This window comes from Chryseobacterium sp. RU33C (assembly GCF_900156015.1).
Taxonomy (GTDB): Bacteria; Bacteroidota; Bacteroidia; order Flavobacteriales; family Weeksellaceae; genus Chryseobacterium; species Chryseobacterium candidae.
This window is the reverse complement of the sequence record NZ_FTMT01000004.1, coordinates 1-57,671: the sequence shown is the minus strand read 5'-3', so window position 1 is coordinate 57,671 and position 57,671 is coordinate 1. Positions and strand designations below refer to the sequence as shown.

52 protein-coding genes (1 of these 52 running past the window's edge) are annotated in these 57,671 nt (G+C 36.7%); 26 read left to right on the top strand and 26 right to left on the bottom strand.

Annotated features, from left to right (window positions below; translation table 11 throughout):
• The 4 genes from BW946_RS05050 to BW946_RS05035 form a co-directional block, all read right to left on the bottom strand.
• On the bottom strand, positions 1-100 hold the start of the coding sequence (locus BW946_RS05050; protein ID WP_076595126.1) for an NAD kinase. Its footprint begins 767 nt before the window's first position; 100 of the gene's 867 nt are visible here — the first part of the coding sequence; it begins with the start codon at positions 98-100; the stop codon falls past the left edge of the window.
• Between the two features lies 1 nt (position 101).
• A complete protein-coding gene (locus tag BW946_RS05045; RefSeq protein WP_047426603.1) occupies positions 102-755 on the bottom strand; it encodes a CBS domain-containing protein in 654 nt (217 codons plus the stop codon).
• Between the two features lie 187 nt (positions 756-942).
• On the bottom strand, positions 943-1,473 hold the full coding sequence (locus tag BW946_RS05040) for an RNA methyltransferase (protein ID WP_076595125.1): 531 nt from the start codon (positions 1,471-1,473) through the stop codon (positions 943-945).
• A 154-nt stretch (positions 1,474-1,627) separates the two neighbouring features.
• Positions 1,628-2,506: a bestrophin family protein gene (locus BW946_RS05035; protein ID WP_076595124.1), complete on the bottom strand. Its 879-nt coding sequence runs from the start codon at positions 2,504-2,506 to the stop codon at positions 1,628-1,630.
• A gap of 245 nt (positions 2,507-2,751) precedes the next feature.
• On the opposite strand from BW946_RS05035, the gene BW946_RS05030 reads away from it, so the two are divergent.
• Positions 2,752-3,630, top strand: a complete 879-nt coding sequence (locus tag BW946_RS05030; RefSeq protein WP_076595123.1) for a cupin-like domain-containing protein — start codon at positions 2,752-2,754, stop codon at positions 3,628-3,630.
• A gap of 132 nt (positions 3,631-3,762) precedes the next feature.
• Here the strand turns inward: BW946_RS05030 and BW946_RS05025 are convergent, their stop codons facing one another.
• On the bottom strand, positions 3,763-4,293 hold the full coding sequence (locus BW946_RS05025) for a GNAT family N-acetyltransferase (RefSeq protein WP_076595122.1): 531 nt from the start codon (positions 4,291-4,293) through the stop codon (positions 3,763-3,765).
• Positions 4,294-4,419: 126 nt separating this feature from the next.
• On the opposite strand from BW946_RS05025, the gene mutS reads away from it, so the two are divergent.
• A complete protein-coding gene (gene mutS, locus BW946_RS05020) occupies positions 4,420-7,011 on the top strand; it encodes a DNA mismatch repair protein MutS (RefSeq protein ID WP_076595121.1) in 2,592 nt (863 codons plus the stop codon).
• Between the two features lie 31 nt (positions 7,012-7,042).
• Here the strand turns inward: mutS and BW946_RS21780 are convergent, their stop codons facing one another.
• Complete coding sequence (locus tag BW946_RS21780; RefSeq protein ID WP_262484560.1) at positions 7,043-7,171, bottom strand: hypothetical protein; 129 nt, start codon at positions 7,169-7,171, stop codon at positions 7,043-7,045.
• Positions 7,172-7,663: 492 nt separating this feature from the next.
• Here BW946_RS21780 and BW946_RS05015 point away from each other — a divergent pair, with 492 nt between their 5' ends.
• The gene (locus BW946_RS05015) at positions 7,664-8,065 is read left to right on the top strand and encodes a ribosomal maturation YjgA family protein (RefSeq protein ID WP_076595120.1); all 402 of its coding nucleotides are present in this window, start codon (positions 7,664-7,666) and stop codon (positions 8,063-8,065) included.
• Between the two features lie 24 nt (positions 8,066-8,089).
• Here the strand turns inward: BW946_RS05015 and BW946_RS05010 are convergent, their stop codons facing one another.
• The 4 genes from BW946_RS05010 to BW946_RS04995 are packed head-to-tail and all read right to left on the bottom strand — an operon-like array spanning position 8,090 to position 12,224.
• Positions 8,090-9,010 carry a YARHG domain-containing protein gene (locus BW946_RS05010; RefSeq protein ID WP_076595119.1) on the bottom strand — a complete coding sequence of 307 codons (921 nt, stop codon included), beginning with the start codon at positions 9,008-9,010 and terminating at the stop codon, positions 8,090-8,092.
• Positions 9,007-9,654, bottom strand: a complete 648-nt coding sequence (locus tag BW946_RS05005) for a DUF2306 domain-containing protein (protein WP_076595118.1) — start codon at positions 9,652-9,654, stop codon at positions 9,007-9,009. Before BW946_RS05005 ends, BW946_RS05010 begins: the two co-directional genes overlap by 4 nt.
• A 36-nt stretch (positions 9,655-9,690) precedes the next feature.
• Entirely contained in the window at positions 9,691-10,989 is a 1,299-nt protein-coding gene (locus BW946_RS05000; RefSeq protein WP_076595117.1) for an alpha/beta fold hydrolase, read from the bottom strand.
• A gap of 32 nt (positions 10,990-11,021) precedes the next feature.
• Positions 11,022-12,224, bottom strand: coding sequence for a BaiN/RdsA family NAD(P)/FAD-dependent oxidoreductase (locus BW946_RS04995; RefSeq protein WP_076595116.1), 1,203 nt, complete (start codon positions 12,222-12,224; stop codon positions 11,022-11,024).
• A 114-nt stretch (positions 12,225-12,338) separates the two neighbouring features.
• Here BW946_RS04995 and BW946_RS04990 point away from each other — a divergent pair, with 114 nt between their 5' ends.
• The 4 genes from BW946_RS04990 (at position 12,339) to BW946_RS04975 (ending at position 16,261) form a co-directional block, all read left to right on the top strand.
• Positions 12,339-12,833: an acyl-CoA thioesterase gene (locus BW946_RS04990; RefSeq protein WP_047427802.1), complete on the top strand. Its 495-nt coding sequence runs from the start codon at positions 12,339-12,341 to the stop codon at positions 12,831-12,833.
• Positions 12,834-12,922: 89 nt separating this feature from the next.
• Positions 12,923-13,975, top strand: coding sequence for a thiamine-phosphate kinase (thiL, locus tag BW946_RS04985; RefSeq protein WP_076595306.1), 1,053 nt, complete (start codon positions 12,923-12,925; stop codon positions 13,973-13,975).
• Positions 13,976-14,072: 97 nt separating this feature from the next.
• Positions 14,073-14,894, top strand: coding sequence for a helix-turn-helix domain-containing protein (locus tag BW946_RS04980; protein ID WP_076595115.1), 822 nt, complete (start codon positions 14,073-14,075; stop codon positions 14,892-14,894).
• Positions 14,895-15,061: 167 nt separating this feature from the next.
• Positions 15,062-16,261 carry a multidrug effflux MFS transporter gene (locus BW946_RS04975; protein WP_076595114.1) on the top strand — a complete coding sequence of 400 codons (1,200 nt, stop codon included), beginning with the start codon at positions 15,062-15,064 and terminating at the stop codon, positions 16,259-16,261.
• Between the two features lie 256 nt (positions 16,262-16,517).
• On the opposite strand, the gene BW946_RS04970 is transcribed toward BW946_RS04975, so the two are convergent.
• The 3 genes from BW946_RS04970 to pepT form a co-directional block, all read right to left on the bottom strand.
• Positions 16,518-16,751 carry a hypothetical protein gene (locus tag BW946_RS04970; protein WP_170872054.1) on the bottom strand — a complete coding sequence of 78 codons (234 nt, stop codon included), beginning with the start codon at positions 16,749-16,751 and terminating at the stop codon, positions 16,518-16,520.
• Between the two features lie 452 nt (positions 16,752-17,203).
• A complete protein-coding gene (locus tag BW946_RS04960; protein WP_076595111.1) occupies positions 17,204-17,770 on the bottom strand; it encodes an energy transducer TonB in 567 nt (188 codons plus the stop codon).
• A gap of 6 nt (positions 17,771-17,776) precedes the next feature.
• The gene (gene pepT, locus BW946_RS04955; protein ID WP_076595110.1) at positions 17,777-19,024 is read right to left on the bottom strand and encodes a peptidase T; all 1,248 of its coding nucleotides are present in this window, start codon (positions 19,022-19,024) and stop codon (positions 17,777-17,779) included.
• A 187-nt stretch (positions 19,025-19,211) separates the two neighbouring features.
• Between pepT and BW946_RS04950 the strand changes: the two genes are divergently transcribed.
• A complete protein-coding gene (locus tag BW946_RS04950) occupies positions 19,212-20,060 on the top strand; it encodes a hydroxymethylglutaryl-CoA lyase (protein WP_076595109.1) in 849 nt (282 codons plus the stop codon).
• 175 nt (positions 20,061-20,235) lie between these two features.
• Positions 20,236-21,072 carry a sulfurtransferase gene (locus BW946_RS04945; RefSeq protein WP_076595108.1) on the top strand — a complete coding sequence of 279 codons (837 nt, stop codon included), beginning with the start codon at positions 20,236-20,238 and terminating at the stop codon, positions 21,070-21,072.
• 49 nt (positions 21,073-21,121) lie between these two features.
• Here BW946_RS04945 and BW946_RS04940 read toward each other — a convergent pair whose 3' ends face one another.
• Genes BW946_RS04940 through BW946_RS04925 form a run of 4 tightly spaced genes read right to left on the bottom strand, consistent with a single transcriptional unit; the run spans position 21,122 to position 23,022 of the window.
• Positions 21,122-21,448 carry an SUF system Fe-S cluster assembly protein gene (locus BW946_RS04940; RefSeq protein WP_076352964.1) on the bottom strand — a complete coding sequence of 109 codons (327 nt, stop codon included), beginning with the start codon at positions 21,446-21,448 and terminating at the stop codon, positions 21,122-21,124.
• 3 nt (positions 21,449-21,451) lie between these two features.
• The gene (locus tag BW946_RS04935) at positions 21,452-22,153 is read right to left on the bottom strand and encodes a 3'-5' exonuclease (RefSeq protein WP_076595107.1); all 702 of its coding nucleotides are present in this window, start codon (positions 22,151-22,153) and stop codon (positions 21,452-21,454) included.
• Positions 22,154-22,168: 15 nt separating this feature from the next.
• Complete coding sequence (locus BW946_RS04930) at positions 22,169-22,516, bottom strand: tRNA-binding protein (RefSeq protein WP_076595106.1); 348 nt, start codon at positions 22,514-22,516, stop codon at positions 22,169-22,171.
• A complete protein-coding gene (locus tag BW946_RS04925; RefSeq protein WP_076595105.1) occupies positions 22,513-23,022 on the bottom strand; it encodes a hypothetical protein in 510 nt (169 codons plus the stop codon). Before BW946_RS04925 ends, BW946_RS04930 begins: the two co-directional genes overlap by 4 nt.
• A 293-nt stretch (positions 23,023-23,315) precedes the next feature.
• On the opposite strand from BW946_RS04925, the gene BW946_RS04920 reads away from it, so the two are divergent.
• The 8 genes from BW946_RS04920 (at position 23,316) to BW946_RS04880 (ending at position 36,314) form a co-directional block, all read left to right on the top strand.
• Positions 23,316-26,006 (top strand): hypothetical protein, encoded by a 2,691-nt coding sequence (locus BW946_RS04920; protein ID WP_076595104.1) that lies wholly within the window; start codon positions 23,316-23,318, stop codon positions 26,004-26,006.
• 11 nt (positions 26,007-26,017) lie between these two features.
• Positions 26,018-26,575: a hypothetical protein gene (locus tag BW946_RS04915; RefSeq protein ID WP_076595103.1), complete on the top strand. Its 558-nt coding sequence runs from the start codon at positions 26,018-26,020 to the stop codon at positions 26,573-26,575.
• Positions 26,576-26,986: 411 nt separating this feature from the next.
• Positions 26,987-30,520 (top strand): hypothetical protein, encoded by a 3,534-nt coding sequence (locus BW946_RS21625; protein WP_228402462.1) that lies wholly within the window; start codon positions 26,987-26,989, stop codon positions 30,518-30,520.
• A 31-nt stretch (positions 30,521-30,551) separates the two neighbouring features.
• Positions 30,552-32,129, top strand: coding sequence for a hypothetical protein (locus BW946_RS04905; protein ID WP_139325968.1), 1,578 nt, complete (start codon positions 30,552-30,554; stop codon positions 32,127-32,129).
• 119 nt (positions 32,130-32,248) lie between these two features.
• Positions 32,249-32,755 (top strand): hypothetical protein, encoded by a 507-nt coding sequence (locus BW946_RS04900; RefSeq protein ID WP_076595101.1) that lies wholly within the window; start codon positions 32,249-32,251, stop codon positions 32,753-32,755.
• Positions 32,756-33,115: 360 nt separating this feature from the next.
• Entirely contained in the window at positions 33,116-35,335 is a 2,220-nt protein-coding gene (locus BW946_RS21035) for a YwqJ-related putative deaminase (protein ID WP_083688784.1), read from the top strand.
• Positions 35,336-35,346: 11 nt separating this feature from the next.
• Positions 35,347-35,802 carry an SUKH-3 domain-containing protein gene (locus BW946_RS04885; RefSeq protein WP_076595100.1) on the top strand — a complete coding sequence of 152 codons (456 nt, stop codon included), beginning with the start codon at positions 35,347-35,349 and terminating at the stop codon, positions 35,800-35,802.
• 41 nt (positions 35,803-35,843) lie between these two features.
• Entirely contained in the window at positions 35,844-36,314 is a 471-nt protein-coding gene (locus BW946_RS04880) for an SUKH-3 domain-containing protein (protein ID WP_076595099.1), read from the top strand.
• Between the two features lie 1,239 nt (positions 36,315-37,553).
• Here BW946_RS04880 and BW946_RS04870 read toward each other — a convergent pair.
• The 8 genes from BW946_RS04870 to BW946_RS04835 all read right to left on the bottom strand — a co-directional run bounded on the left by BW946_RS04870 (position 37,554) and on the right by BW946_RS04835 (position 45,347).
• Positions 37,554-38,744: a hypothetical protein gene (locus BW946_RS04870; protein ID WP_139325967.1), complete on the bottom strand. Its 1,191-nt coding sequence runs from the start codon at positions 38,742-38,744 to the stop codon at positions 37,554-37,556.
• A gap of 648 nt (positions 38,745-39,392) precedes the next feature.
• Entirely contained in the window at positions 39,393-40,403 is a 1,011-nt protein-coding gene (locus BW946_RS04865) for a trypsin-like serine peptidase (RefSeq protein WP_076595097.1), read from the bottom strand.
• A gap of 73 nt (positions 40,404-40,476) precedes the next feature.
• A complete protein-coding gene (locus BW946_RS04860; protein WP_076595096.1) occupies positions 40,477-41,322 on the bottom strand; it encodes a caspase family protein in 846 nt (281 codons plus the stop codon).
• Between the two features lie 263 nt (positions 41,323-41,585).
• Positions 41,586-42,230, bottom strand: coding sequence for a response regulator transcription factor (locus tag BW946_RS04855; protein ID WP_076595095.1), 645 nt, complete (start codon positions 42,228-42,230; stop codon positions 41,586-41,588).
• A complete protein-coding gene (locus tag BW946_RS04850) occupies positions 42,227-42,997 on the bottom strand; it encodes a sensor histidine kinase (RefSeq protein ID WP_076595094.1) in 771 nt (256 codons plus the stop codon). The genes BW946_RS04855 and BW946_RS04850 overlap by 4 nt, the downstream gene beginning before the upstream one ends.
• A gap of 11 nt (positions 42,998-43,008) precedes the next feature.
• A complete protein-coding gene (locus BW946_RS04845) occupies positions 43,009-43,653 on the bottom strand; it encodes a hypothetical protein (protein ID WP_076595093.1) in 645 nt (214 codons plus the stop codon).
• A gap of 12 nt (positions 43,654-43,665) precedes the next feature.
• A complete protein-coding gene (locus BW946_RS04840; protein ID WP_076595092.1) occupies positions 43,666-44,220 on the bottom strand; it encodes a hypothetical protein in 555 nt (184 codons plus the stop codon).
• Between the two features lie 302 nt (positions 44,221-44,522).
• Entirely contained in the window at positions 44,523-45,347 is an 825-nt protein-coding gene (locus BW946_RS04835; RefSeq protein ID WP_076595091.1) for a universal stress protein, read from the bottom strand.
• Positions 45,348-45,576: 229 nt separating this feature from the next.
• Here BW946_RS04835 and BW946_RS04830 point away from each other — a divergent pair, with 229 nt between their 5' ends.
• Positions 45,577-46,695, top strand: coding sequence for a sensor histidine kinase (locus tag BW946_RS04830; protein WP_076595090.1), 1,119 nt, complete (start codon positions 45,577-45,579; stop codon positions 46,693-46,695).
• Entirely contained in the window at positions 46,692-47,456 is a 765-nt protein-coding gene (locus BW946_RS04825) for a LytR/AlgR family response regulator transcription factor (RefSeq protein WP_076595089.1), read from the top strand. The genes BW946_RS04830 and BW946_RS04825 overlap by 4 nt, the downstream gene beginning before the upstream one ends.
• 224 nt (positions 47,457-47,680) lie before the next feature.
• Here BW946_RS04825 and BW946_RS21775 read toward each other — a convergent pair whose 3' ends face one another.
• Complete coding sequence (locus BW946_RS21775) at positions 47,681-47,812, bottom strand: hypothetical protein (RefSeq protein WP_262484559.1); 132 nt, start codon at positions 47,810-47,812, stop codon at positions 47,681-47,683.
• 44 nt (positions 47,813-47,856) lie between these two features.
• On the opposite strand from BW946_RS21775, the gene BW946_RS04820 reads away from it, so the two are divergent.
• The 7 genes from BW946_RS04820 to BW946_RS04790 all read left to right on the top strand — a co-directional run bounded on the left by BW946_RS04820 (position 47,857) and on the right by BW946_RS04790 (position 57,469).
• Positions 47,857-48,978 carry an efflux RND transporter periplasmic adaptor subunit gene (locus BW946_RS04820; RefSeq protein WP_076595088.1) on the top strand — a complete coding sequence of 374 codons (1,122 nt, stop codon included), beginning with the start codon at positions 47,857-47,859 and terminating at the stop codon, positions 48,976-48,978.
• Positions 48,979-49,008: 30 nt separating this feature from the next.
• A complete protein-coding gene (locus BW946_RS04815) occupies positions 49,009-52,167 on the top strand; it encodes an efflux RND transporter permease subunit (protein ID WP_076595087.1) in 3,159 nt (1,052 codons plus the stop codon).
• Positions 52,154-53,569 carry an efflux transporter outer membrane subunit gene (locus tag BW946_RS04810; protein WP_076595086.1) on the top strand — a complete coding sequence of 472 codons (1,416 nt, stop codon included), beginning with the start codon at positions 52,154-52,156 and terminating at the stop codon, positions 53,567-53,569. The genes BW946_RS04815 and BW946_RS04810 overlap by 14 nt, the downstream gene beginning before the upstream one ends.
• Positions 53,570-53,821: 252 nt before the next feature.
• Positions 53,822-54,400, top strand: a complete 579-nt coding sequence (locus BW946_RS04805; protein WP_076595085.1) for a DUF4840 domain-containing protein — start codon at positions 53,822-53,824, stop codon at positions 54,398-54,400.
• 106 nt (positions 54,401-54,506) lie between these two features.
• Complete coding sequence (locus BW946_RS04800) at positions 54,507-55,073, top strand: RNA polymerase sigma factor (protein WP_076595084.1); 567 nt, start codon at positions 54,507-54,509, stop codon at positions 55,071-55,073.
• The gene (locus BW946_RS04795; RefSeq protein WP_076595083.1) at positions 55,066-56,466 is read left to right on the top strand and encodes a porin family protein; all 1,401 of its coding nucleotides are present in this window, start codon (positions 55,066-55,068) and stop codon (positions 56,464-56,466) included. The genes BW946_RS04800 and BW946_RS04795 overlap by 8 nt, the downstream gene beginning before the upstream one ends.
• 40 nt (positions 56,467-56,506) lie before the next feature.
• The gene (locus BW946_RS04790; RefSeq protein ID WP_076595082.1) at positions 56,507-57,469 is read left to right on the top strand and encodes a T9SS type A sorting domain-containing protein; all 963 of its coding nucleotides are present in this window, start codon (positions 56,507-56,509) and stop codon (positions 57,467-57,469) included.
• Positions 57,470-57,671 lie beyond the last annotated feature (202 nt).

Below are 57,671 nucleotides of genomic sequence, written 5' to 3'. Positions count from 1 at the left end.
GAACAGATTTTACATCTCTTGCTTCAAGTTCAGAGATAAACTTACTTAAATATAAAAAAGTATCAAGATCTTTTTTCTGAGAATATATGGCTGCCTTCATGTTATATTTCTATGAATTTTTGTAAAAAACCATAACGGTCTTTAAACAGATCGGATTTCTCATCAGAATAATATTTTTCAACAATTCTGTAATCGTACCGGTCAAATGTAGCATCTATCGAGGCCAGATTTTCATTACTGATCTTTATTGTGACCTGAACTACCTCCTCAGACATAAAGCTGATAAACCCTCCGTAAAACTTTGAGTTGTTGCTTTCTACAATATTGGTAATTTCCGTCATTGAATATTTTCTGGCCGGAGTTTCTACGGTAAGAATAGCTCCTGTTTCTGAAAACAAAGGATAACGGGAAAGGTCCTGAAAAACATCTTCACAGGTAATATACCCCAGATATTTTTCATTTTTATTAATCACAGGAATCACATTGGAGCTGAAAGTATAAAACAGACGGATGCTGTCCATAACATTGTTGTCCTCCAGAATCGCAAACCGTTCAATCTGGTGCTCCAGATCCTTCAGTGTTCCGCCATCTTCCTCATACAGAAAGTCCATTGCAATAGCTCCGTAGAAGTGATGAGATTTTTTGATGAAAACATGGGAATATCCGAAATCTTCCAATATGTTTCTGGCCGACTCTATGGAGTCAGAAAGGCTAAAACATGGAAAGTCTTTTGAGATATAGTCCTTGATAAACATTGTGCTAATTTATAAAAAATTAAACGAAACTTTTTCTGAAAACCCGACTTTTTTTAAGATGAAACAAAAAAAATGCCGTCAAAATTTGTTTGTAAAAAAAAATAAAGTACCTTTGTCGCCTTTCATTTTTACTTTTTATTAGATTTATTTCAAACTGCACTGTCTACTAAGGACATATGCAGTTTTTTTATTTTAATGCTTTTGCAAATTCCCACATCACAATTCCGGCGCACACACTTACATTAAGAGAATGTTTTGTTCCAAGCTGTGGAATTTCTAAAAATACATCAATATTTGGAAGCACCTCATCACTGATTCCCTCTACTTCGTTTCCTAAAATCAAAGCATATTTTTTTGACCGCTCAATGGCAAAATCCGTAATAAGCTGGCTGCCGGTAGTCTGCTCAATCCCGATGATTTCGTACCCGTTGCTTTTCAGATCAGCAATGGCTGTATTGGTTTCAGTTTCATGAGACCAGTCTACGCTTTCCGTTGCTCCCAATGCCGCTTTATGAATTTCACGGTGGGGTGGCTGTGGTGTAATTCCGCAAAGGATTATTTTTTCAACTAAAAAAGCGTCTGCCGTTCTGAAGGCTGCCCCCACATTGTGCATGCTTCTGATATTATCTAAAATGATGACCAACGGAATTTTTTCAGCCTTCTTAAATGTTTCTACATCTATTCTGTTCAGTTCTTCCAGTTTTAGTTTCTGTACCAATTGTATATTATTTGTGAGATTATTTTTTTTTCTTTTTGCTGATGTTTGTCTTTGCTATTTTTATAAGTATTAAGACATTTTCCGTTATCTTAATTCAAAAGTAGTAAATAGTTTTTTGGGTTCAAAATATAGACAAAAACATTTAGACAAGGTTTTAGTTTCTGCTCGTAATCTGATGAACATTCTTCTCAATATTCTGAGCTAAGGCCTCCATTGGAATATCATTTTCATCATTGTTGAAAGGGTCTTCAATTTCTTCTGCAATAAGCTCAAGACTCATCAAAACATAATAGACAAAAACAGTAAGCGGAATCATAAAAAGCCCAATCGTAATAACGTAAGCAATGGGCAGCGCAAAAACATACAGAATAATGAATTTCTTGATGAAAGAAGAATAAGAATAAGGAATCGGAGTGTTTTTGATTCTTTCACAGCCTCCACAAACATCCAGAAAGCCTGAAAGCTGGGTATCTAAGTACAGCATTTCCACTTCAGAAATTTTCCCTTCTTTTTTTAATTGATTCAGTTTATGGCTTAACAGGATAATTATTTCGCTTGGACCATGGTTTTTTAAAGAACGTTCAATTTCAGAAAAATCTTCATCCAAAGCGAGCCTTGTAGACTCTTTGGAAAGATGTTTGGCCAAAAAGTGGGGGAAGAATTTTAAATATCTGGAAATCTGCTCCATATCCTGACGGTTGTCACCAAGAATTGTATTGATTTTTATGGCAAAGTTTCTGGTATCGTTGACCAGTTTTCCCCAAAGTTTTCGTCCTTCCCACCATCTGTCATAAGCGGTATTGGTCCTGAAAACCAATAAAAGCGAAAGAACAAAGCCCAGCAGAGAATGAATCATCCCTACATTACTTACCCCTGATTTTGTTGTAAGGTGCAGATATTCGACTTCCAGATACTGAATTCCCCAGGAGTACAATCCCACAAGAATCATACTCGGGAAAAGAATTTTTAAGGTATCACTTTTGTGTAAACTGAAAAGGATTTTAATGAAATGTTTGGTATTGTAGACTCTCATAAATTCACTTATTACCACAAATATAAATTTTTCATCTGAGCTTTGCTAATAAAGTATGGAAGTCTGAAGCTATTGAAGCAGATGATGTCTAAGTTTTCTGTAAAAAGATTTTATGGATTGATCTACAGGCGTTTGCAGGCAAATCTTAACTCCCGGCATCGTTCCCCCAGCTTCCGGCTCTTTTAATCTTATTTTCTCAGGTTTTAAAAAAACACTATTTTTATTTCGCATTAAATACAAAATACATGATCCTCGAAAACGTAGATATTGTAAATGATATCAGTAAAGAAGATTTTCAGAAAAATTATTTTAAAAAGCAGAAACCTCTTTTGATTAAGAATTTTGCCAGCCGATGGGACGCTTTTGATAAATGGAATCTTGCCTATATCAAAGAAAAGGCAGGAGATCAGGAAGTTCCGTTGTATGACAACAAACCGGCTGATGCTTCCAAAAGTTCCGATGCTCCGGTTACTCGTATGAAAATGAAGGACTATATTGATACCATCAAAAGCAAACCTTCAGATCTGCGAATTTTCTTTTATATCATTACGGACAGGCTTCCTGAGCTGCTTAAAAACTTCACTTATCCTGATCTTGGAATAAAGTTCTTTAAAAGGCTTCCTACATTATTTTTCGGGGGAAGTGAGGCACATGTTTTAATGCATTATGATGTGGATCTTGGTGATTTTATGCATATTCATTTCGAAGGAAAGAAACGAATTTTATTATTTGACCAGAAACAGTCTTCGTTTTTATATAAAGTGCCTTTGTCTGTACACACCGTTTACGAGATCGATTATGAAAATCCGGATTACGAAAAGTTTCCGGCACTGAAATATGCCAGGGGATACGAAATTTTCATGGAGCATGGCGACGCCCTCTTTATTCCAGGTGCATTCTGGCATTTCAACAGATATCTGGAGCCTGGCTTTTCTCTTTCACTAAGAGCGCTTCCCAATAAACCCAATGTTTTTGCCAGTATGCTGTACCATGTCTTTATTATGAGGTATACGGATAAGCTGATGCGAAAACTTTTCAAAGCCAAATGGGTAAATTACAAACAGAAATGGGCCTATAGGAAAAGTTCAGAGGCTTTGGAAAAACATATGAAAGCAGGAAAATAAAGGAAGGAAGAAGGAGGCTGGAAGCTGGAAGATTGTTTACGGCCTATTATCAACAGATTACCTTTTATTTAAAGGTGATCAGTAGTTAAACGACCAATATAAACTTCCATCACCCATCTTCAAACTTCACGCCTATTTATTAATAAGCCCGAAGATCGTTGCATCCACGAATTTTCCTTTTTCAAAAAAATAATCTTTCAACGTTCCTTCTTTGCTGAAATTTAAAGAAGACAGCAGCCTTTCGGAAGAAATATTGGAAGGGTCTATGAAAGCATCTACACGGTGAAGCCGCAGGGCTTCAAATCCATAGGTTAAAATGGGAAGAATGGCTTCTTTCATATAGGATTGCTGCCAGAATTTGGGATTAAGTTCATAACCAATTTCAGCGCGGAAATGCTCTTTGTGCCAGTTGTGATAGCCGCAGGTTCCGATAACTTTTCCATTGGATTTCAGCTCCAGAGCCCATCTTAAACCCTTTCCTTGCTCGAATTCACTGTTAAAATGCCTGATAATATGTATTGAGTCTTCTTCTGTTTTGAAGGTTTCCAGATCATAATATTCCATAACTTCATCCAGAGAAAAATATTCAAACAGGTCCTGGGTATCATTAAAAGTTAGCTGGCGTAAAATAAGCCTTTCAGTCTCTAAGACAGGAAATTCCATAAATAATGTGATTTGATGGGTGAAAAATACAATTAATTACTGATAAAGAAAAGCCGGGAAGATTAACCTGCAAACAATTCCCTCACCCTGAATTTATTTTTTTAAATTTGGGGTTCATTTTTTACTATGGCAAAAACGAAGAAGGAAACTCCGCTAATGACTCAGTATAATACCATCAAGGGTAAATATCCGGATGCGCTTTTACTTTTCAGAGTGGGAGACTTTTATGAAACTTTTGGGCAGGATGCCGTGAAAACATCCCAGATTCTGGGTATTGTTCTTACCAAAAGAAATAATGGAGAAGGCAGTGTAGAACTTGCAGGATTTCCACATCATTCCATAGATTCTTATCTTCCCAAGCTGGTAAGAGCAGGAATGAGGGTAGCCATCTGCGATCAGCTGGAGGATCCTAAGATGGTGAAAGGAATTGTGAAACGTGGTGTCACTGAGCTGGTTACTCCGGGAGTTACTTTCAATGATCAGGTTTTGAATTCTAAAAAGAACAACTTCCTTCTATCATTACACAAAGAAAAAGAGAAGTATGGGATTGCTTTAGTGGATATTTCTACAGGAGAGTTTCTGGTAAGTGAAGGAAACCTGGAAAAGCTTCTGCATATTATCAATACCTTTGATCCGAGTGAGATTATTTTCCAGAGAAGCACACAGATTCCGGAACAGATCAAAAATAAAAATGCCTTTAAGCTTGAAGACTGGGCTTTCCAGTATAATTTTGCCTACGAAAAACTGACCAATCACTTTAAAACCAATTCTTTAAAAGGTTTTGGTGTGGAAAATCTTCCCTTGGCGATTACAGCTGCAGGAGCTATTTTTGCGTATCTGGTAGAAGATACCCATCATAATCTGCTTGCCCATATTACCAAATTGCAGATCATTCCGCAGGAAGATTATCTGATGATGGATAATTTCACCCTGAGAAATCTTGAAATCGTTTATCCAAGCAATCCACAAGGGAAATCTCTGCTGGATATCATTGATAAGACTTCTACTCCAATGGGAGGAAGATTATTGAGAAGGAGAATCATTCTTCCTTTAAAATCTGTGGACGAGATTATGAGAAGACTTTCCCTGATTGACTTTTTAAACGAAAATGATGCTCTTAAATATGAAATCTGCCAGCTTTTAAAATCCATTTCTGATCTTGACAGATTGATGGGAAAACTGGCTGCAGAGAAAATTTCACCTAAAGAACTGGGATATTTACGCCAAAGTTTAATTAATATTCATAAAATCAAGGCGTTATTGCACCCTTATGCAGATGTGCTGGCTTGGTTAGATCCTTTATTTGATCTTGAAGAACTGATTAAATTTTTGCAGAATCACCTTAATGAAGAGCTTCCGGTAAGTATTGCGAAAGGAAATATCATTAAAGAAGGGGTTTCTGAAGAGCTTGACAGATTGAGAAACCTTCAGAGCAAAGGACGGGGTTTCCTGGATGAAATGTGCCAGAGAGAGATTGAAAGAACAGGGATCACCAGTCTTAAAATTGATTTTAACAACGTTTTCGGATACTATATTGAAGTCAGGAATACCCATAAAGATAAAGTACCTGATGACTGGGTGAGAAAGCAAACCTTAGTAAATGCTGAAAGATACATTACCGAAGAACTGAAGGAATACGAAAATCAGATCTTAGGAGCCGAAGAAAAAATAGGCGTTCTGGAAACTTCCCTATATAGAAATGTATGTGCGGAAACCATGGTTTATATTGATCAGATTCAAGGGAATTCCAATATCATTGCCCAACTTGATGTGGCTGCAGGATTGTCTGAACTGGCTGTTTCTGAGAGTTATACAAGGCCTGTTCTGAATGACGGCTATGCTATAGATTTAAAAGAAGCCAGACACCCGATTATAGAAAATGCCCTTCCGTTAGGAGAAAAATACATCCCGAATGACATATTCCTGAATAAAGATTCCCAGCAGATTATCATGGTAACAGGACCTAACATGGCGGGTAAATCGGCAATCCTGCGTCAGACGGCTATTGTATGCCTTTTGGCTCAGATCGGAAGTTTTGTGCCTGCAAAACATGCGGAGATCGGATTGCTGGATAAAATCTTTACAAGGGTAGGAGCTACCGATAATATCTCTGCCGGAGAATCTACTTTTATGGTGGAAATGAACGAGGCAGCCAATATTTTGAATAATATTTCAGAACGAAGCCTGATCTTATTGGATGAAATCGGCCGTGGAACTTCCACGTATGACGGGGTTTCTATTGCATGGGCCATTGCAGAATATCTTCACCAGCATCCAACGCAGGCTAAAACTCTATTTGCAACGCATTATCATGAACTGAATGAAATGACAGTGAATTTCGAAAGGGTGAAAAATTTCCACGTTTCTATTCAGGAAAACAAAGGGAATATTATTTTCCTGAGAAAATTAGTTCCGGGTGGAAGCGAGCACAGCTTTGGTATTCATGTGGCAAAACTGGCCGGAATGCCTGCCAAAGTGGTCAACAGAGCGAATGAGATTCTTAAAACTCTTGAAGCAAGCAGAACGCAGGGAAGCGGTAGTACTTCTGAGAGTATCAAAAGAGTGACTGAGGAAAATATGCAGCTTTCATTCTTTCAGCTGGATGATCCTGTTCTGGAGAATATCCGTGAAGAACTGACGAAAATAGATATCAATACTTTAACACCCATTGAAGCTTTAATGAAGCTGAATGCGATAAAAAAAATGATTGGAGGATAATCCAATCATTTTTTTTTACGGTTATTCTGTATTAGCAGCAAAATCCATCCTGCATCCCCGGAACTCCATACCGTTCTTCTCCGGTATTAGGATCTGTACAGCTTATTACTCTTGGGCAGACAGGCCTGTTAGCGCCGCCGCTGATTTTTTTCAGCTCCATTTTGTTTAATTTTCTTTTCTGAATGTTTGATTTTTTGATGGTAATTTAGTTTTTGATTCCACCCAAATATACAAAATCATTCGTATAATTCTATTCATCGTGATAAAATTAACACAATATATTAATGGAAATAAAAAGAGTGCTTTAAGCGTTTACCTGTATTACAATGATTATTTCGTAAGTATACATTTCAATATTTGTAATACCCGTTCCTGCCTTTATTACAGCACGTTTTGAAATTGTTTGTGTTTATTCATAAAAATATATAAAGGTTCCCCATTCAGTACTTCCGGCTCCGGTAGTAGCTATCTATCCGAATGATGGATCAGAATATTATGTACAGGATGTCTTAAATGCTCTGTCTGATGTAAAACGGCGGAAACTGCTGGCATAAGGTGCACAATCAAAGTAAAGAAATAATATATTTGCTCTTATAAAAATAAAATTGGCGTTCCTTAAACACCAATTTTTTATCCCTAATCCCAATTTGAAATGAAACTCCAATTCAGTCTGAAATATCTTCTTTTGTCTCTATTTATTTTTTTTTTGGAAGTATTGATCGCCACCAAACTAAGTAATGTTTTCTTCGTGAGAGCTTATCTGGGAGACGTTATTGTGGTAATACTTCTTTATACTTTTGTAAAGAGTTTTGCAAAAGTAAATAATCAGAAACTGATTCTGGGAATCCTGATTTTTTCCTTTGCGGTAGAATTTGGGCAATATTTTCATATCGCAGAAAAACTAGGCTTCCGTCCTGGAAGCCTGATGTATATTGTTATTGGAAATTCTTTCTCGTGGATAGATAATCTGTGCTACGCTGTAGGATGTCTGATTCTCTATCTTATCGTAAGAATGACAAACCGTGATGGCTTAACCTCAACCCCTAATCCCTGATCCCTGCTACCTAAAACCTATTCTCTATCTCCCAAAACTATCATATTTATCCTCAGCATATTGGGTAAAGCGGTTCAGTAAAGCTACATTTTCTTTTTCCAGAGGAGAAAGATCATTGTCTACATTATTAGAAACAGGAATATACCAGTCTGTTTGCTCAAAGAAATTCCTGTAGGTTTCTTTTTTAAAGGAATATCCATGTCTTGCAAATACTGAGTTTTTGATGATCTCAAGATCCAGCTTTCTTAAGTTTTTAAGGTCTTTTTCCGTAAGCTTTTGCTTCGATGCATTCAGTTTGAAGATGGCTTCCGATGCGAAACGGTTTTTAGTCGTTTTATAGCTTTCCGTTTTTCCGGTTTCTTCATCTGTATATTTTTCGGTAAATTCTTTGGAATTTGACCAGTCTACCAGATCAGAATCCTTATCCAGCATAAAGTTAGGGTTATAAACAAATTCTTTTTTGGTAAGTTTAAGCGTTTTTGAAGGGGCTTTTACGGAAGTTTTATCAAAAGCGTTCCATTTTCCGGTTAAGCTGTCTCCTTTCAGTTTTACTTCAAACCTTCCGTCTGTTTTATCATTGCCGGGTTCATCCAGAACAAAAGAAGCGGTTGATTCATTGAAAACTCCTCTGAACGGACGCTGGTTACCATTAACGATACTTTGTCCGTAAACACTGTCTTTGGTGATTCTGTTGATCTTTAAAGAAATTCTTTTGTAGTTACTGACATCATATTCTGAGCCATCGGTTGGGTCAATAACCTTTTCCATTCCGGCAAATTCACCGGTATAAATTCCGTAATATTCTTTGTGAACCTCGGGGATTACCACAGAGTCCTTCTTTGTGGTCAGAGAATCTTTTCCCGATTCAGTAGTTTTTCCCTCTTTTTTGCAGCTTATCAGGGAAACTGTCAGCAAGGAAATCAGGGTATAATTTAGAATTTTCATAGATGTTTTTTTGTGATTAAATATTCAATAATAAGGATGTTGGGAATCCAGCCCAGCCAGGCAATGATCTGATAAACGTCCATCGGGTTGGGATGAAATAAATATACAATAATTACTTTCCACATTCTCAGGGTAATAGCAGATAATGTAAAAGCAAAGCTCCGCCACATCCATTGTTTGTGTTCTTTGAACATTTTCTGTCTGGCCAGCTGATAAGCTTTCAACGTTGAAAACCACCATAAAAAGCCTAAAATAACGAAGGAAATCTTTGACAGAAGGCCTCCGTTGGCAAAAATACCCATATAAATACCTGAAGGCGCGGCAAAAATCAGAAGGAGAAAAATATATATTTTTCCTATATTCCTGTGAAAATTTTTGAGTCCAAAATTCTTTCTGAGCAAAGCAAGAAAACCCGAAAGAAGCACAAAAATACTTGTATAAACATGAGTATAGAAAAACGTGAGATACTCCGGTCTTTCTGTTACTTCCGTCTGTTTGATCATCAGAAAGCTGACTTCAGGATTAAAGGGAATATATTCTAAGGTAATTTTCAGCATCAGCCAAAAGAAATACCCGAACCCTAAAACTAAAAGTATTGTAAGGATTTTAAAAAAAGAAGAGATATTTCTTTTGGCAGAGAGCATTGTCTGTTTTAATTTAAATACTGACGCTTTAGAGTATTATTTATTTTCAAAGAAATCAATCACTAATTCATTAAACAATTCCGGTTTTTCTTCAGGAACATAATGGCTTGAATTAGGTATAATAGCCAATTGCCCATTGGGTATCGATTCTGCTATTTTTACAGTATGCTCTGTTTTTATAAGGTCTTTATCACCCGCAATAATCAATGATGGGCACTGAATTTTTTTAAGATCTTCATATTGCCAGTTTGGATATTTCAAATCAAGATTCAAAAGGTCTATAAAAACATCATTTTTATGGTCTTTATTCTCTTTAATAAGGCTTACGAGCATTTCTTTTATGGATTTTAACTCATCATCTTTAACTCCTTCCGGATAAATATTGGCTCCTGAACAGGCAATTTTGTCTACCATTTCGGGATATTTCATTGCCATAGACAGTGCAAGAATTCCTCCGTCACTCCAGCCCAGAATTTTTGTTTTTTTGATGTTCAGCTTCTCTAAAAACTGCTTAAGATCCTCTGTCTGAATATCAAAAGTAAGTTCTTTCGTTTTGTCATAAGTAGACCTTCCCCGTTCACGGCAATCGACAATAATCACTTTATATTTTTTAGCAAAGGTGTCTTTCTGGTTCATAAAAGCACTGATAGATTGGCCATTGCCATGAAGCATAAGCACGGGTTCACCTTCTCCATAAACTTCATAATACAATTTGATGCCGTTAACATCCATAAATTTTCCATGCGGCATTGTACCGATAATGTCATGCCCTTTGATCAGTAATGACTTATTGCCGCTGAATGGCTTATAATCTGAAGCTCCAATTGTAAAGTGTTTTACGTGCGTTACTTTCTGAGAATGGATTCCTTCAAACCAGCCACCGGATGTAATATCTTTCTCAAAACCTGAATTTTCCAGAGGGATTTCAATCCATTTTTTTGATTTTCCATCATTGATTTCCAGCTTAAAATCGTCAAAATAAAAATCACCGTTGTTTTGGGCAAATGCACCAATATTCATGGTCTTCGCAGAGGGGCTGATGGTTCCTTTTATTTCGTAGGGTTTCCATTCATGGGTAACTTTGATTCCGTAATATTGATTTTCAAAGAAACCGGTAGACTTATCTTTATTGTCTATTCTGCACCATAGCCCGCAATTGGAACCATTATCCTCATTATCTTTTCTGATTTTTGCAGTTATACGGAAGTTCCAATTCTGTTTATGCTCTATATTGACAGCTTGTGTGAATGATGTCCAGTCAGAGACAATTGTTTTTTCCTGGCTGTATCCTAAAAAGAACCAGAGTAAAAGAAAGAAACCGAAATTTTTTTTCATGTATTTAGTTTTTATTAAAAGTAATAATTTTTTTACAAGCCGTTGAGATCCTGTGCAATCAACCATCCTTCACTCCAGCAAGCCTGGAAATTGAATCCTCCCGTCACGGCATCGATATTCAAAACTTCTCCGGCAATATAGAAATTAGGAAGTAATTTGGAAGACATGTTTTTAAAGTTAATTTCCTTTAAATCAACGCCTCCGGCGGTTACAAACTCGTCTTTAAATGTCGATTTTCCGGTTACCTGAAACTTCTTTTGGCAAAGATTTTCCAGAACTTTCTGCATTTCTTTTCCAGAAATATTAGCCACCTGTTTGTTGAGATCGACCTTTGAGATCTCTAAAATTTTCTGCCAGAATCGGTTGGTAATATCAAAGATCTTAGATTGCCCGATCGTTTTTTTAGGATTGCTTTGCTTGAAATTCTGGAACATTTCTTCCGCTTCATCTATATCTATGGAAATAAAATTAACTTCAATTTCAAAGTTGTATTTCAGCTTTGCCAGGCTTATCGCTTCCCACGCAGAGATTTTCAGAACAGCCGGTCCGGAAAGACCCCAATGCGTAATAAGCAAGGGTCCGCTTTCTTCTGTTTTAAGCTTTGGAATTGAAATACCAGCGTTTTCAAAACTGGTTCCAGGAAGATCTTTCAGCAATTCATCTTTAATATTGAATGTAAAAAGGGAAGGAACAAGGTCTACAATCTTATGACCCAGATTTTCGATAATTTTCAACGATTTTGGAGAACTTCCGGTTGTGTAAACAATATAATCTGCTTCAAAATCTCCGGAATTGGTTTTCACAATATACTTTGTATCCTGTTTTTCAATCTCTTTTACCGTACATTTTGTCTTTACTGATATATTTTTCTTTTGAGTTTCGTTCAGAAAAGTATTGATGATGGTCTGGGAAGAATTACTTTCAGGAAAAGTTCTGTTATCATTTTCAATTTTCAAAGGAACGTTACGCTGATCGAACCATTCCATTGTATCACCGGGCTGAAATTTAGTAAAGACACTTAGCAGTTCCTTGTTTCCACGGGGATAAAACTGAACAAGTTCCCTTGGATCAAAGCATGCGTGAGTCACATTGCATCGTCCGCCTCCGGAAATTTTAACTTTCTGAAGGACATCTGAGTTCTGCTCTAAAATAGTAATTGTATATTTCTTTTCGTCAAGATTAGATGCGCAGAAAAAGCCCGCAGCACCGCCTCCGATAATAATGATCTGTTTCATGTATATGTAATCCTATGCGGAAGATTATTTTTTCAAAAGTACAATTTTTATAAACCATCTTATTTGAGTATTTTTGAAGATTATTATTTTATAATACCCAAAAACGATTTTCAAATGATTTTCTACCATAAATTTGAAGTAAGATGGAGTGATCTTGATGCCAACAAGCACCTGGCTAATTCATCCTATGTACAATATTGTGCACAAGCCAGAATGGCTTTTATGACTAAAGAGAAAATGGGAGTTACCCAGCTGAGCAGATGGGGAATAGGCCCGGTAATCCTGCATGAAAGATATTCTTTCTTCAAAGAAATCTATGCAGATCAGATTGTTATTGTAAGTGTTGAAATAGACGGATGTGCAGAGGATTCTTCCATCTACCGTTTCGTACACAAATTCTATACTCCGGACGGAATGCACTGCGCTACAGCGGAAGCTACAGGGGTATGGATTGATATGATGCTTAGAAAAATGACCACTCCACCGGATGATGTAGTGGAAGCAATGAATAAATATAAAACCCCGGACACTGTTGTATTATCGAAAGAAGACTTCAAGAAGTTTCCTTTCCACCCACACAATATTGACCCGGCAGAAATTAATATATAAAATGATGAATGATGGTTGATGCAGAATAAAAATCTGTATTCATGAATATCGATTATCATTTATCAATCATCACTTATAAAAAGAAATTTATGTTTGAAGATAAATCACAGGAGCTGACGCCCATTTCAAAATTAGGAGAGTTTGGTCTTATTAAACATTTGACAGAGTATTTTCCTTTATCCAATGAATCTTCAGAACTTGGAGTAGGAGATGATGCGGCAGTCATTAATCCCGGCAACAAAAAAGTAGTTCTTACAACAGATGTACTGGCGGAAGGAGTACATTTTAATCTGGGGTATGTTCCTCTAAAGCATTTAGGTTATAAAGCGGTGGTTGTGAACCTAAGCGATATTGCTGCGATGAATGCAACACCTACACAGATATTGGTTTCCCTTGCGGTATCCAACCGTTTTCCGGTAGAAGCTTTAGAGGAAATTTATTCCGGAATTCAGGCAGCATGTGGAAGATATAAAGTAGATCTTATAGGAGGAGATACCACAAGTTCCAATTCTGGGCTGGTCATGAGCATTACGGCTGTAGGAATTGAAAATGAAGAAAATATCGTAAAAAGAAGCGGAGCAAAACCAAACGATCTTCTTGTAGTAACAGGAGATTTAGGCGGAGCCTATATGGGTTTACAGATTCTGGAAAGAGAGCACGCTGTTTATCTTGCTGATCCGAATATGCAGCCTGAAATGGAAGGCTATGATTATATCCTTGAAAGGCAGCTGAAGCCTGAAGCCAGAACAGATGTTAAAACAATTCTGGAAGAGTTGGATATTAAACCAACGTCTATGATTGATATTTCAGATGGTCTGGCTTCCGAAATCCTTCACCTTTCAGATCAGTCAAAGGTAGGTTTCAGATTGTATGAAGAGAAAGTTCCATTGGATAACCTTACCATCTCTACGGCAGATGAAATGAATTTAAATCCGGTAATGACTGCTTTAAGCGGTGGTGAAGATTATGAACTTCTGTTCACAATTTCACCGAATGATTTTGATAAAATTAAAAACCATCCGGATTTTACCATTATAGGACATGCCGTAGAAAAAGAAGATGGAAACTTTATGGTGGCAAGAGGATCAAACCAGCTGGTAGCGCTCACCGCTCAGGGATGGGATGCTTTTTTAAACCAATAAATCCGAAAAATTATATTTAATTTTAAATATTGTAAGAGAACCGCAGCATTTTTTTGCTGTGGTTTTTGTTTCCAGTTAATTATTTTACACTTTAGTGATGACTACGCCTGAAAAAGAAATTCCTGTTCACCATCTGACCTCTGAAGAATTTCAGATGAGTACGCTAAGTGCGGCAGGTCCTGAAAATTTTCATGATGTTCACCGGCATAATTTTTTTGAAATTATCTGGTTCAGACAAGTGTATGAAAACAGCTGCTTAGAACTGGATTTTGAAAGCTATCAACTTGAAAACAATCAGATCTGCATCATTGCACCCGGACAGGCATTCAATATGAAACTGGAAGGAGAGGAAGGCTATGCAATAGCAATAAGCAGAGAAATTTTCAACGAAGTATGTGAAATCGAATCAGTACTTAACGGAGGTGAGCTTCCCTTTTTTTTAAATCCGGAAAATGAAAAAACCTGCAGTACCATCATATCACTGATGGAGCAGGAATATAAAGCCGCTTCCAGGACAGACCTTTTAAAGGCCTATCTGAAGGCATTTTGCATCATCATCGGAGAGCAGATTATCCCTCAGGAACCTTTACTGAATGACCGCCAGCGTATTCAGGAACTGGTGGGACTTATTGACAGACACTATATAGTGCATAAAGAGACGGGTTTCTATGCTGATCAGTTAAAGATAAGTACCCATCATCTTAATGATATTGTGCGCCATCTGAGAGGAACAACTGTAAAAAAGTTGATTTCTCAGCGTATTATCCTTGAGGCTAAAAGAGAGCTTAGCTTTGGAGCGCTCACGGTGAAGGAAATTGCTTTTAAACTCGGGTTTAACGATGCTTCATATTTTTCAAGGTTTTTCAAGAAACATACGGGTCAGAATCCTGATAATTTTAAGAATAATGAAAAAAGATAATCCTCAATATTTACCATAATGATAGGGTTAAATTAATATTTTCATCTTTTATTGCATTTTTAATCTTCAGTTTGTCCTATACTTTCTTCAGTTCTTTTATTGAAATACGATTGTTTTTACAGCAATTTTGCAGCTGAAAAAACGCCTGCAAAGGCTTATTGTGATTTATGAAGAAGAATTTAAGTATTGTAGTGTTTATTCTTGCACTGCTCAACACGCTGGAGTCGTTAAGTATAGATCTTTATCTTCCCGCTTTCCCAAGTATGGCCGAAATCTTTAAGACGGATATCGGGCATATTCAGATATCTATTTCGGTATTCTTTGCCGGATTTGCTTTCGGACAGCTTTTATGGGGACCTTTATCGGACAAAAAAGGAAGGAAACCCATGTTGTACTGTGGGCTTTTACTTTTCATTATAGGAGCTACAGCCATCTATTTTACATCGGATATTTATGTATTATGGGCGATGCGTTTTCTGCAGGCGTTCGGAGGAAGCGCCGGGATTGTGATAGGAAGAGCAATCATTATAGACCTGTATGATAAGCATAAAGCAGTCACTATCTTTTCGCAACAGTCGCAGATCAGTGGAATTGCACCCATTGTAGCCCCGTTACTGGGAAGTGTATTTCTTAAATTCTGGGGCTGGAACAGTTCTTTTGCTTTTTTATGCATCATGGGACTGATCACATTTTTCATGGTCTACAAATATGTACCGGAAACCAATACCAGAATTGACCTTTCTGATGATGAAATACTGGATGAAAAAGGATTAAAAGACCAGTTGAAAATGATCATCTCCAACAGAGATTTTATTAACAGTACGATGGTAGGAAGTATTGCGTTTGCTTCTTTGATTATTTACATTTCCAATGCTCCGTTTTTATTCATGGAGATCCATGGGTTTTCGAGCAGTACATTCAGTTTCATTTTTGCCTTCAACTCATTGGCCTTGATAACGGCTGCTTATATTACGCCCAAACTGATCAAAAGAATAAGCAATGCCACCCTTTTATTCGCTGCTACCATTGTTTTACTGATCGTATGTACACTTCATATTCTGATTGCTGCTGAAAACCTTTCTGTAGGATTGGAAATTGCTATGCTGTATCTGTCATTACTGGCTATTGGTATTTTGTTTCCCATCACGTCAGCCCATGCCTTATCACCCTTCAAGGAAGGAAGGGGAACAGCTGCGGCATTACTTGGTTTTATGCAGCTGATGGTTACATTTTTAATGTCAGCACTGCTAGGTTTTTTGGAAGCAGATTCTATTATTCCGATGGTGATAACCCGTTCTGCAATGGCATTGATTGCAGTGTGGTTTGGGTATCATATTGTTAAGAAAACAAATAAGAGTAAAAAATAAATTGAAAATATAAAGAAATAAAAAAAATGTATTAGTAATAAATGATGTTTGATGACTTTCATTCAAACGAACTTTATTCTCATATGAGGTTACAGGAATTGATGAAAGAGATGTTTTCATGAAAAAATGTAGCATAAAGAATTATATAAATTTTGTATCAAAAATAGTTGCAAGTTCACCAGGAGAGAGGTATCTTCTTGGATACAAACAGGAATAACAAAAACCCGGAAGTATTAATACTCCCGGGTTTTATTATTTAATAAGGCTGTTCTTCACAAATAGAAGGAGGAATACAGCCACCGCCGCCAGGGTTTCCTCCACCGCCTACAGCGATACATTGTCCAGGATTTCCGTCTTCATACATTTCACATGCATATCCCCAGGCGCATTGACAGTCGTCCTGACAATTATAAGAGTTGCCTCCCATATGACAGCCATCTCCACCGCTGCCCATAATGGCAGATAAGTCTTTTCTCAAAAGTTTTTTCATTGTTTTCATGATAATTGGGTATTAAATGTTATTGTTTAAAATTGTACATCCTTGTAAATATAATAAAATTGTCTTAATGTGTTGTAAATGAATTTTATGTGTAGCTTTTATATAAAGAAAAGCCACTGCAAAGGAGGTTTTCTTATGATAAAAAATGTATTAGAAACTGAAATTCTTCTGATACAGCAGATACTCTTTTTGAAAAGAGAGATAGTTCCTTCGTATGATAAAGGAGCGATTCCAAAACCATATATAATAGTTGCGAAACCCTGAAGCTTGATGTCATCCAGGATGAGATTAACATATAAGTTGGACAAATGACCCTATGAGAGGGTGATATTGAATGCTTCCAAAAGAATAATATTAAGTTAGTATCAATAATATAATGAATTATGGGAATATTTTTAAATAGAGAAAAAGAAACCCGCTACCATCGTAGCGGGTTCTATATATTATTTTCTGAAGGACATTGTTAAAGGAACAGAAACATTGGAAGAGACTGGTTTCCCTTTGTCTTCAGCGGGTTTCCATTTGCCTTTATCTTTAATGCGGTAAAAAGCGGCTTCAATGAAAGCGTTTACATCTTCATTATTTCCTTTTACATTGGGATTAAGAGCGTTCCCTTTAGAATCTACCACAAAACTTATTGTTGCTTTGTAGGTTTCCGAAGAAAAGTTCAGAAAGTCAAGATCTACAGCTTCATATAAAAGTTTTTGAAAAGCGGCTTTACCTTTATCATATTCTGCTTCTTTACTCACTTTTGTTTTCGTAGGAGGATCTGCAGTGATCATTTTCTGATCTTCAAGAGAAGCTTTATCCAAAGCGGTCTTGTAGGCAGTTATTTTATCCTCTGTCAAAAGCCATTCTTTCTTGGTTCTTAAATCATTAGGCTTAGGATATTTATTATACAGAGCCGTTTTCTTTCTTTCATAGCGTGAATCTGCCCTTTGAAATTCAGAAATCTGGGCACTGCTGAAAATAAAAGAGAAAATGAATGCTGATGCTAAGACCTTTTTCATGATTTATTACGCTTTAACAATATTAATAATAACTTCGGTTGCTTTTTCCATACTTTCCAAAGCTACATACTCGTATGGTCCGTGGAAGTTGATTCCTCCTGCAAAAATATTCGGGCAGGGAAGTCCCATATAAGAAAGCTGAGCGCCATCTGTACCTCCTCTGATTGCTTTGATCTTAGGCTCTATACCTGCTTCAGTCATTGCTTTTGCAGCAAGATCTACAATGTGCATTTTACCTTCAAACTGCTGCTTCATATTTCTGTATTGCTCTTTGATCTCTACTTCAGCAGTTCCTTCACCGTGTTTTTGATTAAACTCGGCTACTTTTTCCTCCATGAATTTCTTTCTGGCTTCAAATTTATCTGCATCATGATCTCTGATGATATATTGAAGTTTAGCCTCAGAAATATCAGCTGTAATATCCATTAAGTGGTAGAATCCGTCGAAGCCTTTTGTTGTTGAAGGAGTTTCGTTAGCAGGAAGCATTTGAGCAAATTCAGCAGCTAAAAGAGCAGCATTGATCATTTTTCCGTAAGCATAACCAGGGTGAACACTTAATCCGTGGATTTTTACAACCGCTCCTGCAGCGTTAAAGTTCTCATATTCAAGTTCCCCCACTTCTCCGCCATCCATAGTATAAGCCCATTCTGCACCAAATTTAGCCACATCAAATTTATGGGCACCTCTTCCGATTTCTTCATCTGGTGTAAATCCTATAGCAATTCTTCCATGTTTGATCTCAGGATGAGCGATAAGATATTCTGCGGCTGTTACAATTTCAGCACATCCCGCTTTGTCATCAGCTCCGAGAAGAGTTGTTCCGTCAGTGGTGATTAATGTCTGGCCAATATATTTTTTTAAGCTTTCAAATCTTGAAGGAGATAAGGTGAATCCTGTTGCCTGGTTCAAAAGAAGATCATTTCCGTCATAATTTTCCCAAACCTGAGGTTTTACATTTTCTCCGCTGAAATCCGGTGAAGTATCATAATGTGAAATAAATCCGATAGTAGGCCTGTCATCATTTTCAAGATTAGAAGGAACATAGCCCATGATATAGCCGTTGCTGTCTATAGAAACATCTTCCAGGCCGATGGTCTTCAGTTCTTCAGTAATATAGTTGGCAATATCCCACTGACGTTCAGTAGAAGGTGTTGTTTCACTTTCTGCATCACTGGTTGAATATATTTTTACATAGCTAAGAAAACGGTTCAGTAATTTTTCTTTCCACAAAGGGTTGAATTCTATTGTACTCATCAGATATCATAAATTTTAACAAAGTTAGCAAATTTGAGGCTGAGAATACGTTATTTGCGATTTAATATCAGATATTGAAATTATAAATCAGATATAAATCTTTGAAAATCAAAATAGTGTTAGCTTTGTATGTACAGTATACTAAGTAGTTTAGTTTTATTATATTTGAGAAAATCAAAAAGTAAAAATGTTTCTTACCGAATGTCCTAGAGATGCAATGCAGGGATGGGGAGAATTTATCCCTACCAATAAAAAAATAGATTATATCAACTCCTTGATGGATGTTGGCTTTGATGTATTGGATTGTCTGAGTTTTGTTTCCCCGAAAGCGATTCCGCAGATGGCTGACTCTGATGAGGTGGCAAAAAATATCGACAAATCACGCTCCAAGACCAAAGTTTCTGCAATTATTGGTAATTACAGAGGTGCGGAAAAAGCATTGAAACATGAGTCTGTAGATATTCTGGGCTTCCCGTTTTCTATTTCTGAAACTTTTCAGCACAGAAATACCAATAAAAGTCAGGAAGAAGCTTTTGATGAAATCATTAAAATGCTTGAACTGGTAAAAAGTGAAGGAAAACAGCTTAATATCTATTTTTCTATGGCTTTTGGAAATCCATATGGTGAGGTGTGGAAGTGGGAAGATGTTGACCAATGGGCACAAAAATTCTCAGATATCGGTGTAAAAGATATCTTATTATCAGATACAACCGGTGTGGCCACTCCTGAAACCATTGCCCTTTTGTTTGAAAAAATACCTTCAAAATATCCGGATATCAACTTCGGAGGACACTTTCATAATCGTTATGAAGATTCCTATTCAAAATTAAAAGCCGCTTACGATCAAGGCTGCCGAAGATTTGACAGTGCTATCAAAGGAATCGGAGGATGCCCTATGGCTAAAGATGATCTTGTAGGAAACATGCCTACAGAACAGGTTATCAACTTTATGAGCGTTGAAAAAGCAGAACATAAACTGAACCTGCTCAACTTTGAAAGTTCTTATAACAAGGCGAAGGATATTTTTCATTTTTAAGAAGAATAAATCTCTCGCAGATTTTGCAGATCCCGCAGATAGAAAAGAAGATTTGCTTAATCAGCAGAATCTGCGAGAAAACTATCGATAGGAGCGGGCTTTAGCCCGCTTTATTATATTGAAAAATATATGGCTTTAGCCAAAACATAATTAAATTAACCCCAAAATCAACAAAATGTCTCCAATCATCTCACCAACCGAACTCAAAAAGATTCCAACCGAAAATCTTGTTATTCTTGATGCAAGAACAGGAAAAGACGTAAAACAAATTTACCTTGATAAGCACATTAAAGGAGCAAGATTCATTGATCTGGATAAAGATCTGGCTGAAATAGGAGAGAATGCAGCGTTTGGAGGGAGACATCCGCTTCCTTCCGTGAGAAAGTTTGCTGAAACACTTTCAGATCTTGGAATTTCAGAGGGTAATCATATTGTTGTATATGATGATAAAAATGCTTCGAATGCAGCAGCACGTGCCTGGTGGATGTTAAGATCTTTCGGATTGGAAAAAGTTCAGGTTCTTGATGGCGGAATGCAGGCTGCAGAAAAAGGAGGGTTAGAATTTTCTTCAGGAGAAGAGATCTTTGAGAAAACTTCTTTGATTGAAAAAGATCATTGGAGTCTGCCGGTTTCGAGCCTGGAAGTTGTTGAAAGTGAATTGAAAAACAATTCTTCTACGGTGATTGATGTAAGAGACGCTTACCGCTATAAAGGTGAATCTGAACCGATTGATCTGGTAGCGGGGCATATTCCGGGAGCGGTTAATATTCCTTTTTCTGAAAACCTGGATGAAAGCGGAAACTTTCTGAGTCCTGAAATCTTAAAAGAAAAATACAGCAAATTATTACAAAATAAGCCTGATCATCTGATCATTCATTGCGGATCGGGAGTTACTGCCTGTCATACTATTTTAGCTCTGGATTACGCAGGGTTTCCCATTCCGGATTTGTATGTAGGCTCATGGAGTGAATGGAGCAGGAGAGACGGAAAGGAAATAGCAAAAGATATTTAAAATAAAAACCCCGAAAAATTTTCGGGGTTTTATATTATTAAGGGTAATTTTAAAGCATTCCCAGCTCAAACTTCGCCTCTTCGCTCATCATATCCTTATTCCAGCTTGGTTCGAAAGTAAGCTCTAAATCTACACTTTTTACGTTTTCTACTTCAGCCACTTTATCTTTTACTTCCTGAGGAAGTGTTTCTGCAACAGGGCAGTTGGGAGTAGTAAGGGTCATTATAATTTTTACGTCAGCATCATCGGAGATCTGGACATCGTAAATCAGCCCTAATTCGTAAATATCTACCGGAATTTCAGGGTCATATACGGTTTTTAGTACACTAATGATTTCCTCACCAATGTCAGCAATTTGATCGTCTGTAAATTTCATTTTTTAATCTAGATTGATATTCCTTTTCAACAAATCTTCCTGACGCATACGCCGGAAAATATTTGCCAAAGTTAAGACATCTTTTTCACAATAGTCAACAATTCTCTGCAAGTCTTTCTCTATGTAGTAAATTGATGAAACCATTGAGCCGTCAATATCATCCTTCGGAGTAGGAATACCAAAGACATGAGCCAGTAATTCCAGGGATACAAAACTTTTATAATCACCGAACTTCCAGAGTTCCATTGTATCGATATGCGGAATTTCCCAGGGCTTTTTCCCAAACATCTGAAACGGTGCAGGAGGCTGCATTCCATTGATAAGATAACGTCTGGCAATCCATGGAAAATCGAATTCTTTTCCGTTATGAGCACAGAGAATCACGTTATAAAGCCTTGGGCTGTTGAAGATTTCTCCAAACTCCTGCAGCATTTTCTTTTCGTCATGCCCATAAAAACTCTTTATTTTTAACGTTTCATTCTTTTCAACCATTCCGATGGTGATGCAGATGATTTTTCCAAACTCGGCCATGATGCCGGCTCTGTCATAAAACTCTTCTGCAGTCACTTCTTCTTTTCTTTGGAATTTTGTCTTTTTATCCCACAGGTATTGTTCTGTTTCGGATAACTCGTCCCATGATCCAGCCTGCGGAACGGTCTCAATATCAAGGAATAAAACTCTTTCTAAAGGGATGTTTTGTATCATATTGTGTTTTGTTGTCTATCCTACCTGCATTCCATTTTTTGTAGGCAATGAGGGGGTCAAAAGTGTAACATCTTTTTTGTCTTCTCCATACAGTCCTAGCACAAGACATTCGCTGAAGAAATTGGCAATCTGCTTTTTAGGGAAATTCACTACTGCTAAAATCTGTTTACCAATAAGTTCTTCTTTTTCATATAGAGAAGTAATTTGGGCGGATGATTTTCTGATTCCCAAATCACCAAAATCTATTTCCAGCTGGTAAGATGGGTTTCTTGCTTTTTCAAAATCATTCACAGAAATTATCGTTCCGCATCTGATGTCTATTTTTTCAAAATCTGCCCAGGTGATATCTGGTTTTACTGTCATGGTAATTCGTTTATTAAATGTTCTACTTCTGTTTTCTGTTCTGCATATTTTTGTTGTAATACTGAACCTTCGCCCATTCTTTTATAGTATTCCAACGCTTTCCCGCCGAAGAATTTTTTATGAAAATCTGAAACCTCCGGAATCTGCGGAAATACTCTGTGAAAAAGCATCTCATAATACGCCTGAAATTCCCTTTCATTTTTGTCTTCGATTACCTGTCCGGGAGCTTTCTGTCTTACATGAAGCATTTCGTGAGCCACCATATTCAGGACAAGGTTCAGGTCAAAATCAAATAAATTTCTTGGGATCATTACGGTTTGCGGCCCGCCCAGACCTCCTTCTGCTGTAAGAAGCATTGAAGTGGGAGAAAGTTCTTCCCTGAATCCGAATCCTGCAAAGTTTTCATGTTCCAGGTCAAAAGAATGGATCAGATATTTTGCTGCATCCAGAATCTGGTTGTGTTCTTTGTATGCCTCAAGGTGTAAGTTGATCTGCTCGAAATTCATCTGAAATATGTTTTAAACAAATGTATTAAAATATTGAGAATACTAAAACGGTTTGTACCAAAGGTTTGAGAACAAAAAGTAAAAATAGTTTTTTATACGTCAAGTTCTGTCGCTTCCCTGATGGATATTTGCTTCAAGAAAAAACACAGAAAATGAAACTAGACTTCAAAATTTCAGGTGGACATCTTTTGCCGGAAACCACCTAAAAAAATAAGGCTAAAACCTGAAGACATTCTACTAAAAAGAGCTTCAGATCTTAACCTATTTTAAGACAAACACAAATTTTCAAAAACATGAGTGATATAAAAAAATTAGTAAATGATTTAGTATATAAAGGAGTTAAGGAACTTTGGTTCGATCCTAAGAATTATGAAACAAAAGAAGCGAGCAACAATTATTTTTATTCTCCTTTCTCTTCAGGCTATGTTGGTGATATTGATATTCCGTTCAAAGTAAGACTGCCTTTAAGCTTGAAAGAAAGAGAATTAAAAATCACTGTTATATACGGTTCTGATACAGGATATATTACGATACAGCCAGGAAAAGAAATCAACTATGATATAAGAATAGATACTCAAAGTGAAGAAATTGAATATATATTAACATATCATTATGTACAAAATCTTACTAAAAAAACGGATGTTGCTTTAGTTCTCAAAACGGATAATGCTTTTGACTTTATTACTCTTTTAAAATATTTGAATATAAAGCCTGCAAGCGAAACATTTATCAATGACGAATTCCGGAAAGCATTTTCAAGAGTGGAATCAAGCGACAGCAAACTTAGCTGGCTTTATGAAAATGCGTATCCATCTTCAATAAAGGACAGAAAAGATGAGCAGCTTTGGAATGATCTCCTGAGGCTTTGCCAATATGATGGCGAAAAATGGTTTGTAGATACAGGTTCCGCTGTTATGAATATCGTTCAAAACTTCAGTGATATAAAATGGATTATTGATAAACTGAAAGCTAATCAGGAAATTCTGATGGAGATTTATGAAACAATAAGTGATTATGAAACCAAATCTGCTTTTGCAACTATTGTCAATGCTTTTATCATATTGGAAGGGAATAATCTTCATAAACCCGTTTTTTTGAAAGGCAGTTTATATCGTCTTAACAAGTTTACACCTGCGGCAGAGAATAAACTTTTTAGAATTACAAACCAAAAATTAGTTTCCACAAGGGTCATAGCTTCTAATATGGGAGCTGTTACCTCGCAAAACTTTGTAACTGTAGAAGATGCAAACCTCAACCCCTGTGATTTGGTGATCATTGAAGATACTGATATGAAAACGTCTTTAATAAAGCCTGTAAAAGCAGCACCCAATGCCGCTATTATGCTTTATTATATGGCAGATCATGCAAATCATGAGGAATTAGTAAAAATGGTCCGTATTACATTAGATGTAGCGGCTGTTTTGGCCGCAGCCTATTCAGGAGGAGCCTCTTCCGTATTAATAAGATTTGCGGAAGCAGGATTAGCTCTTACGGATATTGTGATGATGGATGAAGGGATACGTAAATTCCTATCGGAAAACGGAGGAGAATGGTTTGTGGAAAATTGGGATACTATTTACCTGATGGCGGGTTTAGGCTTTTTAAGTAAAGTAATAATTAACGGCATTCTTACTAAAGGTCCAGCCTTATTAGAGTCTTTAAGAAATGCAAAGAATATTCCCAGAAATTGGGTTCTCTTTAAAAGAGATTTAGAAAAGCTTATTAAAGAACTGGAAGACTATGAAGCAAGACAGGCTGCTATTGTTACTAATGAAATAGATGAAGTAGTAATAAAAGGAGACAGATATGCATTATGGAGAAAGATTCTTAATCTTTCCTCCTCTCAGGAAAAGTATCTTGAACAGGTAGTAAGAGAACTTCAGTTTAAAGGAATTTCACTGAAAAAAATTGCTGAGGAATCATATGAAGTATTTTATAATGGGGAAAAACTAAAAGTAGGTTCCAGCCAATCTTTGGGAAAATTATTACAGAAACTGTATTTTGTTTCTTCAAAAAACTTTGAAAGAGTTTTATATAGCTATTTTATTTCTGTAGAAGAAAGCATGGTTTTTATTGATGATGTTGCAAAAGAACTCTCAAAAAATGGATTGGGAGGTTATACCCGGGACATACAAAACCTGCAAAGAGATGAATTACTTATTGTAAAAACAGGAAATACTACAGAAACAGGTTATACAGTACTTTATAAAGGCGAAGAAATAGCGGCTGAAGTTTCAAAATCTCCAAAGGATGCTTTTAAAAGGCTCATCGATAAAACCAAAAATATCTGGAATAATAAGGGAGATATCCTTGCAGACCAAATGAAAAAGCTGCTTTTGCTCGTGAAGAAAAGCAAAACAATGGTCAACACATCTGCCAGAATAGGTGAGCAGGCCACAACTGAAACAATACAATGGGGAACCGTAAAAATGAAGCTGCATCCAAAGTTTGATGAGATGATGCAATTTTTAAAAGAAAGAAATATAAAAATTGTAGAAATTACAGATATTACTCAGGATGTGGGATATACGGAAAAATTTGTATTTACCCGGCAGCTGGAATTGGTGAGAATAGATAAAATTATAGAATGGCATCCCGAAATGCGTTTCCTTGATCTTGAACATGAGATTGACCATATTATACAGCTAGAGAGAAACTTGCAAGGAAAATATGCTACTACTACCGAGATTATTAAACGACCAGGTGTAGAAGTTCCGCAAGCTATGCCAAAATTAGGTTATTTAACAATTGTTGAAAAGAACTTTTTGGAATATGAAGTCCGTGTAAAAGAAGTGCTCAGGTTAAAAGCAAACGGAGCTCCAAAAGAGTTGATAAAAGAACACCTCGAAGGTTTAAAAGAGGCATATAATACTTTTATTAATTCTAAACCCAAATATATTGGAGATCGCTTAAAATTTGAAGAATGGCAAAAAAAACATTTTCCTGATTTTAACGAATTTGATTTTAATAACTTTACCTATTAAATTTTTAAAACATGAGTGAACACGGATTTTATAATTATAAGTTAATAGCAATGTTTGGGAACAATTTAGGGAAACCTTATTCTAAAAATATGGTATTGATTCAATTTTACGAAAGAGATTCTATTTTGTTAATCCCTCATTATAATACGACTAAATATCCTTTTCCACCCTTAAATGAAGAAATGGACTATATTGGTCCAAAAATAGATGATCGTGGAACGAAGAGAAGGATAAAAGCTTTTACAGAAGCACCTGTTATATTTTTTGAAGATAATGAAAGAACCGGAAAAAATTTTAACCTTGATTTTGAATATGATCTTGATGATTTAGGCGGTAAAATTTCTCATGTCAAAAAGCGTCATGTAGTTTATTGTGTAGATTCTCAAACATACAAATGGCTGTATAAGACTTTAAGAAAAGATTTTTACAGTCATCCGCCTGGATATCGTCATAATAGAGAGAATTCAATTCATAATAAGGCTTTACAGTTTATAGAAGAAAAATTGATATTACTAAAAGATGAGTTACCGGATAGATTTAGGGATAAAATTTTTAGAAAAGAAGAATAAATTATAGAGGGCATTTATATGCTCTCTTTTTATGTCAAAAAAGATAAAATGTAAGTTGAAATTTTTTTCTGTTAAAAAGAGAGGATAGAATATATGAGTAATCTCAAATTTTTTAATGGTGTTATGTTCGGCAAGTAATAATATGCAACATATATTTTAAGCCACCTATTGGGTGGCTTTTTTGTTGTTGGAAAAAAAATACTAAAATATTTTTATACGTCAAGTTCTGTCGCTTCCGCGTTGGATATTTGCTTCAAGAAAAAACACAGCGTATGAAACTAGACTTCAAAATTCCAGGTGGACATCTTTTGCCGGAAACCACCTAAAAAAATAAGGCTAAAACCTGAAGACAATCTACTAAAAAGACCTTCAAAATCTTAACCTTTATAAAAACCAAAACAAAATTAAAAAATGGAAGCAATTAATCAAAATAATAGCTCACAAACTTTATTCAGATTTGCAACGATGCGCAGCGCAGAATTGTCTGATCCAAAGAATAGGGAGAAAAGATTTATTTTCAGAAACTACTTAAGACAAAAGGGAGTAATTGACCCACGAGTAGAAGCTGGAGAATCTTTGAAAAACGTCTGTGAAAAGATCACAGGTTTAACTATAGAAACAGAAGCATCATTAAAAGCTAAAAGTGTACAATTTTATGAATTGTCAGTTTGGGTTGCAAAGAATAAAGCAAAAGCAACCAAAGAGGAGTTCGATGCTAAAATCAAAACTTATAAAGAGACTCCAAAACCTATCGTTGAAATTGATTCTAACATTTGGGATAATCTTATTTATCAGGTGGTCACTCAAAAAAATTTTTATGCAAAAGAAACATTAATTCAGTTTCTGCATCTTGACCATATCCTGTCAAATTATGACGGAAATACTCAGGAGCAGTATGAAGACATTATAAAAGCCAAAGTAGTTCTCCCTAAAGAACTTTTTAAAGCGAAAACAAATTCAATGTCTAATGCAGCTGTTTCAAGAGAAGAAAGCAGCCCGCAGAATATTCCTCTTAATAATAGCGCTCTTAAGTTTGCAGAAGCAACAATAAACCTTAAGGGAAATGTAGATCTTAAAAAAGCGCTAGAGAAAATTGAAAAAAATTATAGAAAAGAATATGGAATAGCCTATAATAAGGCGTATGAAGAATATAGTGAAAGTGTAAGACCTGAACAGGCGAGATATGATGCTCTTGTTAAAGAACAGGAATATCAAAAGGAAATTTTCCTCGCGGCAGAAAATCATGAAGCGTTATCAGGTCTGAAATACGTTTCGATTCCGGAAGTTCCTAATTTCAAATTTAATTTTCGTCCAGAAATTGAAACAGAAGAGTTATTAAGAAATGTAAACCAGGAAAATATTGAAGCTCTACATCGTATATTCAATACTTCTGATCTTACTAATGCCCTCAATGATATTTCTACATTTACAGAGCTTTTCCAAACCATTGAACAAAATAATCAGCTATTACAGCAAACTATTTTAAGTAATGTAAACCTTAATCCGCAGATTTCCACAACAGTAGGAGGGGTTGTTGTTCCTGTAGCCCAATCCTTAAATACGCAGGAAATTTCTTTTACAGCAGGAACAATACGTTGGGGTATGGGGCTTGGAAGCCATACTATGTATCTGACAACTGATATTAATGATCCGAAACATATCGTAAGTGGGATTTATAATATAAAATCATACGATCAGCAGCTTTTAGCAAATGGGACTTTAGCTTATACTTATGATGCCCCTAATGTGACTACTTTATTTAGTAACGGAGAGGATATTCCAAATAATATTTTGGAAAAACAGGAAGTTTTGTTATTAGAAGGAGAAGTTGTTCTTAATGATGGACTTACATATTTTATGAATGGGAAATTATTGTGGACAGCAGATAGAATTAATAGATTTCAAGGTACTGGAACATTTACATTAAAAGAAAAAGTAATAACAGGCGGAGAAGGAGGAGGAAACGGAACTCCCACAAATACGGATGATATTTTTATTCCTTCGGGATTTGGAATGAAAAATATAGGGATTGCAGATTACCGAAAGGTAGAACAAAGTACCTACTGTTATGTAGAAGGAGATGTTTCACACATCGAAAATATTATGGCAAGGGAGTATAGAGAAAAATCTTCACGACGATTAAAAAGAAGTGAATCCCAAACCACCAAATCTACGGAATCTGAAAAAGAGAAATTGACGGATACTACTTCTACGGAAAGAAATGAGATGCAAAGCGAAATTTCTAAAGTACTTCAGGAATCTAAGGATTTTGCAGCGCAGGCAGGATTTAATGCATCATGGGGAGCGGGAGCAAAGTATATGCTAAATACTGCTGCCAACTATGCTACTCATAGTTCTAGGGAGGAAAGTAACAGACAGGCTGTTACCGAGGCTAAAGATGTTACCGCCAGAGCCTTGGAAAGGATTGTTACCAAGGTGAAAGAAGAACGTATTGATAAAATACTTGAGGAATATGAGGAAAACAACAAACATGGTTTTGATAACACCAAAGGCAGCAACCATGTTGTAGGGGTATATCGCTGGGTGGATAAAGTAGTCAAAAACCAGATCTTTAACTATGGAAAGAGAATGATGTTTGAGTTTATGATTCCGGAACCTGCCAAATTACATTCATTAGGAATGAAGGTAAGTAGTACTACTGAAAACCAATTGGTAAAGCCTATTGATCCAAGAGAATCTGCTGGTATGCAGATCAAAGACTGGAGTGCTCTTACAGATTCCACTAAGTTAAAATACTGGCTGGGTTATTATAATGTGGAAGTTGATGAAAGGCTGGAACCTGTGGTATATGTTGGAAAATCCATTGATTACTCATCCACTGAATCAAAACAGGCCTCTTCAAAATCTGATCTTATTCCTATTCCGGAACATTATATCACCGAATCGTATGTTGTGAAAAGCAGTAATTCTTTCCCAGGTTACAATGGGTGGGGAAATGGTGCAAGCTTACTAGTCGGTGGAGATAATGGCAGCAGTGGTTTCTTAAAATTCGTGAGAGAAGTTCCTATCACCATTGCAACAACAAATGCCCATTATTTCCATGCAACGGTTAATATCAAATGTGTGCTGCAGGAAGAATATAAAAATGGATGGCTTCAGAAAGCATTCAATAAAATTATTGAAGCCTATAAAGTGGAGTTGAGCAAGTATGAAGCTGCCTTGGCAGATGCAAAAGCTGTAGGAGCTCAGATCAAAGGATCTAATCCGGGATTCTACAGAAAGATCGAAAATACCATTTTAAGAAGAAACTGTATTTCCTATATGCTGAATCAGAATCCTGATGCATTACTCACTTTCGGTAAAAAAAGATATTATACCAATGATAATGCTTCTACAGAAACTTTTCAGAATACAGACATTAAGGTGGATGAAAAACTGGATCAATATGCTGCATTTATCAAATTTATGGAGCAGGCGTTTGAATGGGAAATCATGAGTTATTATTTCTACCCCTATTATTGGGGTGAAAGAAAATCATGGGCAGATTTATATCAGTTTGATGATAATGATCCTACGTTCAGAGCCTTTATGCAGTCAGGTATGGCAAGAGTTATTGTTACGGTAAGACCAGGATTTGAAGAAGCAGTGAGACATTTCCTTGCTACAGGACAAATCTGGAACGGAGGTGAAGTTCCTGTCATTGATGATCCTTTATTCTTATCCATTGTGGATGAATTACGCTCACCAAAAGTGACAAAAGAAGGAGAGCCATGGAGAGAGAAAATTCCTACTTCCCTTACCATTCTTCAGGCGGGATCTATTGGGCTAATAGTTAAAAAAGCCCTGCCTTGCAACTGTGAACCAGGAGTGAAGTTTGATGATGAACTGGGAGAAATCTGCGGAACCAGTTTTGAACCTAATGACAATCTTCTTGGAGTAGAATCGCTTGAAGGACAGAAAGTCATTTCAGGAGACTGGAAATAAAATAAATATTAACCTAAAAAAAATAAAAAAAATGCCAATTATAGGAAAAATTATAAGAGTAAGCGAATTGCCTCCCATTGGAGAAAGGGAAACGAATGCTATTTATCAGGTAGCAGCTCCGGGTTCTCCATCTTACACAGATTATGCTGTTGATGAAAACGGTGATTTAAAGACCCATGCCGTTGTTGATGGAACTATTCCTCTGGAATTATCTGATAATCATGTCAGTATTTCAAATGCTGATCTTGTAGCAGAAGGAATGGCAAGCCAGGCTCAATACAATGTTAAAACAAAGGAGAAATTAGCTAAAAAATTAGAGATTCCTTTAACAGACGGAAATGCTCAGGATTATCCTAAAATCATAGGATTGAATGATAATGGAAATGTTGCCAAACTTCCTGCAGGTGATCTGGGGAAGAATATGATGAATGCAAATCTGTCCAACAGTGCAGTAAGAAGCCATACTCTTAACGCCTCATTTTCGATAAATACCTTAGGAAACCCTTATGTGTTATCCGGGCTGCCCAATAAGAATTCTGACACCGCTAATTTCCAAAAAGTTGTAGTTCAGAATACCGATGGCTTAAACGCTATTGTAGACAGTAAAAATCTACTGTTGGAAATGCCCAATCAAATGACAGAAGCTGAGAGAGCAGCATGGAAAACTAAAATGAACGGAGGATGGAGCACAGGAACAATGAGTGTTGCTGTCATATCTCCTCCAATTGTGGATAAAACAGACCGTCCGTTTTGGATTAATCTGAAAGGTGCCAACTTAAATCTTCCTGCCACAGGTTTTAAAGTGGAGCTATGTACTCAGGATAGTATTTCTGCGGATACTGCTACTGTTGTTGCCGTCATCCCTGGTTCACAGGTTCAGTTGTATACTAATGGAATTGATCTGACCTTCTATTACAATTTCAAAAATATTCCGGCAGGAGAATATAAAATAAGATTGTGGAATGGGGTAGCATGGTACTTAACAAGTTTTACCATCCGTGTGGCAAGCCAGATCCAGCGTGTTCCTCTCAATAATATTGTTTGGGAACAGAAAATATACAATAATGCTGTATCATCCGCCATTACGCAGGCAGGAGCCGCTGTAAGTTACAGTTCTGACAGTAATGTAAAGACTCCTGCCGATGATTCAAGTTTCATCGCAGCCAGAAAGACAAATCAATTGATTGGTGCAGATGAAGATTTTTACATGAATGTTGAAATTACAGGTAAAACAGCAACGATAAGTGGACCAAACGGCTTTGGTACGATGACCCATTTTGTAGGATTGGTAAATGCCGCCAATGGAGTAGATCTCTTAAATCAAACGGTTGCGAATATCAGGTTGGTTCAGTCCTACTGGTATCCTATGTGTAAAATATTCCCTGACAATTCAGCAGAGACAGTAACTACTGCGGAGCCTACCTATGCTCTTAGTGCAACATTTATAAGACGTGGAGGAAGCTGGACCGTCATTGTCAACTTCAATAACAAAACGGTTACCTATAACAAAACAGGGTATACAGGCCCGGTTGCCTTCGGAATGTATAACATGAATACAGGCGGAAATACAGGCGTAAGTGCCAATATCGTTGAACTGTACAAATTGTAACAAGTATCAAACTTTAAGATAAAATCAATAAAAGGCAGAGCCTGAAAATTCTGCCTTTTCATCAAGCAGTGTCTACGAATTGATAGACACTGATATTTAACCAACAAAATTTTAAAACAATGAAAGAAAAATTATTACTACCTGAACAGGTACAGCAGCTTTTAAACGAAATCAATACAACACATCTCAACCTGGGTGAAATCCAGATCTCTAAACATCCTATGCTTCCATCATTTAACCGATTTATCCGAATCAATAAAATGGTAGTAGATACAGAGCTTCCAAGAACCTATCTTTTTTATCAGCAGGTTTTAAGGAACAAAGAAACCAATGAAATTGAACCTTCCAACCTTCCGACTCCGGAATGGATGATCGGGGAAGAAGAATGGTCAAGTCTGAGAGACGAAAGCTTTAACAGAATACTTGTTCCTGTAGTAGATGAAGAAACGCAGAACCCTGTTCCGGATGAGGAAGGAAATCCTAAAACATCTATTGTTAAAGTGAATACTCACCATTACATGCTTTGGCTTGTTAAGAATAATAAAATAGGTTTTCTGGATCTTCTGAAAAGCTATTTACAGGAATTTGTGGAGTTGAAAAGTAATGAACTCAATAAGCTGTCTTAGCTACCAACAGGTTATTTAAATGACTTCAATAACTATTTTACTGGCAGGGCCTTAAAGCCCTGCCTTTATAAAAAATGAAAATTATGAAAACACTTGAACTTAAAGAAACGATCAATAAAGAATGACGTAAAGAGAATATCATCCGATTAAAAACATACCTCAATAAGAATACTGAGATTGTTGATCAGGTACAGGCACAGTACAGACTTAAAAATGCAAGGCTTCTGTCAGATGAAGAATATCAACCGGATCTTTTGGTGTTGAACGAAAGCCAAACCAGAAAATTCACCGAGAATATGACCTCCAAACAATTTTTTCCTTTGAATGAATTGAAATGTTTAACAACTAAAAACAAAGAAAATGGAAAATTTTGATGACGAATTCGGAGATTTATCCGGATATAAAATACTCTCCTTTGATGAAGTAACCCAAGGGTTTGAAGGAAATAAAAACCCGTTGCAGGGATTAGCAGGCAATTCTTTTGAGGAATTGAGTGCTTTCAAGAATAGTCCGTTTGGACAGTACTGGGAGAAAAATATTCATGAATGGGCAAAAAATATTTTTGGAGCTTCAAAAATAATAGAAAAAAGAAATCTTACGATTGCTGATATTTCAAAAAGGGTATCATATAGCCAAGCAGATGCTTATGGTGCTTTTTCAGATACATCAAAGTATAACTTTGTAGTATATGCTCATCCTGATGGAGAAGAAGTCATAAAAATGTATGAAGACCCTAACAAGATACCTGACCCTCAAAGGCCTTTTGAAGTCTTAGTTTTCATAGAAACGGATGATGGTAAGTTTGATTTTGGTAAAATAGTACGAGTAAAATTTGGATCAGCCGTAATTGATGATTTAAAGGATAAGTATTTTAGAGAGCTGCCATGGAATGATAATGATCCTAAAGATATTGCAGAAGAATTTATTAAAAGAGCATGGAAAGCTAGTGTATCAGCACAAACAGTACAAGCGGTGGAACAAGAGCAGAGTACACCAGATTTTAAAGATCTAATGATTAAAGCTATTCAATATGAATATGATAATCACAAATTTGATGACTTCTCTTGGTTTATGCTGATTATAAAAGGCGGAGAGTATTTGGATTTTAATCTTCCTAATTGGGCTTTTGGAATTGGACATTGGCTAAGAACCAAAAAATACAAAGAAGATAAATACTGGAATGGTGATTTGCCTGAAAAAGAATATACTCCTGCTTTTTTACCGAACTCTTTTTTTTATGACAAGCAGGAAGACCGGGTGAAGTCATTAAAAGAGTCTTTTCATAAACCTTATGATGCTTTGAAATCAGAGATTAATAAGAAAATTACTCACGACGATCCCGTTTCCAAAGTGGTAAAAAAATGGATCAATCAAAATATAGATGAATGCCAAAAGATAACAGACGGATATCTTGAAGGTCTTGCCAAAATCTATATTCCTGATGGAAGTTTACAAACCATCATAAAACATTATCATGCATTTTATGTGGGTCTTTATAACGGAATACTGGAGTTTTTAGCTCTTTTATGTGATCTCGTTGCGATCATTATTCTGATATTGAGAGATGAAATAGGCTTTAGAATGACAGATAAGCTCACTGAAAAATTTGAAAATTTTGTTATTGCCCTTTTTTATAATACTTTTGAATTACTGGATAAAATTTGCAAAAAGTTTTACAGAATAGTGTTGGATTTTGGTAAATGGTATCTTACTTATGAGGGGAAAAGCTACTTTTTGCTGAAAGAATTAGGAGAACTGGTTCCGGACATTATAATGTTTCTTATTCCTGTTTTAAAAGGCTCTAAAGCAGCAAAAATAGGTGCAGTAGTAGAAAAAGAAGCGGTAGAGGAAGCTGTGGAAGAAACCATAGAAAAGACGGTAAAAGAAACAGCGGAAGAACTTACAGAACAGGAAGCCAAACACATCTCCCAATCTGCCAAAGAAGCTCTGGAAACAGGAAAAACTAAGGAAGCTACGGAACAAGCGGTAAAAGAAGCCGAACAGAAAGTAGAAGAGAAAGCACCTGTTTATGAGGAGATTGAGGAAATAAAGGTAAAAGGTAAAAGAACACCAAAAGAGCAGAAAGTTTTCTTGAAGAAAATAGATATGAATTTTCTGCTTAGGCAATATGCGGATGAAGCTCTTACAAAATGGAAAGATCCTTTTACTAGACCCGGAGCAGTTGGGGTTTTAGAAGGAGAAATAAATGGGAAAGTATATCAAACGGTGAGCTATTCTTCTAAAGGAATTGCAAGGAGCAAAATAATAGGAAGGCGACACAAGTTGGTGCAAGAATGGTTAACAGAAATAGCCGATCCAGCAATTAAAAGCAGGCGAAACCACGGCATGTGTGCAGAGCCAGTCTGTATTTCTGAGTTTTTATTTGAAGCAGAAAAACAGCTTGGGATGAAAGCCAACAGCATGAAGATAGAACAGGCAAGAGAAATTTTAAGCAAAACTAAAAGTAGAGCTTTAAGGATTGATAATTTAAAAGAACCTCTAGTCCAAGGATTGCCCAAAAAAGCATGTGCTTCGTGTAATCCTATGTTGCATTATTTTAAAATTAAAGAAATTCATTAAAATCAAAAGTTATGGAATTTAAAAAAGAAGTACAAAAGCAATTTAAAAAAGCAGGCTGGTTTGAGGGAAGAAACATAGAAAATAAGTTGAACCAAAAAATTAAAAATTTTTATAACTTACCTTCCCATTTAAAGGATTTCTTTAAATCTTATGGGGACTTAGTTATTGAAGACAATAAGCCATATAAATCTGATGTTATTAATACATTAAATACTAAATCAGAGTTTGTAAAAGACAACGAAACAAATGAGTTGCCATTTAATGGTACCTTTTATAAAGTAGGATATTTTTATCCTGACCATTATTTAGTATATACTGATGTTAATGGTGCTATTTATTTAATTGGAGATGGTTATTATAAAATGAATGATGGTTTTATCGCTGGTATTGAAAATATCATAGAAGATAATTGGGGTAATTCACTAGAATGGAATCCAGAAACTAAACAATGGGTAGAAGAGTATTAATTTAAGGGCTAGAAATAGCCCTTTTTATAATTAAATATACCATGAAATTTAAAAAAGAAGTACAGAAATATTTTGAGAATTCTGGCTGGTTTGAAGGTCGAAATGTAAAATCAAAATTTGATAAGATAAAAGGATTTGAAAATTTTCCACAATTCTTAAAAGATTTTTTATATGAATACGGAGATTTAGAGGTCGAAACGCATAAATACAATAAAAATGATGTCACTGGAATTATGAATTTTAAGGCATTAACAAAAGGTATTTATAAGATTGATGGCTTTCTAAAAAATCCTAGATATTATGGTAATACTTTTACTTTCCCAATTGCTTACTATCTATTGGATAATGCTGGATTAGAATGTGATGCTGATGGCAAAGTCTATATGTCTGGAGATTTTCCATGTTTAGTTTCCGACGATTTTAAAACAGGGATAGAAAAAGTAATCATGGAAGATTACTCCGATACTTTTGGCTGGAATCCTGAAATCCAGATGTGGGAGAAAGATTATTAATTTAAGAGCTAGAAATAGCCCTTTTGTTTTTATAGAAGAAACCAAACAGATCTCCAAGTCTGCCAAAGAAGCGACGGAACAAGCTATAAAATAAGCGGAGCAGAAAGTAGAAGAAAAAGCCCCCGCTGCCGCACGATTGTATCGTGTGGCTTTTGTTACCAACCTTCTCAAAAGTTTTTATCTTTATAAAAACATAAAAGATGAGCAGAAACTACAAATTTCATAACCCTGAAGGACTATACTTTATAAGCATCGCTGTAGTAGGCTGGTTAGATGTTTTTATTAGAAATGAATATAAAGAAATTCTTTTAGAAAGCTTAATGTTTTGCCAAAAGAATAAAGGATTAGAAATATACGCATGGTGTATTATGTCAAGCCATGTACATTTAGTTTTTTGAAGCACACAAGGGCAAAAACCAGAACTTCTCATTGGTGATTTAAAAAAATTTACAAGCAAGGCCGTTGTAAAAGTTATCAAAGAAAATCCTCAGGAAAGCAGAAAAGAATTTCTGCTGAATTTTTTTCTTCAGGAAGGAGCAAAAACATCCAATGTAAATCAATATCAGTTTTGGAGACATGACAATAAACCAATTGAGCTTTGGAATAATCATATAATCAGGCAAAAAATAAATGATGTACATCAACACCCCGTTGAAGCAGGTTGGGTTTTCCGTGCAGAAGATTACAGATATAGTAGTGCTGTAGATTATTCTGAAGAAAAAGGACTTTTGGATAATATTGTTGTTTTTAGAATGTTTGGCTTGTGAGAAGACCACACGAAAGGATTTGTGCGTCAGCGAGGGGTTTTACATAAATTGGTTTTTCTAACATAATAACGATTCTTTTTTTTATCGTTATTTCAGGACGTGATAAGCTTTACAAAAAGGCAAAAATAAATTAATACAGCTTGAAGAAGACCAGGATGGCTTCTTTGACCCCAGTAAATTTATATTTTTATGAGGATGTCCAAATTTTTTGGAAAGCTTCTTTATTGTTATGACGATATTTATCCTTTTGAGTTCCGTTAATTGCAATAATTAGATACTGATTAACAGTAATTTATATTTTTTACAGTTTAATTTTATCGGTTCTTATAGAAAGTTGTTGAATTTTCAATTCAAATAAAAATTTAAGCAATTATGAATCAATAAATTAAAGAAGGCTCAGATTATAATCCAAGCCTTAACTTTTTAACTTACACACTTTTCGGAATAGTGTCAAATTTAAACAGATTGAAAATTAATTTTTTGTTAATCTTAAAAAAAGCTTGTTTTTCCCGCCGCTGATGCCGATTTCGGAACTTACAACAATGTCAGCTTCTGTAGTGAAAGATCTTAGATTGCCTGTCGTTTTATCTACAAGTACAGTTGTAATTACAGCTCCTTCAGTATTATTAGTGCCACCAAAATCATACATTACGCTCCATGTATCTTGTAATAGGTTTGTATTTTTGATAGAGTATGTTCCACTGTTGCCGCTTCCTGAACCTACTCCCCAATATGAATAAGATATCATGACTTGATTGGCACCATATTTTTGTTTAACTTCAAGTTTTTGACTTGCCGTGGTTCCGTTGTATCTTACGCAGAAATTTCCCCCATCAAAACAGGTTACAGAAGCAGTAGGAGTTGTTCCGTCAATATTATATCCTGCAGAGGTTGTGCTTCCAGAAGGTGTAACTGTTCCAGCGCCAATATTAGACGTAGTACATGGTAGTCCTGTGTAAAATGGGATTAAAGTGGAATTAATTTCGATGTTACTTTCTGAGGGTGAACTTACCGTCGGAGTTCCTGTCACCGAAAAATAAAGATAACCATTACCTATGGCCAATGTTCCTGGATTTAGTTTAAAAAGCAAACCGTTCATCGTAGTGGTTGTTCCTCCTGCGTAATTTCCACCGTTTCCATCAGAATATGGAATGGCCAGAGTTCCTGTATATGGCACACCTGAAGTATAAGTTGGAGGATTAAGAGATGCTGATCCACAGTTAATTTGTGATAATAAAGGGGAAACAAGGGTAGAGTTTTGGAAAGATCTCCACTCAGAGCCATTCCAAAATACATATCCAATGTAAGAAAGTCCGGCTGCGCCCGTATTGTATACCAAAAGCCCATTAGCGGGTGATGCTATTGTTGTTGTATCTGTAGCACTTGTTAAAGCAACTCTTGGCAATAGTACTCCTTTATCTGGTGCAGTAATGTCCAAAACTGATGAGGCCGAAGGCTGAACAGTTCCTATTCCAACGACTCCTTCAGAGGTCACTATAAAATCATTTGACTGTTGTGTAGGTATAGGGAGTCCTGAAGAAGGATTGTCTTTTGCTCCATCTACGTGAAAAGTTCCTTGAGGATTTGTTGTATTAATTCCCACTTGTCCTAGCAAGCTGCTATAGACTGAAAATATTGTTGCTATCGATAATATTTTTTTCATAGTATTTTAATTATTCTTTTTCATAAAGCTTTGATTTATGACATAAAAAACAGGAAAGAATTTTTATTCAAATTATATACACTCATTCACTTGGAAATAAGTTATTCCATTATCATATATTATTAATAGTTTGGCTGGATTGGGTATCCTTATTAATTTGAGTACTTGTTATTGGATTTAACAGAAATAGGTTTTATTGTTCTTGCATATGAGCAGGAAACACTATAAGGATACTGGAAGAATCAAGTGACGCTAAAACAATACCCACCTGATTATACGTATAAAGAGTACAAAAAGCTCTCCTAAGTAAAATCATTATTTTTATCATTTGTGTATTATAATTGTTCTTTATTTTAAAGATTATTATGGAAACGAAATTAGAATTTCGGGTAAACAAAACAAATAGTAGATTTACATCATTTTTATTTGTTACTTAAAGCCATATAGATAATGAAAAATAAATGTAACTTTTTTCAGGAGCAATCAATCCATTGAACGTTTGCAATATTCCTTTGTCCATTATTGTCAATATTTATCTCATGAAAAATTATACTGATGAGCATTATGTACAGAAAATTTCTTCAGTGATAAATAATAACCCCGGCCGCCTTCAAAGGCGGCCGGGGTTATTGAGGCTAAAAAACTGGATTAAGGATGTTCATTTCTCGCTCTGATGACCAGATTGACCAAATCTGAGCCGCCACTTGCAAAATTATCACTTGGATTATGCGCGCTTTGAGTTGCTACAGCATACGGAGAACCGTCCCAATATCCCCAGAAAGGGCCTCCGCTTTGTCCGGGCCATATATCTGCCTTATGGCTCATGCTTTCGTTGTCATCGGCACTCCAGAAATCTCCATCCAGGGCAATACCAGTCTGGTAAGTTGGTCTTTGTGTTCCTGTAAGATCTCCCGGATATCCTGCGTGAGTCCAGTAAGCGCCTCCATCCCATGAATCGGAGTAAGATTTTGAGCCTAACCATCCTGTGCTGTTTCCGATAGGTCTGTCCAATACAATTACCACATAATCGTATTGTATTTCTGTTGAATCAATAGAAGGTCCTGCAACTTTATACTTGTAATACGTTAAGGTACCCCAGGCAGTTCCGTAAGGAGCGCTTCCGTTGTAATACATGGGAGTGAATTTCAGCCATCCTGTTGTATTATTAGGCTGCCAGTCTACAATATGAGAACACGTAAGAAGGTGTCTTGGGCCAATCATCACGCCGCTTCCTGAACCGAGAGAGCTTTCTACTCTGCCAACACATCTCCATGGATAAGCAGTAGAATTATATACTTTTCTTTGATCTGCTCCGAAAATAGTTCTTGCATTCTCTGGAGTAAGGAAAGAATCCCTTTCAATGAATTTGGGTTTACGGTCTCTTTTCGGTTCAAGCTTTGGATTGTACTCAAAATCAGCATGGTTAGGGTAGAAGTGATCCGTTTCCAGTGCTCGGTTTTCTGCTGTTTTTTCGTCCATAGGCATTCCTATTGTTTTCATCCCTTTAGGAAAAGTTCTTCCGTTAATGGTTTCCATAGCGGGAGCCAGCTTAAATAGTTTTTCAACTGTTTCAGGTTTTTCTGCCGATTTTGCTTTAACATTTCGGAGTCTTGACACTTCTTCAGCGGTCATTGGGTTGTTGTTTTCAATTTTTGACATGATTATTATTTTTAATCTGGTATATTCCTACTCTTTTGATGGCTTTTCGGATTCCGCCGGTAATGGTTATTGGTTAAGTGAATATTTTTTGTGAAAATTCTGCAGTGATGCTTTCTGTCTGGTTGATCTGGGCTGCTCCCATAGCAGCCAGTGCCATAGCAACTTGTTTATCAAGCGTTTTTCGGACGATGTTTCCATTGGTAGCACGCAATATTTTACAGAAATGATAGGTGAAATACCCTCGTATTTGTCCGCTCATATTGCCTTCCATTGATACCTGGTTGTCTTTCGCTGCAGCCCATAATGTATGATTCATTCCGGCAACAGGAACGAGAGCCTTAGTAAGCACAGTTGATTTTTTTGAACTTTTAGAAACTTCCATTTCACTGGCGTAAGTCATATAAAATTCATCCTCAAGCATAGGAGGAATGTAACGGGCGGTTTCGTTGAGAAAATCTGCTTCCAGCCCCAGATCCATTTTTCGGGTTCCTGTTCCGGAGTAACAGCAATCAAAGATAACCTCCATATTCACCCCTGCTTTTAGCTTGCTGAGAACTGCTTTAAAATCATCATCACGAATAACTCCACTATTGGCATAATCGTGCGGACAGACCGCTTCGTCCAGACCATCCAGTTCAAGATCAGATCCGATATTGGCCACTCTGGTTCCGTGTCCTGAATAATAAAAAACCAGAGAATCTCCTTTTACACTTGTGCTGATCATGGATTTCAGATAGTTCAATATATTCGCTCTTGTTGCATTTTGATTGGTCAGGATTTTAATCTTCGCGGGACTAAAACCACAGATCACCAACGTATTTGCCATATCTCGCGCATCATTTACACAGCCATTAAGGTCCGGACCTCCGTATCCTATGGGTGCATAATCATTAATTCCTACAATAAGTGCTTTTTTCATTGTATTAGTTTTAAAAATATTCCCTACTCTGTTCCGGCTTTTCGGGTGCTGCCTTTCTGTGTTTTTTTCTATGACAAAATTCCGTCATTCTGAAGGACAAAAACAGAGGGAAAAACTGTATTTTGAAAAAGGAAAAACACCTTTTTTGTTTGCATATGAGTGAGTTATGTAATGGAAATCCGGCAGCTTGAAAAGCTGCCGGATAGGTAAATAGAATGTAAAGATGTTTATTTTTCTAGTAATAAATAAGATTAAAAATTAAGTTAGCACAGATCATGTTTCAAAGCAAAAAGTACCAGACCTGCTCTGTTTTTTATATCCAGCTTTACAAAAACCGAGTCTCTGTAGCCGTCAATTGTTTTTGGGCTGAGGCACATTTTATCAGCTATTTCTTTGTAAGTGAGTTCACTGCAGGCCCATTTGATAAATTCTTTCTCCCTGTCTTTCAGCTCTGAAAGTAAAGAGGCGTTTTTAGCTTCTTCTGTTTTTACTTTCAATAACTTTTGAGCCACAAAATCAGTATAAAAGCTGCCTTTTTCAAATACCGTATCAATAGCCTGGAAAAGAATTGAGGGCTGCATGTCTTTCAGCAGATAGCCTTTAGCGCCTGCCTTTAACATTTTAATCAGTATTCTTTCATCATCATCCATTGTCAGGGCAATGACTTTAATATCAGGGTAATGTTCTGTAAGCCATTCTGTAGTTTCTATACCATTTTTATAAGGCATATTAACATCCATCAGTACCACAGCTGGTAATTCAGAAGCCTTTTCCACATCTGCAATAAATTCTTCTCCATTGGGGTGATTCATAATGACCCGATATTGAGTATTTTCTGTGATCATATTCTCCAGTGCTTTGGAGATTAAAGTATGATCATCAACGATCGCTATGGGAATAGTTTTCATAATAAATTTTTATGATAGGTTATCAAGGTTTGTGTTCCTTTATTCAGTTCTGATTGTATAGACAGTTCAGCATGAATCAGTTTGGCTCTCAGCTCCATGTTTTTTAATCCTGAGCCATCCTGAATGCTGTTGGTATCAAAGCCTCTTCCGTTGTCGGAGATACTGATGTGTAATTTTTCACAGTCATCCTCCATTTGTATGGAAACATTTTTAGCTCTGGAATGTTTCAGCACATTGTTGATGCTTTCCTGGATAATCCTGAAGAGGATCAGGCCATGTTTTGGAGAAATATCAATATCCTGTTTTTGAGTGATGAATTCTATTTGTAATAAATTCAGTTTTTTAATCCTCTGAACCTCTCTTTCAATGGATTCTGCCAGTCCGAAATGAATGATCTGTTCAGTGATTAATGTTTTAGACAGGTTTCTTATGTCCTGTATACATTCTCCCAATAATTCATTCAGCTCGATGAGGTCTTCTTTTTCTGAATTCCGGAGCTTGGTAATCAGCTGGTTTTGGCGCAAACGAACTACGGAAAGCTTCTGACCCAGATCATCATGCAATTCCTGGCCGATATAATTAAGAGTCTGTTCTTTCATTTCTACCTGTGAAGTGGCCAGTTCCTTTTCAAACCGTAGGTCTTTTTCTTTTTGTTCAATCATCAGCGTTGTTTTTTTCTTGATAAAGACCGCATAAATGAAGATCATTGTTAAAACGATGATAAATAAAGTAACCGTAAAGATGATGACCAGATTATTCTCTTCCATTTGAAAAGGATTTATCTTATTCTTTCCTGTTTGTTCCAGATTAAACCTAATATGAGTATCCCATTACTGATCAGATTCAGCATAAATAAAATAAAGAAATAAATAGTCTCCGAAACAGTAGTTCTGAAAAAAAATATCGGAATACTTCCAATGAAAAATAGTAGTAAAGCTACTGATATCCAGAATGGTAAATAGTTTTTAATTTCTAGTATTTTATCGGAGTTAAAAGTTTGGTACAGAAACAAAATAATTGAAAATAGTAACAGAAGAATATCTACATACAGCATAGTAAAAGAAAAATGATGAAGCAGATCATCTTCTGTGTAAAACATAACCACAATATTGAGAAAAAAAAGAAACAGAATGATAGTCTGTATCTTTTTGAGTATCGGAACATACAGTAATTGGTAATAATAAAATAAGTATAGAAAGAATACGATCATTAAAAAGCCAATTACATAAAATATATCCGTAGGCAGATTGGTCAGCCTGAAATAGAAGTAACAGGAAACATCAATCAGGGAAAACAACATATATCCTATGATAAAAAATAAATTCTCCTTTCCGGTTTTTCTATATTTTATAATCATTAGAATCATCACGACAATGGATATGACGATCGATATCTGTTTCCCTGTTTCAATATTCCAGTTCATAATTTTGTATTTTTATGGCATTGTTCCTGACAATGTTTTTGGCGGCGGCGCCAGATTGGTCATGTTCATAGATTCTATAGAAGATACATCTGTATTTTCTTCGGTGGCAGCTGACCTGGACATCGCTTTCTCCCTTTCTCTTTTTTGGGTCGTAGGAACTAAAAATATAGTCTGATAGCCTGCATATTCGGGTTTTGCCATTCTGTTTTTAGGATGATTCATCGGGTATTTCCCCATATAAATTCTGATTCCCGGATTTTTTAATTTTTGTTTTCTGGCATTTTCTTTTACGTATTTAATATATCCTTCCATATCTTCCAGCGAGAACCAGTACCATCGTGAATCGGGTTCGCCGTTTCTGTGTTTCATGAGAATTTCATGATTGGTTCTGGTATATTCATCAAAAAGAACCCGGCCTTCACGATAGCTGATCAGTTTCTTTTTATAACTATTGCTAACGGGTTCTTTAGGTGGTTCGGAGCAACCGGTACAGCTTAGCAGGCAAAAAGCCAGAATAAGCGCTGCACACAAGGGAGTTAAAATCTTAGTAAAAAAGTAAGTTTTCATTTTTATGGTGTTTAATTTATTGAACAAAATTAGCTAACGGCACAACTATAAAAAAGAGGGAAAACACTGTTTTTTATCCTTTACTAAATTTACGACTTTTTGATATTCAGGGGGATAGTATGTGCTGGTTTATTTTTATAAAATATTCCCATTGTATCGGTCATCATAAATAAGTCTTATGATATTTTGCTTAAAAAAAGACCGGAAAGTTAATTTCCGGTCCTGCTAAACAAGATTAAGTGTAAAATTTAGCCTTTACAGGCAAAAGGATAATTCAAATGTGAACAGATTTTTATTGATTCTTAATCTATGTTTAAGGGAATTGATAGTAATGGTATTTTATTCTTATAGGCCATGATGGCTGTTTTGCTTCTATGGAAAAGAGATTCTACAAAATTGTATTGATAAGGAACCATGGTTAAAAGGTCTGGACTGCTCAGTCTTATTTCCTCTTCAATCGCCTTAATCACTTCGATAGATTGAATCATTTTAAAGCTGTACTTAATATCATCCAGATCATACCCGGAATTCAGGTCGATATCATGAATAACTTCCGTAAAATCTTCTAAACTTTCACTTACATTGAAAACCTCAATCTCAGCATTAAAATCATTAATGAAATAATAAATGTCATTCATAGAAGACCAGGTCATACTTTTGTGCGTATCATATGCAAAAAGAATCTTTCGGATACCTGTATATTCTATGTGGGCAGGAATAATCAGTATTGGTTTTTTAATTCTGTGAATTGCCTTCGTTACACGGTTTCCTAAAAGCTTTTGTTCCAAAGTTTTCTCCGCCATTCCCATCACGACAAAATCACACCCGCATAGCTGTATACATTTTTCAAGCTCTTCAATAAAATTACCGGAAGCCAGATGATATTGGGTTTCAACGGCATATAATCTTTTAAGCTCTGCGGTCTTATCCTCTATTTTTTTCTGATTTTTAAGCGTTTGAGCGTAGAAAAAATCAGCTGAAACCTGTGCGTTCAGAGCATGGATGGAAACAGTTTGAAGATTGAAAAGCACAATCCTGTATGTATTTTCTTTAGCCATAGAAGAAGCATAATGAGTGGCGTTTTCAGCTTCCTGGGAAAAATCTGTGCAGACAATTATTGTTTTCATTGTACCGGATTTAATACCACAAAACTATGATAGACCGTCATTACCTTACTATAAAAATAGGGTGATGTTGCATAAAATGATGATGAAATGTCTTTTTCAGGTGATGAACCGTCACATTCATTTTAACGCTGCTATTTTACGTTTCAGGTATCGTTTTGGCGGTCTCGTCTAAAATAGAAGATACTCATAGAAAATCTATTTCTATATTTACATTCATAAAGTCCCGGATATGAATAGGATTTCTACCATCAGAAAAAATATAGTACGGAATAAGAAGATTCTTTCCACCATGAAAAGAAGGCTGGTGATCTGGGCGGTTGCAGTGGTTACCTTCTGTGTTTTCTCTTACCTTATCGATCCCTTTGATCCCGTTTGGAAAGGCTATCTGGATGCTCCGCTAAAGATGATTCTGGAAGATGCTACATGGATTATCTTTTTTTCAATCATTATTTCGGAGGTAAGTATATTTATAGACAGAACACTCAATAAGTGGCTTCCCTGGAGAAACAGGACCATAAAGCGATTGTTCATCCAATGTTTGCTTCAGATCGTGGGAAGTGTTTTGATTGTGATTATTATTAATGCAATCGTAGACGGTACTTCAGTCACATTACCTGAGATGGATACCCGCAAAGAATATACACTTCTGGGACAATGGATTGCAACTAATATTGTCATATCGTTGATTATCAGCGCGTTTAATACCGTTGATTATTTATTGGAAAACTGGAAAAAAACAGCAGTAGAAGCTGCCCAGCACAAACTGAGAGCTTCCAAACATAAACAGGCAGCCATGGCGGCAGAACTTCAGGCGCTTAAGCTTCAGATAGATCCCCATTTTATTTTCAATAACTTAAGTGTTCTGTCTGAGCTTATTCTGGAAGATCAACAGTTAGGTTACGATTATTCCGAGAAATTTGCGAGAGTATACCGGTATCTGCTGGTTAATTCCAAAAAAGACATAATCGCAGTAGAAGAGGAATTGAAGTTTTTAGAATCCTACATCTTTCTGATTGAAAAAAGAATAGGTGAAGGCGTTATATTCAAAATAGATATTCAGGAAGAATACAGGTCCAGATTTACCCTTCCGCTGTCTTTACAATTGTTGGTTGAAAATGCCATTAAACATAACCAGACTTCAAAGGTAAATCCTTTGGAAATTCACGTTTATACAAACCAGGAAGGAGAACTGGTAGTTTCTAATACATTTCTGCCTTTAATCAATAAGCCGGATTCCTCAGGAGTAGGACTTACCAATATTGTTGCACGATACGAAATCTTAGGATATCCTAAACCTGTAATCGAAAAAACTGAAGATAAATTTATTGTAAAACTCCCATTGATATGAAGATTAATAAAGTTTTAATCGTTGAAGACGAAAGACCCAATGCAGACAGATTAAAAAGACTGTTGTTGAAATTAAGACCCCATATTGAAATCCTGTCCGTGGAAGATTCAATAACCTCAACAGTACACTGGCTGGAAAATAATGTCGTTCCGGACGTGATCATGATGGATGTACGCCTTGCCGATGGCCTCAGCTTTGAAATATTTAATAAGCATGAAGTTAAAAGTGCAGTCATATTCACCACAGCCTATGATGAATATGCAGTACAGGCATTCAAATACAACAGTGTAGATTACCTTCTGAAACCTATCGAGGAAGAAGAACTGGATGCTGCTTTAAAACGCTACGAGACCTTTATGGAAGCCGTTCCGGTAGTAGGAACAGCTATTGAAGGACTTCTTAATTATATCCAGCCTAAAGACTACAGAAAACGTTTTCTGATTGCCCATAGAGACGGATATAAAACCGTTTTGGCGGAAGACATCCTATACTTCTATACCGAATTGGGAATCAGCAAAGCCATGCTGAATACCGGAGTCGTTGAGAATGTTCCGCAAACCCTTGAAGAACTTGAAAAACAGTTGGATCCTAAATTCTTTTTCCGCGCCAACAGACAATTTATCATTCATATCAATTCCGTAAAGCAGATTTTTAATCATTTTAATGGAAAATTAAAACTGGAACTGAGGAAACACCCTGAGATGGAAGTCATTGTAAGCAGAGAAAAAGCTTCCATTTTCAAATCCTGGATGGATTATTAATTTCATAAAAATACAGACAAGACTGTCTCAAAAGTCAAATAATTTGACCTATGTCATTCTGACGAAGGAAGAATCTCATTAATATCCAAATACATGAGATTCTTCACTACATTTATGAACTTCGTTCGCAGACTTTCAGTCTGTGTTCAGAATGACACTTTTGAGACACCCTCTTTTTCGTTTTACTTGTGAAATCCATTAGTTTATCCTTAATAATTTCACTCTTATTTCCACATGAAAATCTCTTTTTTATCATAATTATAAAGGAAAATAGCTTCTTTCCTTTCATTTTTCCTATCATACGTTTCACCTGCGATTAATGACACTTCACCCAACTTCTGAATGAATATCACCATAAGATGAAGTTATTTTGCTCCTGTAAAATTTAAAAACCAATGTTATGAATTACAGAAAAGGATATCTGGTACTTTCACTTACAGCTGCAGCGATATTGTATTCATGCGGCTCCGGGAACGGCCAGGAAAATGCTCAGCAGATGCAACAGGCATTGCCTACAGATTTTATCCAGGTAAAATCCGGAGATGCAGAGGTGTCTACAGGATATCCGGGAAGCATAGAAGGGCAGGACAATGTAGATATCAAAGCACAGGTAACAGGATATCTGGAAGCCGTATATATCAAAGAAGGACAGTATGTAAGCAAAGGACAGACCCTTTTCAGAATAAGCCCATCCGTATACAATGAGCAGGTAAATACCAACGAAGCAGCCTTGAAATCAGCGTTGGCTGCACAGGAAACAGCAAAACTTGAAGTAGAAAAACTGAAACCTCTGGTAGAAGGAAAAGTAGTTTCCGATATGCAGCTGAAAACCGCACAGGCAAATTATAAAGCAGCTTCAGCACAGGTTGCACAGGCACAGTCATCATTGGGATCATCAAAGATCAACGCCAGTTTTACCTACATCAAAGCACCGGTGAGTGGGTACATAGGAAGGATTCCAAACAGAGCAGGAAACCTCATCAGTCCGTCTGATGCTTCTCCTTTGACAACACTTTCAAGCATAAACAGCGTGAATGTGTATTTCTCAATGAATGAAGCTGATTTTATTGCCCACAGCAGAGCTGCAGGATCAGGAAATACTACAGAAAATGTAGAGCTTATTCTGGCAGACGGTTCCACCTATTCTCTTAAAGGAAAACTTGAACATGCCAGCGGAAACTTCGACAGAAATACCGGAAGTATTCAGATGAAAGCCGTTTTTCAAAATCCGGATAAATTATTGAGAGCCGGAGGAACAGCCAGAGTGATGATTCACAATGTCTTAAATGGTGTGGTTAAACTTCCGAAAACATCCGTGAAAGATATTCAGGACAGATTCTTTGTCTATAAACTGAATGGTAAGGATAAAGTAAAAATGACTCAGATTACCGTTTCAGGAAGTACATCGCAGGATTATTTTATCAAAGAAGGAGTGAATGCAGGAGATAAGATTGCCATTAACAGAATTGATGCTCTTACAGACGGAGCGCAGGTTGTGGCGACAACAGTTCCTTTGAAATAGTTGTATAACCATTCTTAGAAAATTCGAAAAATGTTAAAAAAGATCATAGACCGTCCTGTACTGGCGACGGTAATATCCCTTATTATTGTTATTTTAGGGATTATAGGATTAAACCAGCTGGCGGTAACCAGATTTCCGGACATTTCTCCGCCTACCATCACCGTTTCAGGATCGTATCCCGGAGGAAACAGTGAAACCGTGATCCGTTCCGTGGTAACTCCGCTGGAAGAGCAGATTAATGGAGTGGAAGACATGGAATACATGAAATCCACAGCAAGTAATGATGGTACATTTTCCATCTCCATTATATTCAAACAGGGAGTGAATGCCGATCAGGCAGCGGTAAACGTACAAAACAGAGTACAGCAGGCTACCCCGATACTTCCGCAGGAGGTAGTGAGAATGGGATTGACCACCTCCAAGCAGCAGAACAGTATGGTGCTGATTTTCAATATTTATACTGAAGATAATAAACAATATGATGAAACCTTCCTTCAGAACTACGCGAATATCAACCTTATTCCACAGGTCAAAAGGGTAAAAGGAGTAGGACAGGCCATGGTATTCGGGATTAAAGATTATTCCATGAGAATATGGCTTAACCCTCAGAAAATGTCATCGTACGGGCTTGAACCGGCAGATGTTTCCAGAGCGATTGCAGACCACAGTTTGGAATCCGCTCCCGGTAAATTGGGAGAAGAATCCGATGCTGCTTTAGAATATGTGATCCGTTATAAAGGAAAAAAGAACAAGCCGGAACAATATGAAAATATTATTGTTAAAAATACCGGAAGTCAGGTCATCAGGTTAAAAGATGTGGCCCGTGTGGAATTCGGAGCCATTTCAAATACGGGAGATAACCTTTCCAATGGGAAAAATGCGGTTACTGTTGCGATCATGCAGACTACAGGATCCAATGCCAATCAGATTGAGATAGGCGTAAACAAAGCCCTTGACCAGTTATCAAAATCATTCCCTCCGGGTATTAAATACACAAAGGTAATGAGTACCAAAGAAAGATTGGATGAAGCTACAGGACAGGTGAAATCTACTTTGATAGAAGCATTTATTCTTGTATTTATTGTCGTATTTATCTTCTTACAGGATTTCAGATCTACCATTATTCCTGCAGTGGCCGTTCCGGTGGCGATTATCGGTACTTTCTTCTTCCTTCTGGTCTTAGGATTCACCATTAATGTCTTGACGCTTTTTGCCCTTGTTCTGGCCATCGGTATTGTGGTGGATGATGCTATTGTAGTGGTAGAAGCTGTCCACAGTAATATGGAAGGGACAGACCTTTCAGGTAGAGAGGCTACTCACAAGGCGATGAGTGAGATTACAGGAGCGGTTATTTCAATCACATTGGTGATGTCGGCAGTATTTATTCCAATCGGATTTATGTCAGGTTCAGCAGGGTTATTCTATAAGCAGTTTGCCTATACATTAGCAATTGCCATTATCATTTCAGCGGTCAATGCATTGACGTTAACTCCGGCTTTATGTGCGGTATTTTTGAAAAATAACCATGCAGGAGAAGGAGAGAAACCAAAAGGATTCAGGCAAAGATTTGCGGTAGCATTCAATGCAGGGTTTAATAATATGACTAACCGTTATGCAAAAGGAGTCCGTTTCTTAATAGGAAGAAAATGGATTGCAGGAGGATTAATTGTAGCCGTTATCGGTGTTGCTGGCTGGCTGATGTCAAGCACCCCTAAAAGTTTTGTACCAATGGAAGATGACGGATTCTTTATGTACACTTTAAGCATGCCTCCCGGGACAGCATTGACCAAAACGACAGAAGTTTCCAACAAGATCAATAAAATCTTAAAAGGAGTAGATGCCGTTCAGGAAAATACTTCCATTACAGGATATAACCTTCTTAGCAACAGTGCTGGACCCGCGTATGCGATGGGATTTGTTAAGCTGAAACCTAAAAAAGAAAGAGGCGAAGTTCAGGATATTCAGGAAGTGGTAGATATGGCAACTGCAAAATTGGGCGTGATTAAAGAAGGAAGTGTAATGACTTTCAGAATGCCTCCGGTAGAAGGATACGGAATGACAAATGACGCAGAAATAGTGCTTCAGGACCGTATGGGAAGAGATCCTCAGGTTCTTAAAGCCAAAGCCGATGAACTGATTGGCCAGCTGATGCAGGTTCCGGAAGTGGCATTTGCCTACACCATGTTCAGGGCAGATTATCCTCAGATGGAGCTTGAAGTAAATGAAGATAAAGCAAAACAATTGGGAGTAAGTATTTCAAACCTGTTGGGAACCGTTCAGACCTATTTCTCAGGAGATCAGTCTCAGAATTTCTCAAGATTCGGGAAGTTTTACAGAGTGAATATTAAAGCGGACGGAGTTTTCAGAATGGATGAGCAGGCGTTCAACGATATTTTCGTAAAGAATGAAAAAGGAGATATGGTACCGGTAAATACATTAATCACTTTGAAAAAAGTCTACGGTCCGGAATCCGTTCAGCGTTATAACCTTTACAACTCATTAAATATCAACGTATCACCAAAACCCGGAGTAAGTAACGGAGAGTTGATGGGGAAACTGGAACAAACCTTAAGCAAATTGCCATCTGACTACAGTTATGAGTGGACAGGCTTGAGTCTGGAAGAAAAATCAGCAGGAAATCAGACGATTGCCATCTTTGGACTGTGTTTGCTTTTTGTATATCTGTTGCTGGCAGCTCAATATGAAAGTTATATTCTTCCTCTGGCCGTAATGCTTTCCATCCCAACAGGAATTGTAGGAGCATTCTTAGGAATAAAAGCAATCGGGCTGGATAATAATATCTATGTACAGGTGGGATTGATCATGCTTATCGGGCTTTTGGCCAAAAACGCGATCCTGATTGTAGAATTTGCCATACAAAGGCGAAAAGCAGGGCTTTCCATTCTGGATTCTGCATTGGAAGGAGCAAAGGCGAGATTACGTCCCATTATCATGACTTCACTAGCTTTTATTGCCGGAATGATTCCGCTGATGATTTCTACAGGAGGAATGGCTTCAGGAAATAAATCCATCAGTACAAGTGCTGCCATGGGAATGTTGAGCGGAGTGGTTTTAGGTGTTTTTGTAATTCCTGTACTCTACATGTTCTTTCAGTATCTGGATGAGAAGTTCTCTGCCAAAAAGAAGTATAATACGATAGAAAATCAATTGACCAATGAGAATATTTAATATAAAGAATTTCCTTATTTCAGGCGCAATGGCATCACTGCTGATGTCTTGTGCCGTAGGAAAAAAATATACAAGAACAGATCTTCAGATTCCCGGAACCTACAAAGAATCTGTACAGGTAACAGGAGATACTGTAGTGCTTCCGTGGAAAACGTTCTTCAAAGATTCCAAACTGATTGGCTTAATAGATAAGGCCCTTTCAAGAAACAACGAAGTAAATGTCGCTTTGAAAAACATAGAACAGCTAGATTTGATCTATAAACAGGCTAAGCTGGGTCTGATGCCAACACTGGACTTCACTGCAGGAGCAAACAGAAGCTGGGCATCTGCCAATACGCTTAACGGATCTCTGAACGAACAGTTTGTGGGAACAAAATACATAGATGATTTCAGTGCTGCCCTGAGGCTTTCCTGGGAAGTAGACATTTGGGGAAAAGCTAAAATGCAGAAAGAATCCGCAGCAGCAGAATATTTTGGGCAAAAAGAAAATTTAAATGCCATCAAAAGCAGAATCGTAGTTCAGGTAGCTCAGGCTTATTATAATCTGATCAGTCTGGACGAACAACTGAAAATAGCAGAACAAAATATTGAGTTAAGCAATAACACGCTTACAATGATGAACCTTCAGTTTAAAGCAGGACAGATTAATTCATTGGCCGTTCAGCAATCGGAAGCACAGAAGAAAACAGCCGAGCTGCTGATCCCTTTGGCAAAACAGAATATTTCTATACAGGAAAATGCGTTGAGTATTCTTTGTGGAGAATATCCGGCAAAAGTAGAAAGAGAAGGAAACCTTAAAACAATGATTCCTGAAAACAGATTGTCTGAAGGATTACCGGCACAGCTGCTGAGCCGAAGACCAGATCTGAAAATGGCAGAGTTCAACGTGATCAGCTTAAACTCCAAAACCGGACTGGCAAAAGCAGCTATGTATCCAAGTATCAGTCTTAGCCCGCAAATAGGAGTCAATTCCAATAAGTTCAGCTCCTGGTTTGATATTCCCGGATCTATTACCAAAGCGGTTGCTGCCAATCTTGCTGCCCCGATTTTTCAGAAAAAAGAACTGAAAACAGCTTACGAAACAGCTTTGATTGAACAGGAAAAAGCAGCCATCAATTTTAAGCAATCTGTAATGACTGCCGTGGGAGAGGTTTCCGATGCTATGGCGAAATCTGAAGGTTCTTCAGAAAGACTGCAGCTCTTAGAACAGAGAACAGCCATTCTGGACAAAGGAATCAATGATGCACTGAAGCTGTATAAAAGTGGTATGGCAACCTATCTGGAAGTTATTACCGCCCAGAACAATAAACTTCAGAATGATCTGGAAACCATCAACGTTACCCTTGAAAAATTAAATGCTGAGGTAGATCTTTACAGGGCACTTGGCGGCGGAGTACAGTAAAATATACCTTAAAAATAATAAAGGAAACTATGTTATGTAGTTTCCTTTTTGCTGTTTTGAGGCATCAATACAACTCAATTTTTACAACAGGTACAGAATTTGCAATAAAGTGATGAAATTTTACATTCACAAAATCAATCGGTTATGAAATTTTTATACTTTTTTATAAAAAAGTATGCAAGATTTTCAGAAAACAGGATTTATATAGATGAGTACTCGAAAATAATTAATGTTTAACGAAAATGTAATGCAATGAAAAAATTAACAGTACCCCGATTTTTTATGACAGTTTTAATGGTTTTGGCAGGATTAGCCTTATTCTCATGTAATGATAACGATGGACCGGACATTCCACCTGTAAAAATGGAAGAATTACCAGGGAACTATAAAGGAAAACTGATTATTGTACAGGGAAATACCAAAAGAGAAGGAATAAAAGAATTCAAAGTAAAGAAAGATACGATCTCTTTTGCCGAATTTCCAATAAGTGAAATTGTAAAAACAGTCGTAAAGGATCCTGCAAAAGCAGAAAATGCCATGAAATCAATGGGAAAGGTGAACTATGATATTAAATATGCAGCAGTGATCAATACCGCAAATAATGTGATAGAGCTTACCCTTACCCCAAAAACAATGGAGCTTCAGATTCCGGTAGACGGAGTGAATAAAAAGACAGTTGTGGAATTCGTTTCTAAGCAAAAAGGATATTATGTAGGGATGGATAGAACGCTCAGATATGCGCTCACAGCAGACAAAATTACAGTAGACGGAACAGTGGTTACTCCTTATGAAGTGATCGATTATAATTTTCCGTTCTGTATAAAAAATTAATGAATAGTTAGTATCATCAATGGATTGCGCTTTATTAAAAAGATGCAATCTGTTTTTGCTTGACGGTTTTATAACATCCCGGTGGATACGGAGGCAGTTGCATCATATGGAAGAAAGTAAAGAACAGATTTTGGTAAAGCACCTTCTGAAAAAGGAAGAGGCTGCCTGGAAAGAGCTTTTTGGGGCTTATTCCGGAAATCTGTCTTATGTGTGCTCCCGTTATGTGGCAGAAAAAGAAGATGTTCATGATGTGCTTCAAAACAGTTTTATCAAAATGTTCCGTTCGATAGAATCTTTTGAGTATAGAGGTAATGGTTCTTTAAAAGCCTGGATGACCCGTATTACAGTCAATGAATCCCTGAAGCATATTAAACAGAAAGGAGACTTTAAATCTGCTGTAGAAGTAGATGACCTTCCGGATATTCCTAATGAAGAAGAACCGGATTTTGAAGAAATCCCCCGTGATGATATTATGATGATGATCAGAGCTCTTCCTGATGGCTACAGAACTGTTTTTAACCTGTTCGTATTTGAGAAAAAAAGCCATAAAGAAATTGCCGTGCTGCTCGGAATTGCAGAAAAATCATCTGCATCACAGTTTCACAGAGCGAAAGGGCTGCTTGCCCGGAAAATAAAAGAATTTAAAATGTCAAAAAAAGCACAATATGAATAACGAATGGCTAAATAATCTGCGAAGCAGAATGGATGACCATGAAGAGGACGTTCCGGAAGGGTTGTGGGATGACATTAAAGATGAATTATTTTCCGGAGAAGAAAACAACAGCATTCCCGGATTTATTCCTGAAGTTCCTGAAGGTGGAACAAAGAAAGAAAAGGGAACAAATGCGGGAAACAGATCCATATTTTATCGCGTTGGAGGGATTGCAGCGGCCATTGCTTTATTGTTTTTGCTGATCAAAATACTGCCCCGGAATGATACTGGAAAAGCTCTGTCTCAGAAACCGGCAGATGTGAAAGGAGAAAAGGAAAAAGAATATTTAAAAACTACAGAAACTGAGAATATTTCAGGCAGTGAAGGCCAATCAAAAATAGATGTTTTTTTGGCTGAAAATAGCACATTGAATAACGCCGTTCCGGAGAAAATGTTGACACAAAGATATGCTCGTAATAGAGCAGAAAATCATGCTGGAAGCAATCATAAAAACCAGGATGTCTTCAAGTTTCCGACAGTAGCGGAGTCTTTTCAGCAGGAAAATAAGATCACCCAGAAAACATCTCCTGTTGATGATACAGTGAAAGAACCGGTTGTAGAAAACAAAAATGATGAGGTGCTTTTTAAGCAGGAGAAAATAAAAGAAGTATACGCCGAACATACAGCGCATCATACCCAAAAATCCAGAGACAAAAAATCATGGATGCTGGGTATGCTTACAGGCAATATGGCTTCCAATTCTGCAGAACAGCAGTTTCCGGGATATGCTTCAATTACTGGAAAAGCAATGAATGTTGAACAGGTATGGACTACTTCTGAATATCATGATGATCCTCTGAAAGCCATTTTACTGGCCAATCAAAGTCAGCACGTAGAAGCGAGAATAAGGCATAAAGTACCGGTAACGTTTGGGCTTTCCGTTTACTATAATTGGGGGAAAAGATGGGGAATAGGAACAGGACTGAATTATACCAAACTTTCTTCTGAACTGCATTCCGGAAGTGGTAATAATTATATAAAAGGAGATCAGACAGTTCATTATATAGGAATTCCTGTACAGATTAATTATAATATCATTCAAAAAGGAAAATTTACAGGATATATTACAGGTGGGGCTCTGGTGGAAAAACCAGTAGCAGGTAATATTACAACAACGTATGTTGTGAATGATGAGATAAAAGAATCCTCAAAGGAACGCCTGGAGCCAAAACCTTTCCAGTTTTCTGTGAATACGGCGGTAGGCCTTCAGCTGAAAATCATTGATAAGGTCGGAATTTATGCAGAACCGGGAATCGGATATCATTTTAAAGAAGAAAATGCTCCTAATACCATTTACAAAGAAAAACCTCTTCAATTTAATATGAAATTCGGAATACGAGTACTGCTGGATTAAGGCAGACCATTTTTGCAACACCAAACTTAATAATCTATATATGAAAACAAAACTAATTTTTTTAGTGGTTTTACTATTCGGTATTTTGAATATAAAAGCACAATGTACTCCTACAATTACCAGTGCTAGACTTGGGCAAAAATATCCCGGAACGATTTTATTCTGTAATACGGAAGATGAAATTCTTTCCACTACACAGACTTATGCAACTTATCAGTGGTACAAACAGGAATGGACCTGGCAGACACCCAATAACAACCCATGGGTCGCCATTCCGGGAGCTGCTTCACAGCAATTAATCATTAGTGGTAGTGATCAGCTGAATTATTTTAAAGTAGTCGTTTCTGAAGGTGACTGTACAGCAGAAAGTCCTGCAGCGTTTGCAGATGGCTTTGTATATGGGCTGCCGGCGATGATGACTACTTATACACCGGGTACGTATCAGGAAAATGGAGGAACAGTGAATGTCTGCAACGGAGCTTCTGTACAGTTTGATAATATTTTTCCTGTTGTATATGGTAAACATACCTGGTTCAGATGTGTGCCAGGCAGTAATCCGCCGGCGATGGGAGATCCTTGTATTATCCCGGGAGTAGTAGGAGATACCTATGTTGCAACAAGTTCAGGGAAATACGGATTTTATGCCTGTACGGAATATTGTCCGGATCAGTGTGAGATGTTAGATCCGTTTGCATTTGTAGAACTGAATTTCGGAGATTGGGAGTTCTGCAGCAATTTGGGAACAGGAGAGACAAAAATGAAAGATAATACTCTGAAAATTTATCCTAATCCTACTGCACAGCATCTTTATATTGGGAAAGAATCGGATAAAATCTATAAGGAAGTTATCATCATTGATATGTCCGGAAAACTTGTCCTTAAGAAAGTAGATCACAGATATAATCAGGCGATTGATGTAAGCGGTCTGGTACCGGGGAATTATATCATTGTTTCTAAGAGCACAGATGGAATTGAATATAAAAATAGATTTATAAAAAAATAATAGGATTATAAAGTCTGAAGAGGTTAAAAATTGATTGTGGGAAGGAAGATGGGATGTCTGAGGAGGGATATTCCTTGTATTGAAGAAGAACTGAAGTGATTTATTTTGACACTATCCCACAAAGTGTGTAAGTTAAAAAGTCAGGGCTTGGATTTTATAATCTGAGCCTTTCTTCAAAAATAAGCATAAATTGGTTGAGAAC

Bases quoted from the DNA above. Each gene is read 5' to 3' on its own strand.
- BW946_RS21775 (WP_262484559.1), bottom strand. From the start codon at position 47,812: ATGGTGATATTCATTCAGAAGTTGGGTGAAGTGTCATTAATCGCAGGT.
- mutS (WP_076595121.1), top strand. From the start codon at position 4,420: ATGGCAAAAACGAAGAAGGAAACTCCGCTAATGACTCAGTATAATACC.
- BW946_RS04885 (WP_076595100.1), top strand. From the start codon at position 35,347: ATGGAATTTAAAAAAGAAGTACAAAAGCAATTTAAAAAAGCAGGCTGG.
- BW946_RS05000 (WP_076595117.1), bottom strand. From the start codon at position 10,989: ATGAAAAAAAATTTCGGTTTCTTTCTTTTACTCTGGTTCTTTTTAGGA.
- BW946_RS04925 (WP_076595105.1), bottom strand. From the start codon at position 23,022: ATGAATTTCGAGCAGATCAACTTACACCTTGAGGCATACAAAGAACAC.
- BW946_RS04920 (WP_076595104.1), top strand. From the start codon at position 23,316: ATGAGTGATATAAAAAAATTAGTAAATGATTTAGTATATAAAGGAGTT.
- BW946_RS05025 (WP_076595122.1), bottom strand. From the start codon at position 4,293: ATGGAATTTCCTGTCTTAGAGACTGAAAGGCTTATTTTACGCCAGCTA.
- BW946_RS04880 (WP_076595099.1), top strand. From the start codon at position 35,844: ATGAAATTTAAAAAAGAAGTACAGAAATATTTTGAGAATTCTGGCTGG.
- BW946_RS04975 (WP_076595114.1), top strand. From the start codon at position 15,062: ATGAAGAAGAATTTAAGTATTGTAGTGTTTATTCTTGCACTGCTCAAC.
- BW946_RS04950 (WP_076595109.1), top strand. From the start codon at position 19,212: ATGTTTCTTACCGAATGTCCTAGAGATGCAATGCAGGGATGGGGAGAA.
- BW946_RS05045 (WP_047426603.1), bottom strand. From the start codon at position 755: ATGTTTATCAAGGACTATATCTCAAAAGACTTTCCATGTTTTAGCCTT.
- BW946_RS04855 (WP_076595095.1), bottom strand. From the start codon at position 42,230: ATGAAAACTATTCCCATAGCGATCGTTGATGATCATACTTTAATCTCC.
- BW946_RS04840 (WP_076595092.1), bottom strand. From the start codon at position 44,220: ATGAAAACTTACTTTTTTACTAAGATTTTAACTCCCTTGTGTGCAGCG.
- BW946_RS04825 (WP_076595089.1), top strand. From the start codon at position 46,692: ATGAAGATTAATAAAGTTTTAATCGTTGAAGACGAAAGACCCAATGCA.
- BW946_RS21780 (WP_262484560.1), bottom strand. From the start codon at position 7,171: ATGGAGCTGAAAAAAATCAGCGGCGGCGCTAACAGGCCTGTCTGCCCA.
- BW946_RS04930 (WP_076595106.1), bottom strand. From the start codon at position 22,516: ATGACAGTAAAACCAGATATCACCTGGGCAGATTTTGAAAAAATAGAC.
- BW946_RS21625 (WP_228402462.1), top strand. From the start codon at position 26,987: ATGGAAGCAATTAATCAAAATAATAGCTCACAAACTTTATTCAGATTT.
- thiL (WP_076595306.1), top strand. From the start codon at position 12,923: ATGTTTGAAGATAAATCACAGGAGCTGACGCCCATTTCAAAATTAGGA.
- BW946_RS04905 (WP_139325968.1), top strand. From the start codon at position 30,552: ATGCCAATTATAGGAAAAATTATAAGAGTAAGCGAATTGCCTCCCATT.
- BW946_RS04845 (WP_076595093.1), bottom strand. From the start codon at position 43,653: ATGAACTGGAATATTGAAACAGGGAAACAGATATCGATCGTCATATCC.
- BW946_RS04860 (WP_076595096.1), bottom strand. From the start codon at position 41,322: ATGAAAAAAGCACTTATTGTAGGAATTAATGATTATGCACCCATAGGA.
- BW946_RS21035 (WP_083688784.1), top strand. From the start codon at position 33,116: ATGGAAAATTTTGATGACGAATTCGGAGATTTATCCGGATATAAAATA.
- BW946_RS04960 (WP_076595111.1), bottom strand. From the start codon at position 17,770: ATGAAAAAGGTCTTAGCATCAGCATTCATTTTCTCTTTTATTTTCAGC.
- BW946_RS04995 (WP_076595116.1), bottom strand. From the start codon at position 12,224: ATGAAACAGATCATTATTATCGGAGGCGGTGCTGCGGGCTTTTTCTGC.
- BW946_RS04805 (WP_076595085.1), top strand. From the start codon at position 53,822: ATGAAAAAATTAACAGTACCCCGATTTTTTATGACAGTTTTAATGGTT.
- BW946_RS04790 (WP_076595082.1), top strand. From the start codon at position 56,507: ATGAAAACAAAACTAATTTTTTTAGTGGTTTTACTATTCGGTATTTTG.
- BW946_RS05015 (WP_076595120.1), top strand. From the start codon at position 7,664: ATGAAACTCCAATTCAGTCTGAAATATCTTCTTTTGTCTCTATTTATT.
- BW946_RS04835 (WP_076595091.1), bottom strand. From the start codon at position 45,347: ATGAAAACAATAATTGTCTGCACAGATTTTTCCCAGGAAGCTGAAAAC.
- BW946_RS04815 (WP_076595087.1), top strand. From the start codon at position 49,009: ATGTTAAAAAAGATCATAGACCGTCCTGTACTGGCGACGGTAATATCC.
- BW946_RS04990 (WP_047427802.1), top strand. From the start codon at position 12,339: ATGATTTTCTACCATAAATTTGAAGTAAGATGGAGTGATCTTGATGCC.
- BW946_RS04915 (WP_076595103.1), top strand. From the start codon at position 26,018: ATGAGTGAACACGGATTTTATAATTATAAGTTAATAGCAATGTTTGGG.
- BW946_RS04970 (WP_170872054.1), bottom strand. From the start codon at position 16,751: ATGAAAAAACTTTTGAGAAAAGACTTATCTGCCATTATGGGCAGCGGT.
- BW946_RS04865 (WP_076595097.1), bottom strand. From the start codon at position 40,403: ATGTCAAAAATTGAAAACAACAACCCAATGACCGCTGAAGAAGTGTCA.
- BW946_RS05030 (WP_076595123.1), top strand. From the start codon at position 2,752: ATGATCCTCGAAAACGTAGATATTGTAAATGATATCAGTAAAGAAGAT.
- BW946_RS04795 (WP_076595083.1), top strand. From the start codon at position 55,066: ATGAATAACGAATGGCTAAATAATCTGCGAAGCAGAATGGATGACCAT.
- BW946_RS04810 (WP_076595086.1), top strand. From the start codon at position 52,154: ATGAGAATATTTAATATAAAGAATTTCCTTATTTCAGGCGCAATGGCA.
- BW946_RS04980 (WP_076595115.1), top strand. From the start codon at position 14,073: ATGACTACGCCTGAAAAAGAAATTCCTGTTCACCATCTGACCTCTGAA.
- pepT (WP_076595110.1), bottom strand. From the start codon at position 19,024: ATGAGTACAATAGAATTCAACCCTTTGTGGAAAGAAAAATTACTGAAC.
- BW946_RS05005 (WP_076595118.1), bottom strand. From the start codon at position 9,654: ATGCTCTCTGCCAAAAGAAATATCTCTTCTTTTTTTAAAATCCTTACA.
- BW946_RS04900 (WP_076595101.1), top strand. From the start codon at position 32,249: ATGAAAGAAAAATTATTACTACCTGAACAGGTACAGCAGCTTTTAAAC.
- BW946_RS04870 (WP_139325967.1), bottom strand. From the start codon at position 38,744: ATGAAAAAAATATTATCGATAGCAACAATATTTTCAGTCTATAGCAGC.
- BW946_RS04820 (WP_076595088.1), top strand. From the start codon at position 47,857: ATGAATTACAGAAAAGGATATCTGGTACTTTCACTTACAGCTGCAGCG.
- BW946_RS05035 (WP_076595124.1), bottom strand. From the start codon at position 2,506: ATGAGAGTCTACAATACCAAACATTTCATTAAAATCCTTTTCAGTTTA.
- BW946_RS04935 (WP_076595107.1), bottom strand. From the start codon at position 22,153: ATGATACAAAACATCCCTTTAGAAAGAGTTTTATTCCTTGATATTGAG.
- BW946_RS04800 (WP_076595084.1), top strand. From the start codon at position 54,507: ATGGAAGAAAGTAAAGAACAGATTTTGGTAAAGCACCTTCTGAAAAAG.
- BW946_RS04945 (WP_076595108.1), top strand. From the start codon at position 20,236: ATGTCTCCAATCATCTCACCAACCGAACTCAAAAAGATTCCAACCGAA.
- BW946_RS04850 (WP_076595094.1), bottom strand. From the start codon at position 42,997: ATGGAAGAGAATAATCTGGTCATCATCTTTACGGTTACTTTATTTATC.
- BW946_RS05010 (WP_076595119.1), bottom strand. From the start codon at position 9,010: ATGAAAATTCTAAATTATACCCTGATTTCCTTGCTGACAGTTTCCCTG.
- BW946_RS04830 (WP_076595090.1), top strand. From the start codon at position 45,577: ATGAATAGGATTTCTACCATCAGAAAAAATATAGTACGGAATAAGAAG.
- BW946_RS04940 (WP_076352964.1), bottom strand. From the start codon at position 21,448: ATGAAATTTACAGACGATCAAATTGCTGACATTGGTGAGGAAATCATT.